The organism is Pedobacter sp. R-06 (genome assembly GCF_049913135.1).
Lineage (GTDB): Bacteria > Bacteroidota > Bacteroidia > Sphingobacteriales > Sphingobacteriaceae > Pedobacter.
In genome coordinates this window covers 403,699-461,369 of record NZ_CP183977.1, presented here as the reverse complement: position 1 = coordinate 461,369, position 57,671 = coordinate 403,699, and the positions used below count along the sequence as shown (strand labels likewise).

Genomic DNA, 57,671 nt, shown 5'->3' with positions numbered 1-57,671 from the left:
ACAGATTTTTTACTTTCATCCAATTTTTGCGGTTTTGACGGACTAGTAAGCGTTAAGGCAAAAACTAGATTTTTACCGTAATTCCGCTCAATAGCACTTGCGGTAACAGCCACATTAAAAGTTACATTTCTTGTACCAAACCTCACTTCAACAGATTGAGGCATTGAAAAATCTGGAAAATTGATCACTGCAGCATTGGCCACCGTTTGCGAAGTTGCCAGCTGTGGCTCTGGTTGAAGATTAACGGTGAAGGTAGAATTTGCAGGGTTTTCCAATGCTACCCGGACCGGAAAAATAATCCGGTCCTCTCCTTTTGTAACATCGCCAACATTCACTGCATTAACGAGCGATGGATAATCAAATTTAAGCACTCCTGGAGAGGAATTCACATCATCTACAAAGCCTTCCCTTTTACAAGAGTACAGAAAAGAGACTGTAAGTAAGAAAAAGGAACAAGCGAGGATGGCCATTTTAGTATAATTTTTGTATAGGATATTCATGTGGTTCAGGCTTAATTGTTTAAAAATACTCGACCATCCAAATTCCAATTTTCCTTGATGGGAATACTTAGCCAAGATAAGATCTGTGCTGTTATGTCTTTTGAGCCAGGTACTGTGGCAGATATATTGGGAAGAGAAATTGGGCAAACAAGATAAGTGCTTTTTTCCCACACAGTACTACCAGCAAGTTCAGTACCCTTTACAAGAGGTGTGCCTCCCTTAAGTACTTTAAAATCATAATTACCATTTTCCGTTAATATTTCATTCTTAAACCTCCCGCCAGCGCCATCTCTGCAAGGCCAGTAGCTGGCGAGGTAGCTGTATTCAGGGTGAGAACTACTCACATAGGTGTCGCAAGAAAATTGCTTGATGGTCTCATCAGACAATGCTTTTCTCCAGATTCTTATATCAGACACATTTCCATCAAACGGATCCTTGGTATCATCAGGAATATAACCTATCGTATAGGGTGCGTTATAAGCATCTATTGATGACCAGAGCGCCTCAGGGATTTCTGCTTTAGTGTTGAAAATGCCATCGGTATACAGAGAGACAAAACGCTTTGTACCCTCTGTTCTGATTACAATAGCAAGCGCATGCCAGTTTCCATCCTGAATTTTAACTTTAGATGCATCGGCATTTACCCCAATTTCATTGCCTGCGTTAGCCCCTGTCCCTTTGGATAATACAAAACGCCAGGTAAGTTGCTCTAAAGACAATGCCCAGCCCGCACCACCAGAAGCGTTAAACTTGGCAATCTTCCTACCAAAAAAACAAGGCCATTGATAAATATAAGTATTCTTATTAGTCGATGGAGCATAAGTCCCTATTGTATTCAAATTCTTTCGCATCTTTAATTCAATAGTAAAATCACCATTGCTACCGAAATTCAGTGGATTTACAGGGGACGATTTTAAAACGTCATCAAACCTGAGTTCGGCCCTGATTGCACCGCTTTGTTGAGCTGCTTCAGATGCTACTCCTGTAGATGAATAAAAGCGGACGAAGTTTCCGTCATACACATTGCCGGTAAATGGTTTGTCTATTAGTTTTGATTGATACCTATCGTTATAAAAAAGCGTAAATGTATTGGCTTTTGGATTTGAAAATACAGTATTATCATTCACCACACTTGCCGCTGCCCCGCCGCGATTGGAGGTAATAATAACCATCCAATTTTCTTTGCTATAATTTTTTCTATTTTTTAATGCCTCCATGGCCTGGCCAACATATGTATCAAACTGAAGGATAGCATTTTTGTACTGTTGATTTGAACTCTCGTACGCATTGGTGCTGCCGGCCGTATTTACATTTTTGTACATACCCACTACCACGCCGGCATTATCATCAGCTAATTCCTTCAAAACAGCATTTTGAATTTCTGTATCACTATTATAAGTTGCCCTCGAATTAACAGAGGCATCGCTTGTAAAGTTGTCTGTAAATACATTGCTGTAAGAAAAAGTTGCTATCCTGAGATCTGCATTCGCCTCCTTAATACGCTGAAATACTGCAGGATACAAATTCAGCTTATTATTACCGAGTGTTGCACTTGTTACCTCGTGTTTAGCTTTTGATACCCCGGTAAAAAGGTCTGCCCAAGTGGTGGCCTCATCATAACCTTCATCACTAACGGAGTAATACGAATAGGTAGACTTTTTTAAGAGGCTGGTTATATTTGGTGGCCCTACTTCTCTTAAAGCTACCCCACGCAACCCATCGGCAACCAAGACCAAAACTTTCCTTGCCTTAGGATTATTGAAAGTGGTATCGTTTATAACTAAAGGGGCTACCTTGTCAAATTCACTTTGGCAAGAACTCCCCAAAATGGCCACCGCCCAAAAGCAGAATAGCCTTACCATTACCGTTGTAAAATTCTTTTTCATAATTTACTTTTAATTAATCCTCAAGCACTAAACCTTTGATATTCTGAACAGCTTGCGAGTCGAATTTTCTAAATGAGCCGAGCAAAACGATGCTTCGTTTATTATCTTTATTCCGCTCCTCTAACACCCTGTTAATTGTTCCTGTTAACTCGCCCAAGGTATTGTAACCTGGAGCTAAGCCCCCCTGTGGCGATAAAATCATAAATCCTGCACGCCGTACGTTGTTATATTTTTTAAAATTGCCCGACACAATGATGAGGCCGTTCGATAACTGCTGTGCAAACGACGGATAACCACTATCAAAATTTCCAGAAACAAAGGCATCATCAATTGAACCATCGGCTTTGAGCACCAAAATATTCTGAATGGACCGGTTATTAAATGAACTAAAAACACCGGTAAGTACAAATCTTTGCGTAGTGCTGTTCCAGTTGATGCTGGTAATATAACCTGTAGCACCTTTACCTACCTGAAAAGAGTCGTCAACAGTTCCGTCCGGATTAAGTCTAACAATTCCTCCTGCTGCCTTATTATCAAATTTTGAAAAAGCGCCTACCAATACCAATTTACCATCGGCCTGCATCACGGCATCTAAAATGTTACCGTTACCGCCTTCAAGAGTAGTTCCTCCCGTAAAATGGTATGTGTTGTCAAGACTTCCATCCAGCTTAAAGCGTACTACCTGCCTGATCGGGATAGAATCGCGAACAAGGCTATCTCTATAGCCAGTTAATGTTGTAGTACCAGAGGTGTAGGTAAATGTTCTCCCAACATCATATCGATGAGAAATATAATATTTGAATCCGCCTACGGCAATTATCCCATTGTTGAAGTGAAAAAGCCGCTTAATTGGAGCGTCTGTTCCTCCATTAAAAGCAGGAACAAAAGGTTTTGGATAAGCTGCACCTCCATTTTTTGATGAATAACTATCAACTTGTTTCATATCAATTGCGCCAAAAGAATTAAGTCTTGTGATATTTTTAACGGGCCCTTTAAGATCGAATGCAGACATATTTCCGGCAACAAAAATATTGGCATCGTTCGTGCTTGAAGTAACAGCACTGAGGTAGCCACTAACCACGCCGGTACCCAGTTGCAAAGTCCGTTGAATTTCACCTTCGTAAGTAGTCTCCGCTATTTTTTTAATAGCCAAAACAATTCCTTTATCATTAAAATCTGTAAACTCTCCTACCATCAAATATTTTCCGTTTTTCAATTTATAGGCATCGTAAATGGTGTTGTTTGCACCTATTTTTGCCTTGAAATAAGGATCATCCGATATTTTGCCAAAAACCTTAAACTGCGGACCGAAAAAGATCTGATCGCCAATTTGTATGGAAGTTGAGCCTGAACTGCCCGCAGCAGGAACTTTAACTTTTACCACATCGCCTGCAATCGAAACGATTTCCGCTTCTTCTCCACTAAACTGGAAACGAAGTTGAGCTTTATATTGTTCGGCTCCAATTACACTTACGGTTATCACATCATTGGTACTGCCTTGCGCAGGTTCTATAGCACTGGCTGTGTTAAATTTTAATCCCAAAGGCATTTTTCCGCCTGTATAGGGGTTTTCAAATTCTTTAACTTCATCCTTACAGCCAGCTAGCAATAGCAATAAAAGGCTGCAGGCCATAAACCAAATTTTTATTTTAAAAACTGACATACTTCGAATTACTTAGTTAATAATACGTCCTGGATTAAATTTTGAGGGTCAGCTCCAAACGGAAAATCTGTGCTCAATACATGCACTACAGCATGCTTTGGCTGTACATCAGAAGAAGTGATGGGGATACTGACCCAATTATCTAAAGGTTGGGTTATATTAGGTATGTAAGACAGCAATAATTGCCTGTAACCTGTGTATTTCACCCCACCGGCATCAGCATATCTTACGCCAATATTAAATACATCTCCGCTGTAAGCTACATAATTTTGGCCCGGAAATATGGCTTTTGCGCCAACATCTATTTGTGGATAATCGTTAAGCCTGTTTGCGCCTTTAAAAATATAGTTTGAAAGATACCTGCGCCAAATCAATCCATCTATATCGGTAAGGGTTTTCACCGTATCTTTTCCGTAAGTAAATAAGGTTGAATTGACTTGTTTGATCAACAAAGCAACGGCATAATCCTGGGGGGCGAAAAATGTAAGGGTATCTTCATTAAACTGGCGTTCCATGCCGGCTATTTTAATGATGTTGACAATCGTATCAAAGCTCCTTGGATTTGACTTTAGGTATTCCAAAGCAGTTCCGGCGAAAACAGGATTAGATTTGCCCCCGTCAAAATAGTATTGATCTTTTTTGCAGGCAAAAAATAGCAAGCAAGAAAATAATACTAACAGCCACGGCATTGATATTTTTTTAAAATAGTTCATTGTGATGATATAAATTGTTAGAACCAGTAATCATTTAATGTCATAAAAGGGTTTCTATCGCGGGCAGCAGGATCAATCGGCCATGTCCATGCTCCTCGGTTAAACTGATCAGGAGATAATGGGTTTGAACTCCATTTCGGATCAAGAATCCGTTTTGTACGTACCAGGTCGAAAAAACGGTAACCTTCCCCAAGCAGTTCGCGCCCCCTTTCCTTAAATATCTCATCTTGCAAATCCTGGCCTACTAAACCAGATAAAGCTGGTGCATTAGCCCTCATCCTCACCATATTGACCACAGTTGTCGCCTCTCCATCTCTTCCTAAGTTGGCAAGGGCCTCGGCCTGGAGTAATACGGCATCTGCATACCTAAAAAGCACAAGCCCCCAGTCAGGGAAGCCCAGTACAGATACCGGACCTTCAAATTTAGATAAGGCAAACCGCCCGTTCTCTTGGTCCCTGTTTTGAATCATGTCTGCACGGTAATCACTTCCTGTACCGAATAAAAAATCGATATACGCTTTTTTATAATGCAGGTGCGTTGTGGTTCCGTTTTCTTCATGTTTGGTTAAAACAACGGGCTCGCCAGGAAATGCCGATTTATAAAAAAGATTGGAGCCCGATGCAAAAGCAGAACTTTCCTTTAATTCAATTAAACTTTCACTGGTTCCACCCAGGAATATCCGGCTGGTTTCTTCAATGGGAATAAGCGAATGCTGGTTACTCTGGATAAGTTCGTTTCCTAAAGCTGCTGTTTTCTCATAATAACTGTTTTTGTTTGCTTCATCAAATCCGGCATTCCACATATACATGTTCATAAGTAGAGAGATTGCTCCAGCTCGGTTTGCCCGTACACCGTTTAGCGCCGGATCATCATATTTCCATGGAAGATTATTTTTTAGCGGTTCAAGTTCGGCGATACATTTGTTCAACACACTGGTAAATTTCTCTCTGCCTAGTGGTGTGGAATGATTTGCATCGGTATAATAGGCAACATCTCCATAAATTCTAACCATAATGAAGTAGGTTAGGCACCTGATAAATACAGCTTCGGCCATATACTTCTGTTTATCGGTATCGCTTAAACCCGGAATGCCTTTGTTTACCTCCTCATACATGATGTTAACTTCCTGAATAACACGGTAAAAATCTGTCCAATTAGTATTGACCACAAAATTAAAAGCCAATACTGTGTTAAATGTTCTGGACGACCCACCGTTAGTTAACCATGGTGAATTAGCTGCTATTCCGTAAACGACAGCCTTCATGTCGTTTTTTGCCAGGTAATCATAAACCACCCTTCGGTTCTGGTCATTAGATTGAAAGCTCGTTACTCCCGCAACTGCTGTATTCGATCTAATCTCTCCAAGCCTAAATTCGCCTGCAGCAGGCCAAAAGCAAGAATTAGAGAGTTTATCCCAAAGCCTTGCATAAATATCAATGGTAAATGCCTCTACATCAGCCCCGGTTTTCCAGTAGCGGTTTCCGGAGAACCTTTCTATCGATTCAACCTCAAGAAACTTCTTGCAACCTGTACCGCTTAGCACAAGTGCAAGAATTAAATAAAATCGTATATTTTTAATGTTCATATTCGTGATTTATAGTTCCAAATTCAAGCCTACTGTATACCTTCTTGCCAAAGGATATCCACCAGAATTATCAAAACCGAGTGCAGTTACATTTTCGGGGTTAGGTCCGCTGTACCTGGAAAAGGTTGCAAGGTTATCTCCGGTTAAATAGATCCTCAAATTGTTAAGCCTAAGTTTATTTGCCAATTCCTTTGGAAGCGTATAGCCTACTGTAACAGCATTTATTTTAAAGTAAGAACCATCTTCCTGGAACAAGCTCTGATTGGTTCTGAATGGAGCAACCAGAACTGCCCTTGTATAGTTGTACGGATTCGGATATTTTGCAATGTCGCCCGGCTTAGTCCAAAAATCCAATCCGGTTAATGGTAAAACGGCTTGCGTACCAAACGGGTTTCCAGTCATGACCAATCTTTCGGCAATGGCTGTATTCATAATATCGCGGTCGATAGTGAATGAACCGTTTAATGAAAGAGAGAAATTTTTATAACTTACTGTTGTTGCAAATCCGCCTGTATATATAGGCTGCGAATTTCCGATTACTGAGCGGTCATCCTGATCATTAATAATATAATCGCCATTACGGTCACCGAAAATTGGGTCTCCTGCCTGGAAATAACCACCGCCTGAACCTCCCTGGCGCAATGGAAGCCCCGTTACAGGGTTTACAGGAACATCTGATTGATTCGCATAAACACCTTTATTTTCATAGATATAATTTGAAAGTGCGTTACGCCCTACACGCAGCACTGTACCACCAATTACAATTTGTTGAACCCCGCCAGGTAACCTGGTTAACATGTCCCTGTTCATTGCCCCATTAATCGTAAAAGACCAGTTCACCTTACTATTTAACGGAAGCGGACGAAGGGTAAGGGAAATTTCGTTACCCCAGTTGCGGATTGATACCTCATTGCTTAAAACATTGTCAAATCCTACCATATTTGGAAGGGCTAAATTTCTGGCCTGGCGATCAATGGCGCGATAGTATGACTCAAAAGCTAGCTGAACCTTATTATTAAACAAGCCTAAATCATAACCCAGGTTATATGTTGTTCCTTCAGCCGAGCCCAGGTTTTTATTTGGAATCAAAGCCTGATCGATGGTTATTCTTGATTGACCATTGTAGGTTCCATTTGGATTATAAGTTCCATAAACCGTAAATATGTTTCCCGTTGGTGTTATATTTTTACCCCAGGTTAATCGTAATGCACTATATGTTAACCATTTCCAACCACTAAAAAAAGTTTCTCTTTCCATATTCCACCTCAGACCGATAGAAGGGCTCCTGGTATATGGATCGTCAACTCCACTGAAAGATGTGGCATCCATCCGGTAACTGGCATCAAGAACATATTTTCTTTTATAGTTGTAAGAGAAACTTCCTGCAAAAGAGACTGCCCTTAAATTACTGTAGGCCCGTAGCCCCGCCCCTCTGGTAGAAGAAGCTCCACTGACAAAGCCAAAAGGCCCCAGATAATAATCTGAAGAAAGCCCAACCTGCTTAAGGTCGTTTGCCTGATATTTTTTAAAATAAACCTCGTTAAAGGCAAATATGGTAAAATCATGCCCGCCTTTTAATATTTTGGAAAACGATACTAAATTTCTGTTATAAAGTGTTTTGCGGGTATCATTGAAATATTGTATTGCAGCCTGTTGCGTGTTGGCAATAGCAGGGGTAAAAGTATAATCAACCGAATTTACAATATCATAACTGCCGGTTGTACGTAATGTTAATCCCGGTATAGGGTAATAGGTAAATTCAAGATTGGTCTTTAGGTTCTTAGTTGGGTTGCTGTTATCTACATTAAGATTGGCAAGATCATCGTTAGAGGCTAAAAATAATGAAGGCCCTGGTAAGAGAGACGAAGCAGCCGCGCTTCGGGCAATCCCTGTATTTAGCAGACCAACACCATTCCCCTTTTTCCGATCCATAATACTACCATTAACCAAAGCGAAAAGTGAAATTTTTGAACTTGGTTTATATTCAAAGTTATTGCTCAGCGTAAAGCGGGTTACTCCGGTATTTACCTGGATGCCTGTTTCCTTGTAATAGCCAAAATTGGTCTTGTAATTAAAGCTTTTATCACCACCTTCTACACCGATATTGTGCGTTTGATTATAGGTAGTGCCATAATAGATATCCTGCCAGTCTGTAGAGTTATTATAATAAGGATTTAAACTATCAACCAAAGCTGCACTCGAATTTAACAACGAATTGATATCCCTGAAACCTCCATACTGGAAAATCTGCTGCAATTTTAAATCGCGTTCCGCTTTACCTCCAATTGTAGCACGAAGCCTTGGAGGAGTACTGATAAAAAAATTGGTGGTGTAACGCAATCTGGGTATAGCTGACATTCCCCGGCGCGTGGTGATCAGAATAACGCCATAAGCCCCGCGAGACCCATATAATGAGGTGGCCTGTGCATCTTTGAGTACTTCTATGTTGGCGATATCTTCCTGTGGGATCAGCGACAGTGGACTTGCACCTCCAAAAGAATTAAAACTATCGGCAGTAGCCGGATCGACATCGGTTGGAACCCCATCAATTACATACAATGGTGAAGTTGGGCTAAGAAAAGCGTCCGCATCATTACCTGTAGAGGATGCGTTTACCTCCACGTTCGAAAGTCCTCTCAGTAATACACTGCCCCGAAAACCAGGTGCCCCGGTATTCACCTGTATATTTAACCCTGCCACCTTACCTTGTAGCAACTGTTCGGCATTTGCAACAGGAACCTGCTGTAAATCATCGCCAGAAATCTTTACCGAAGAACCAGAACTTAAATCGCGGGTTTTGGTAACGAATCCACGTATAACCAGGTCATTCAAAGTGCTTACATCCGGATTTAGTACAACGTTAAGGGTTTTGGTAGCAGTAACTTCTCTCGGCTCAAAGCCTATTATCGTAAATTTTAATCTTGCATTTACCGGTACGCTTACCGTAAAGCTACCATCCGCTTTTGTTGAGCTAATTGCTCTATCCGGAGGTCCTTTCAATGTGATACTTACACCTGGCAGGCCAACATTGGTCCCTTTTTCTTTAACGGTACCACTCACAATCATGGTACCTTGAGCACAAAGGTCCTTTACCGAGAATAAAAAGATGAACGTGAGTATGGAAAAAAATATTTTCATTTGAGTAAAATCTAAACCAGATATTAATTGATTTTTAAGTTGCATGTCTTTATTCATCTTCAAACTTTGGATTCTCGTTATGAAAGAAAAACACAATTTCCCAATCGCCAGCTTGATAGATATTAAAAGGCAAGGTCATGGTTGCAACCACCCTAAGGCCACTAAAACCAATTCTGTTGTAACTAAGGGTCAGTAATGACTGAAGCCCATCAGTGGTGGTATAAGGCGTGGGTAAGTTTGTTAATGGAATGGGATAGGCTACATCATACTTCACCGAAGTTGGGCTAATTACAGGGTTGAATCCATGAATCAGCTTCTGCCAGTCTGTACCATTGAATTTTAAAGGATTAATGGCGATCGAATCCTTATCGAAAAATTTGATAGTAAGCGTATTTCCATCACCTTTACGCTTAAAATACACCCAAACATCCTGTTTCAAGGTGGTGGTTCCTGCACCTGTTTCCCTAACTAAGGGGTTACCCGTAGTTACGCCAACCATGTTTACCAAAGTAGCAGGAACCAGCCGTTTAACAGCACCAGAAACTTCTTTTCGTGGAGCCGCAGTAATTTCATTAAGATGATAAGATGGTTCGTAAGGTCTTGTAGCTAAAGGAGCCAGGAACAATGGCCCCAGCACCCTTTCACCGCCACCATTGCTGACCTTCACGTTGAACCGATAAGCGGTATCTGTTTGCGGTTTTCTAAAATCTGCATCAGTAGCAGATGACCACATGATAAACTCTCCTGCTGAATTAACTTCAAAAAGGGGACGTTCTTCTACACTTCGTTTAGCGTTTATTTCTTCAACGCTTGTTTCCTTACCTGTGTAAGCTTGTTTCCAAACATAAACATTACGCTTCAGGTTTAATTTATTTGAAGGTGATCGATCAAGATTCGTAAAATCGATAATTTCAAACTTTATTGGGAAACTTGAATTATCCGATTTGAAATAGCTAAACAAGGTATTTCGGCCCAGAATTGGTCTTAATATGGGTGCAGAGGTATAATTCGCATCCTGACTAAGATAGGGCTTGTCTTCAGGTAAATTGAATATTTTTTTACATGAAGAAAGAAAAAAAACTACTATTGCTACAAATAATATAATTTTTTTCATTATCAATGAGGTTTTAATATTGGTTTGGTTCATTAGTTAACGCGTTTAAATACGAAAGCATCGAAACTTAAATCTGGTATTGAGGTCATTGTACAAAAAGTGAGGTAATGAATTCCCTTTGTTAAATAAAAGGTTCCAGCTTTTACTTCATCCATCTTTCCACCGGTTATCGGTAGCGCTACACGCCTGCCCAATAGCTTCCAGTCAAGCCGGAGGTCGCAGTATGCAGGAGGATTGCCCGTACTATTTTGGACATTGTAATGTATTTTGATTTCATAATTGCCATCTGCAGGTACCTCAATAGAATAGTTTGTCCATTCGCCAGTCCTCATTGCAGCAATCCTGTACCCCTGCCGGTAAAAAATACCTTTATTATATGCTGCAGGCTGCGTCCACATATCCACCCCTTCAGCAGTCCTATACTGCCCTCCATCATTCCAGTATCTCCCATCAATCTCGTTGCAAGGGCTTCTGGTATCGTGGTAGGCTACACCACAGCCTCCATTGTCGTAATCTTCTGCTTCTAAAGGCTCCGAATCAACATCGAATGTTTCGGGCAATCTGAATGCAAAATCGCGGAAAGGTGTTGAAGGTTGCTTGCTGTAATATCCAAAACCAAAAAAGTTCTTATCGTCGATGATATGTACCAGGCCATTCCCGGTTGGTATATCTATAGAATAGGCTATGGCTGATGACCAGTTCGCCTTAAACTCCGTCCTGTTTTTACTGCTGTAAACGATTGATGATGGCCCTGCACCTACTTGCCCCATGGCCGACGAAGCAGTTGCCTTGGCATTTAACTCATATCCATATTTGTATGCAAAAACATTTATTCCATTAAGAACTGATAACTTTTTGGAAGAAAAAACACCCTTGAGGATATAACGGCACATCAGGCTATCCAATTGATCTAACCTATAATCTTTCAGGTAGATAGGCTTTTTACCTGTACGCAATCTTTGCGCATTTAAATCGTCAGATGCCAATCTAAAACTGGTATTTGTAACGGCAAAAAGGGTTACTGAATCTGATTTCAGTACATCGGCCAATTTCAATCGGTCAATCACAAATAATAACGAATCAAAGATTCCGGGTTTACTCCTCAGATAATCGTAAGTATTGCCGGAGAAACCCTTTCCTGTTTCTGAAAGACCACCTTTTAACTCGTTTTTTTGGCAAGAATTTAATAATACTCCGGCTACCACGCACAGTGTTATTATAATAAAACTAAATCTCTTCATATTATTTCCAATAAGGATATTGTGTTAACATTGGATTTTGACTGATCAACGTACGGGAAACTGGCCAGTAGATACCGCCACTTTGGATGAGCTGGTTAAACTTTGGATCGTTATTTTTAATTTTCTTAAACCTTACATAATCATACCATCGCCAGCCTTCACCAACCAGTTCGCGTCGTCTTTCTTTAAAGATTGCATCAACGAGCGGGCCGTTATCCCGTTCGCTAACATAAGCTGGCACGCCATAATTAACCCTAACCTGATTCAAGATGGCTATAGCGCCTTCCTTATCATTCAACGCAGCCCTACACTCTGAAAGGAGTAGTGCCATTTCTGTAAATCTGCTGAAAACGATTGGGCTGGCAAATAAGCCGAAATCACCAACTATATTTATTCCCTTACCTGTGCCAAAATTGTCCCAGGTAACAAATATTTTCCGGAATACAGGGTATGGTTTATCAAAACCGGTAAAAAAGCCATCAAATGAAGTAACCTGTTTGGTCACACTGTCCACGCTAAAGCGAGAGTCTCTTCCTTCATTATACATGGAAAACAAACTATCTAACGGCACATAAATGGCTGGTATTTTCCGATTAGGTATAAGCGGTTCTGCAGCAGTGAGTTCTTCTATTACTCCAGAAGTTGCAAATTCACCCCGTGCTACTGCAAATAAAACCGTTTGCTCCACACCATATGAACGGGTCCAGGCACCTATAAATGTTCTCAATGCATTTGGGAAACCGACACCGGTGTTACGGAAAGTACCTGCCAAAGCGGCTCCAGACCCGCTTACAACACGGGTCTTATCCATAATTTTCTGCGCATAAATGGCCGCATTGGCATAATCCCCTCTCCATGCGTACATATGTGCCAGCATGGTCCATACGGCCTGTTTACTAACCATGTAACCTAATCCGTAATAAGTTCCAATGCCCTGGCCATAATATAACCCGGTTTGTTCAGGATCGTTACCGTCATAAGCATAAGGTAATTTAGGTTCAGCTTCAAGCAGGTCCTGCTCTATTACAGCAAATATCCTATCCTGTGGATCGCGAGGCTTGTTGGTAAAACTACCTTCATGTGAGGATAAAATAAGGGGTACATCGCCCCATATCCTGCACATGTAAAAATAAGAGAAAGCCCTTAAGGCTTTTACCTGTGCCCTGTCTAGATTGTAAGTTTGTTCTACAAATCTTTTATCCTTTTCATATACTTCATGGATTCTTTCCAGGTATAAATTAGCGGCATTGATGGTTGCATAAAACGGGCGCCAATCTGAAAGGTCGTTAATTAGCTTATAATCGGCATTCAGCATGTTATTATGAATGGCCTTAAGATCAAGCCTCGAAGTAGGTTCAAAATCGGCCAATCGAATATCTCCGTAAATCACATGCCGGTTATTATCAGACATTGCAGCCCTGTTAAGTGCATAAACTCCAAATAATGCGGCCCTTGCATCTTCTAATGTGTTCCACATATTTACATCACCGATAGCACGTGTAGAGTCTACATCTAAAATCTTCTTGCAACCTAATAAGGGAAGCAACAGGCTGATGAGCATTATATAACTTAATCTTCTCATTTCTAAAAACTATTTAAAATCAACTTTTAATCCGGCAGCAAACATTGTTGGCAGTGAAAGTCCGTAACCGGTATCAATACCGCTTGTATTAACCAGTTCGGGATCACGGCCAGAGTATGATGTTATGGTGAATAAATTACTCGCAGAAACAAAAACATAGAAAGACTTAAATCTTGTTGCCTTCTTATTTGAAGCCAGCAACTTATCGGTCAGGTCAAAACCAAGGCTAATGCTCCTAAGTTTAAGAAAAGAGGCATTTTCCAAAAACAGATCCTGCTCTGACCGGTATGGAATAACCGGGCTCCAGGGGTTGTAGGTGGGGTATAAAGCCGCATTGCCCTGTTCCTGCCAAAAGGTAAACTCTTTTACCGAATTGATGCTATTCTCTGCTTCCAGGTTAATAAAATTGAAGCGATTGGCCATATTCTGATTCAGCACTTTTCTACCTAAATTAAAATAGAAACTGGTTTGCAAGTCCCATTTTTTATATTTCAGGCTGTTGTTCCAACCTCCCGAAACTGCAGGTAATATATTACCTGTTAAAATCTTGTCTTTATCGTCTACATTATAATCACCATTGATGTCTGCCCATTTCGGGTCTCCTGCTTTTAATTCGGTGCCTTTATAAGTCATTTTATTTCCCGTAGCTGGGTTTACAGGAACCTCATCATCGGCGTTATATATGCCATTGTTTTTTAACACCCAAAACTGATCAACGGCCTGGCCAACCTTTAGCTTTCTGTCGCCTATAATAATTTCGGATAAACCTCCCGGTAAAGTTTTTAAGGTATTGCGGTTAAAATTCAGATTAATAGAAGAGTTCCAGTTAAATCCTTTCTTTGAGGCAGATTTTAAAATATCTGCAGATAAGAATAAATCGACACCTTTGTTATTAATATCCATACCTGACTGAAACAACCCTGAATAGCCATACTCTGCAGCACCCGGAATGTTAATCAGCTGGTTTTTTGTTGTTGTCGAATAAAAGCTCAGCTCTCCTACGATCCTGTTTTTAAAAAAACCAAAGCTAGCACCTGTACTTAACTGCTCGTTATAACTCCATGGTATGTCATACCCCAGGTATCCATATAAATAAGACCTCATCAACGTTGCGGTATTAAGGTAAGAAGGAATTCTGAGCTCATTTGTCCAACCGGCTTCTGATGCATATTGTGTTCCCAATGAAATGCGATCGGTCAATTGAGCAATACCTATGCGCCCCACACTGGCCCTAAGCGTTAAAGCCGAAATTACCGGAGACTTGGAGAGTTTATGCTTTTTGATGTCCCAGGCTCCTGAAAGAACCGGAGAAAAGAACCAGCGGTGAACCGGTTGCATGTTAGATGCACCATCAGTTCTGAGCAATAAACTTGCACTGTAAAAATCTTTAAACTTATAGCTTGTAGCAGTATAAAAAGATACAAGGTTTGTTGCGGTTTGGTCAAGAAACTTAAAGGTTAGCTGGTCTTTAAAAGCTCCATTAGAGTTAAAATTACCTGCTTTGAGCAAATTCACCTTTAAATAGTCGCTAACCCCCTTATAGGCATAAGAATAGGTGTACCGGTCTTTATCCCATTGTATTGAGCTACCTACCGAAAAATCAAAGGAGTGCTTCGACTTCAGGTCTATTTTGTAATTGAGTGAATTATCGTAAACCAGGCGTTGGCTAAGGCCAAAATAGTTGGATGCATAGTTCGAATTATCCAATAACGTACTCGGATAAAACAGATCTCTTCCCCCTTCATTGTAACTCACACCAAAACGGGTATTGTAGTTAATATCAAATGGCAGCTTAATCGCCACATTTAAAAAACCATTCGCAATATTGTTATAGTTTTTATCAAATCCTTTCTTAAACTCGTCGATAAAAGAATTGTAACTGTTAATGTTTGGTGCCGGAGCCTCTGTCAGGTCAGGTAAATACCCCACTTCGGCCAGGCGGTCCCTGTTATATCTGTTCCGGTTCCGGTCTAACCTGGTACCTTTTATATTAGCACTTACCACTATCCAGCTTCTTGGTATAATATTCAGGTCAATAGCCGTATAATATTTATTTAAAAAGGTTTCATCTGCGTTACCTGAGCTTTTTTGTGTTCCCACATTAAATTTAAAGGTGGCTCTCTTAGATCCTCCAGACATTAAAGCATCAGCATTGTACATTAATGCATTTTTATAATAAGCATCCGCCCAGGATGATTCTCCATAGTATTTGGTCGTAATGGAATCCCTCAAAAATCCAGGATAAGACTGTAACTGTGCAGGATTAGCATATCTGCTGTAAAAACGTTGTCTGAAACTATCTTCGTAGCCCCCGTTTAAAGTAGTAATGGATGGTTTTGCGGCAACACCAAAAGAAGAGTTAAAACTCATATTTGATGTTGTTGACCCAGCCCTTGTTCGGATATAAATTACACCATTTGCGCCACGGGGTCCGTAGATTGCCGTTTTAGACAGGTCTTTTAATACTTCTACCGACTCTATATCAGCAATATTTAATCCCGCAAGCAGATTGGTTGAAGGGCCAATTCTATTAAAACTATAATCAGGGCGCTGTATATCATAAGTATATGGATTTTCGCTTGAAAGAACAGGCGATCCATCAATAACCACTAATGGTTGGGTTTTTAAAACGTCTTCTTGAGTGATCAATGGAGTAGACGTACCATGAATAAACATATGCTGATAAGTACCTGGCTCGCCACTGGCCTCGGTAGCAAATAAACCAGCAACATTTCCTTTTAGATATTGCTGTAGGCTATTAGCAGGAAAATTGGATTTTACAGGTACTGAAATGCTCTGAAGCCCCTTTGATTTGGTCGGTTGCTTTTTCATCAAGACTTTCGAAGTATCTTCTAAAGGCATTTTATTCGAAAGTGAATCAAATTGAACTTTTTGAACTGCAATTGCAATATTTAAAAAGCTCAACAAAAAAACACACAAAACAACAATAATACGCATAGTTTGTTCGTTGATAATAAAAGTTTTTAGGACGGTTAGCTCTAAAAGATATTTTTGAACATTTTAGATTTAACTGATCTATATTGGTTAGTTATTTATTCGGAGGTGAGTTATGCCTCCGTTTGATGAATGCTTCTGAATTTATCTGCTCCCAATTTGGCCGGTCTTTATCCTTTTCCCTGCTATTTAATTTACTATTGCAAATTATATACAGCATTGTGAAAATTTAAATTTTCATTCTTTAATATTTCCGATCACAAGGGTGAAGATAAAAACTCTTCAACAACTCATCTATAGTTTTTTAAACTATTTACCAATAGACACTGCTTACCAGATTTAATACTCTATTTATTTATAAAAAAAATAAATATTTCCTAAAACTACTCCGGGCAATAAATGCAAAGGCATTGACCGAAGCTTTTAAAAATTATCAAAAAACTGCTACGTACATCACAGCTAAGAGCCTTGAAGGAAGTCTTTTATGCACGCTAAAGATTGCGATCCATGCAATTATGATGCTTTTTGTTTTACAAAATATAGGTAATTCTATATTTTAGTTCCCTTTCCGGAAAAAAGCTTTAAGCTTTTTATCGACCAAGTGCATGAGCTACAGGGTATCCATTCCATTATTTATTGTCTATATTCACAATTATTCAACACTGATGTATAAAAACTTATTTATATCCTTCCTTTTTATCCTTGCCACCTTAAATTGTTTTTCTCAAGGCCCTGTAGTTATAAACGCCACTGTGTCGCCTTTTAGCGATCGAGAGGTGAGCTTGGGCATTTCAGAGATTAAACACCGTGAAGAACTGGATATTTCATTTCTAAACGCTCAGGAACCTGATAGATTATTGCATAATTTTAGGCTCACTGCAGGCCTCCCCTCTACTGCTAAACCGCTTGGAGGATGGGAAGCACCCAGCATTGGCCTCCGCGGGCATTTTGTGGGCCACTACCTTTCAGCAGTTTCCCACCTGGTAGAAAAGTACCATCAGCCTGAACTTACATCGAAATTAAAATACATGATCGATGAGCTTTATAAATGCCAGAAAGCTTTCGGTAATGGCTATCTGAGTGCCTTTCCGGATAAGGACTTTAAAACCCTTGAAAACAGGTTTACAGGGGTTTGGGCACCATATTATACTTATCAAAAGATCATGCAGGGTATGCTTGATGTTTATATCCATACGCAAAACAAAAAGGCTTACGAAATACTTTTGGGGATGGCTTCATACGTAGATAAGCGGATGGCAGCATTGCCCAGGGAAACCCAGGAAAGAATGATGTATACGGTGGATGCAAATCCCCAGAACGAGATGGGTGCAATGAACGAAGTCTTGTATAAACTATATGCTATTTCCAGGGATCCAAAACATCTGGCCCTGGCAAAAATTTTCGATCCTCAATGGTTTTTCAATCCGCTTCTGCAGAACCGCGACATCCTCTCCGGACTTCATTCCAATACCCACCTGGTACTCGTTAATGGATTTTCTGAAGGGTATGATGCTACCGGTGATATCCGTTACCGTGAAGCGGCAACAAATTTTTGGGAAATATTGATGAAAGGCCACGCCTATGTTAATGGCACCAGCAGCGGCCCCAGGCCTAATGTTACCACTAAAACTTCCCTTACCGCCGAACATTGGGGTGAACCAGGGCATCTTTTCACCCTAACAAAAGAAATTGCAGAAAGCTGCGTTTCGCATAATACACAAAAACTCACTTCAACTCTCTTTGCCTGGACAGCTGATGCCAAGTATGCAGACACCTATATGAACATGTTTTATAACGCCGTACTACCCGCGCAAAGCAATCGTACCGGTGCATTTATCTACCATTTGCCACTAGGATCGCCGCGGAACAAAAAATACCTCAAGGAAAATGATTATGCCTGCTGCACCGGCTCCTGCACTGAGGCATTCGCCCAGCTTAATACCCGGATCTACTACCACAATGATTCGGCTCTTTATGTGAACCTTTATATACCTTCAAGAGTTGAGTGGAAAGCGAAAAATATCAGCCTGGAGCAAAAAGGAGAAATGCCAAATGATTCTCTTGTAAATCTCCTGGTAAAAATTAAAAAGAGTGCTGTTTTTTCACTTAAGCTCTTTATCCCATCCTGGGCCCAGGGAACAGAAGTATACCTCAATAAAAAGAAGTTATCTGTTAATGCAGAAGCTGGGTCATACCTTAACCTGAACAGAATATGGAAAGATAACGATCAGGTAGAACTTATATTTCACTATGGTTTTCAGATAAAACAAATGCCAAACAGTCCGCAGGTTATATCCGTTTCATATGGTCCGGTTTTATTGGCATTTGAGTCAACAAAAGAAGTAGTTTTGAAAGGTACCGCAAATGATCTGCTAAAAAAACTAACTGTGTTCGACCATAGCAACAATACCTTTATGCTTAAAAACCAAAACAATAATTTTATACTCAGGCCCTTATACGATATAGACACCCAAGATTATGGTGTGTATGCAATGCTACGGGATTTTTGATTAAATCGGTTTTCTGTGTTCTCCTGGAGTAAAGAACACAGAAAATGCTAATTGGTTGTAGATTTCCAATTAATGTTCTCCTTCGCCCACTGCGCTGCAGAAGTTGTTGGAATGCCATTTTGAAAATTAAAAGTTTTCTCCAATTCCCAGGAAACACCCCGACCAGCTCCAAATATTGAACGGTATTTTTTAATGAAATTTGTTGGATCATTCTCAAGATCTGCCTGTATCTCGGTCATATTAGAGAGCGTACGCTTAAACTCTTGTCCTGACAGTAACTCAACGGTATCAGCCAATTGTCCATACGTAACTGTATCCCCACCTATATATACGATTGAGTTCTCTATAGCTGGTTCTGCAAAAAATATCTCAGCAGTCAGCCTTCCAATATCTTCCGGTGTGGTCACAGTAACTGCAGTATCCCATCCACCAATGGCGTTAATTGATTTTTTTTCTAGATCCAAAACGCCGAAGAATGGTTCGAAAAGGTAGCTGGTAAACATACCGGTGGATATGATAACCCATTTTGTTCTTGTTTGTGATCTGAGTAATTCCCTGACATCAAGCTGTTCATCAAAAAGATCCTGCGCACTGCCTCGTCCTATAACTTCAAAATCAACACCAAACTGCCACGGAAAATATCTTTTGACTCCAGCCTCTAATACAGCGTTAGCCAATTTTAGCTGAAAACCACCTGCACCGCTTCCATAACCTGTACAGGAAACCACCGCATCATAATTCTTGAAAATTGAGACAAGTTCAGATGATGGAGCAGATAAATCCCCTGCAAGTAATTCTATTCCTAATTCCCGGAGTGCATCATTATTCTTTTTTTTATCTGCATCTTGGGAATGAATCGTTGCTTGCCTGAGCAGAACTGTAACTGTTATAGTGGTGTAGTTTCTAGCTTTTTCAGCTAAATGACGGATAACAGGCATCCCTAATTCGCCTGCTCCCAAAACTAAAATTGATTCTGTTTTCATACAATAAAGAATTTAATAATGGAAACACTGATTTAGCCTATCGCTATTGGTTCCCTTTCTGTGCAAAATTAGTCTACTCAGCCCCATTAAACAATAGGATACCTCATTGTGAGCTACTTACATGGATGTTAGTTTTTTGAATTATAGATAGATTATTTTAAATATAATAAGAATATTTAATAGCACAGCAGACTTACACTACATAATCCACATGGATATAAACCCTTTCTCGCAATAAAAATTTACCTTTAGCCAGCAACAGTGTGATTTTAAAAAACAATTATGGAGAAACTAATGACAGATGCCGAAATAACTGAAGCCTGGGATGACATTTGCAAAGTACTGAACAAAGATCAGGATGAACTTAAACGAGATATCCTGAATCATATTGGGAATAAGTGGTCACTTTTTGTAGTCCACGCCCTAGGAATTGATGGCAGGATGCGCTTTTCAAATTTGGAAAATCATATTAATGGAATCAGTCAGAGAATGTTAACAAAATGTCTGCGAGAACTGGAACGGGACGGACTGGTTGCAAGAAGTATCTTCCCTGAGGTGCCACCAAGGGTAGAATATGAATTAACGCCTTTAGGTAGAGGACTATTAGTCCAGGTAACCCCGCTTTGGCTTTGGATTGCCCGCCATATTGGAGAACTCAAAAGTGCGAGAGCAAAATATTCAAGATAATTGGACCGTGAAAAATATTCTTGGATTCTGAATTTGATATTCTAATAATGTATGCTTGTATCAACGGATATTAAAGATGGATTTACTTCCGAATCCTGCACGTTTGATAGTCCAAAATACTTTTAAAAACCAGAGGAAATTTCATATCTAATTAGCAAACAGGTCCCTATCTGTTGTTACCACTCAATGAAAAACAGTATAAGAGTTTCGCACTATTTTCAATTTTTGGCAAAATGATAACCTTATGCTAACTCTTTTACAAAATGTCTTTTCAGCAGCTTATTTTTCATCAGGTGGTCAATTAACACCTTTTCCTCCGATTAAGCTGTTAGATAATCAGTTAGGGGATTTTCAATTTCCCCGGGTTTATCTCTGCTTATTAAAATTTGCTTGTACACCAAACCTTAATGTATTTCTTAAAGGACTCTGACCCGACCCGATCAGATACGAAAAATCGAAGGCTAAACTGCTGTAACGAACGCCAAGGCCAAGGGTAAAGTAAGAATTATCAGCCTTTTGAGGGTTTTGATAAAGGTAACCGGTACGCAGGTACAATGCTTCTTTAAAACTCACTTCGGCACCTACAGATATCCCTACTTCCTGAAGTTCTTCCCTGAAACCTCCGGGTGCATCACTGAAAGAACCTATTATACCTGCAGGCACAGAACGATCAGGATCTTTGCCCTTTACTATATTTCCGTCAGCATCATAAATGGGTTGGGTTGGCGCCATTAATTTATTAAAATCAAGCGCAAAACTAACTTTTGTTGTTCCTTCTCCCATTTTCAGTGAAGAGCCTATTTTAAAATTTGCCGGGAGGAAATAAGATTTTAGCGAATTGCCGTAAATCATCTTGGTACCTATATTGGAGAGGCCAATTCCAAAACTCAATATTGCTGGGGCTCCTCCCAGTTGGATCTCTGATTTTTCAAGCGCTGAAACATCTACTGCCATGGCTTTACCTGTACGCACATTGTTTACCGCGCCTCCGCCAATTAAGTTACTGCTGATATAACGCAGATTACCTCCAAGGGCAAATCCGGGCCCCAGTTTTAATGCATACCCTATATCGAAGGCAAATTCGCTTGGATTATAAACACCGAGATCCTGAAAATTATCGTCGCTAAAATTTACATCACCGATTGAAAAATACCTCAATGATGCCGAAACCGTATTACGTTCATTCAATCTGTAGTAGCTTGTAAGCAATGAAATACTCATGCCGGAAGCAAGCTGCCGGAGCCATGGGCTGTATGAAAACGAGGCACCGATGTCTCCTTCTGGCAGAAATGCCAATCCCGAGGTATTGATTGTGCTGGCATTAGCATCGGCATCAAGCGCAACCCCCGCATTCCCCATAGCCGCCGACCTTGGCTGCGGAGTAATAAGTAGGAATGGTACCGCAGTATAGATATTGCTCAACCGGCTCGCATCTGTCTGGATACCCCCTATAGATTGGGCGGCAATGCTGTAATGTGATACAATTAGCATAATAGCAAGCCAATATTTAATTGGCTTTACTGATAAATTGATCTTCATGATGAGTTAATTTGATGATGAGCTGATCATGCCAGGAAAAACTAGCGAGAGTACATTAGAGTTCCAAAACCGAGCTGATCAAATCCCCCGCTGTTTGGCCCATAGTTTCCACCACCTCCCTCCGGCTTAAGTTTACTGGCAAATTGCTGTGAATATGTGGCTTTTAATCCTTTTATCTTCGCGTAATGATTAAAAATCAGTTCCCAGCAGGGACGTACGTTTCCTCTGCCCCCACTTGATACGACGTTATGTTCAATACCCGGATCGCAATTTTTATAGGTTAAAAATGGCACATCATTGGTTGCATTAACATTATACTTTGCAGTATATTCGGCAAGGGCTAATACCCGGTTATTATCGAAAGCAAAAAGGTCGATACCAATATGATAAGCCATTTGACAAAAAGCACCATACAACGAAATGTTGAGTGTAGCATGTCCCTGGTCCCTGCCTGATTCCTGCCCCTGGCCTAAATCCTCATCTCCTACTTTATGCCTGTAAACAACAGCTTTAAAAATATTTCCGTTTCCTATCCCATTTTTAAAATAATCAACAGCATAATTAATCTTACTCTTGTCATCCGTTAAGATACCGATAGAAAGAATGGTTGTCATGTTAGCGATATCCCAATTTGTCCAGTAGTGAGTAGCGCAGGTTCCGTTATGGCGTTGCAAAAAATCCAGGGCCAGCGGATACCAAACATTCAACATCCAGTTTTGAAAGGTTTTAAATTCAGCTGCCTTCCAACCTGAATAGCCCCTTACAAGCTCTGCGGCATTAGCGAACTGATATCCATAAATACCTGAGGCCAAAAACTTGTTCGAATTACCGGTTATATTTTTATTGGTAATTGCCCATGCATTTAAAATCTCAACAGCCTTATCTGCATACTTCGTATTTCCGGTTAAATTATACATCAAGCCAAGCTGATAGGCTGCGGCGGCATCGCGATAAGCGTTACTGTAATTGTCAGGGTCTGGTTCTTCGCGTGTTTTGCCTCCTCGAACGATCTTTATTTGTGGGTTAGCAACATAGTTGAGTGATACGAAACCACTTGCAGCCAATACATCGAATCCGGATTTCCAAGGTTGAAGATTATGAGCAAGTTTACTCTTAATAAATTCAAAATCGCTTTTCGTATGCAGCATTGCCGGATGAATTATGGTTATTTCATTGGCCTCTAGTGTTGGCTTAATAAAAGTTTGCTTCCCGGTATTGCTCAATAACTTATTTTCGCAAATTATCAATAGAAATAAGCAAATTAATAAACGGGGTATATTGAAGAATTTTTTCATATGATCAGTGATTTATTGTTCGGACTAGCCTAATGTATAGCAAAAATGATCAAATCGATGATTGATCTGACTCATAATCAACGGGTATTAAGATTTACAATTTCCTTTGAATGCAAAATGGCATTTTCATCTGGACGGTTTCCGCTTAAATAATATGCCATACCTAGCATTGCGGCATCTTCTCCTAAGGCAGATGGTACAACCGGAGCATCGATTCCAAGATTAACCAAATTCGCATTAACCTGATCGAGATACAACGGACAAGCTTTGGCAATATTTCCGCCGAGAACGATAGCACCCGGGCGCTCATGAAGACTGAAATTGTATAAAAATTCGCTCAAATTTGATGTGAACTCGCTTATGATATCCAACGCTACCGGATCACTGGATGATGCTGAGTCAAAAACAGGTTTGGCATCGGCAATCTCTTTTCCGGTGCGTTGGGTATATCGCGAAACAAACCACCGGGTAGATAAGTAATCTTCTACAATTCCTTCCTTAAAAGGAGAAATGCCTAAATTGGCATCAAGGGTAGTCCCGGCAGAATGAATTGCTGATCCAACTCCGGTTCCCAAAGTTATTCCCAATGCGATTGACGCCTGTTTAACAGCACCACAATGAGCCTCACCATGTAGAAAGGCCTCTGCATCATTTCTGAAAATAATATTTTCTTTTGGTATTGCTAATTTTGTACCAAGATATGCGCGTATATCGGCTTTGTAAAGCGACTCGAGCTTATTCATACCTGTAATTAAAGAAATTCCGCGTTCATAATCAAAAGGGCCAGGCATAGCTATACCAATTTTCACATTCGATTCATCAGCCCCTCCCAAATCGATACTTCTTTTAATACAGGTTATCCAAACATCCAAAATTTCTTCCGGCACTCCATTGTCTTTAACCTTTTCTCTTGAATACGATTTAGGTACCACGCATGTATTGGCCATATCTATCAGTGAAGTAGTAACATGCGAGCCACCAATATCAACACCAAGTAACGATTCTTTATGTTTTTTCAGCATATAAATGTTTTATTTATTGTTAGACAAATAAAAAAGTTAACGATACTCATTTCTCATACCGCAAAACCCAGCAAAGTCAAAGGGCGCCAGCAGCATAACTGTGGCGCCCTTTCATACGGATAGATTAGATAAATAGTTTAACTATCTCCGTTATCATAGTTTTGAATTTCCATACTCCTTATTACAGCACCATTTACGGTTTGCCTTAAGCCCAGCGTAATGTTGTTTTTCTCTCCTGCCTTGAGGTTTAGCCAACATTCGGGGATATAAAATTCTCTTTGTGGTCCAGCTTCCCAATGGCGGCCAATGTTATGACCATTTATATAGATAAATCCATTACCGGAAGCATTAATAAGTAGGCGCCAGGTTCTTTTGCCTGCATTTTCAGGCAGTTTAAATTCTGCCCGGTACCAGGTGAGCAATGCATTTTGTTTTCCTTTTGGCTGTATGTTATTTCCTTTGCGCGGAATTAGAAAAGTGGTATCCAATGGTACAACTTTCCAGCCCTTGCTATCGAAAGCAGCATCCGTAAATTGGTGTTCTATACCAGACAGGTTAGGGGAATAGTCCCATTCTAGAACCTTATTAATCGTTGTAACCCCATCAGAAAGACCTGCGGTACGGATACCACATAATTCTTCCATCGGAAAGTATCCATGTTCATGCCCTATATTTTCGTAAACAAGCCATACTTCATTATGGCCTTCTTTCAGCAAGCCGGTTAAATCGAACTGGTTATCGTATTCGGTTTCTTTTAAAAAAGTAAATGATTTATCACGTTGGCGGGTAACTTCCGCCACCCACTTTTCTGAAGGGAATAACCGGGGCGCGATTTTGCCGTTTACTTCCATATTTATAATGTCTCTCGAATAGGTGTTAAACAACATCCGGGTGTATTTGCTTACTTCTTCTTTGTTAAGTTCGAAATCAGAACGGTAACGTACGTAGCGCAGATCATTTATCTCCATTTCTGGCAGTGATTTCCCATCATAGAGCGGACGCCATGGCCCTTGTGTGTCCTCATTGTACTGTTTTACTGCTTCAAAGCGAAAACTAATTGGCGATACTGCTTTTCCTTCTGGCAAACTATAAGACCACCAGGTTCCCTTTTCAGCTCCAGCGCCTGGGGGAATGATCAGTACTTTTGTTTCCATTGGCCCCAGATCGTAATGGATTAACAAGTTTGCCATTGCACCTATTGCAGTATCTGCATTATTTTCACTTTTGATCAGGACTTTGTTTTCATCCTGGTCTATGTTGTACATGGGTTGCGCATTATTGCTTTTACCAGTTTTAGCGGCTGCAGCACCACTATATTTCTGGTTAGCAGAACTGTTATGTACAAATACAAAGCGGGTACCATCTGAAGATATACGTTGTGCACCTACTATTTCGGTTGGGGCCTTTTCAAAGCTGCATAATCCACCTTTTGAATTAATAAGCTCATGCCCATACTTTTTGATGAAATTGCCCAAATTCTGTGCGGCATAGTACTTTGGAGATAAAGCTCCATTTTCGCGGATGGCTGCATTATAATCGTAAGTTGTAGTTTGCCCTCTGGCACCCCAGCCTGCAAAATGCGTACCTCCGACAAATACATAAGGAAAAACACCTGTAGCGCCTCCTGCAATCGACATCATTCCGATGGCATAAAAATGTTTATCGTTGGAATAATGCTCTTCACTCAGTTTGCCTCCTACTGTTGAAAACCAGCCCCCCTGTAATTCTGTAACAAAACCTGGCGCATCGGGCTGCTGTTGTTTTAAATCACCCATGCGCTGCGCACAATTAATAGCATCTTTAAGCCCAACATAATAATTGTCGCAATCGAACACCTGCGATAATACGGGATCTTTGCTTCCGCGGGTCTCGGCTGTAAGGCAGGTAAAAACAGGGATTGTTATACCGGCATTGCGTACACAGTTATACATGCGTTGCAGCGCGTGAACCTTATTTGTTGTCTTGTGCGCATTGTACTCGTTCTCGATCTGGATCAGGATAATTCCTTTTTTACCTTTCTGTTTTGAGGTAATCTGCTCTTTCTGAACAACTTTACACACGGCTTTATACCAGTGGTCGTGCCAATCCAGATAACGGTCGTCGGCACTACGCAACCAAAAACCCGCTACATCATCAGGGCGGAACTTAGCCAGCCATCGAGGATAGCCTCCTCCTGCAAATTCTGCACAAATAAATGCTCCGGGACGGACAACCGTATAAAAACCAAACTCATCCTGCGCTATTTTAAGCCATTCGGTTAAGTCTTTTAAATCTACCTGCGAATAGTCATTGAGGCCTTTTGGCATATTGAGTTCAGATAAATTCCAGGGAACATAAGTTTCAACGGTATTAAAGCCTGCTGATTTTATTTTGGAAAAACGGTCTCTCCAAAGTGCCTTGGGCGTTCTGAAGTAATGAAAAGCTGCACTATAAACAAAAGTCTGTTTACCATCTAGGTATAAACAGGCACCATCGTACCTTATTTTATCGGGGAACGGAAAATCTTTATGCTGACGGAGGCTTTGGGACTTAGATGACAGCGCTATTGCCATCATGATAACTACTTGAAAAATTTGTTTCTTAAACATTATAAAATGAAAGTTTGTACATTGTTGTAAACCGCATAGATGGTTTTCTTCTGCTTAATGACAACAAAAACATCAATTGATACTCTAAAGAGTATAAGTGTCGCCAAATATTGTCAACAAGCAAATGCTTTTAAACTTAAAACACTCAAATAAATATCAATGACAAAAAAAACACTGTTATCCATTTTTTTTCTACTGGGAATATCAGCTTCAATAAAGGCCCAGAACAGAAACCCATTTGGCAAGCCGCTGGTTCCTGATATGATCGCTGATGCCAGTATCCAACAGATCAATGGAATATTTTATTGTTATGCCACTACCGATGGCTATGGCAAAGGCCTCAAATCTTCAGGTCCTCCTATACTCTGGAAATCAAAAGATTTCGTTAAATGGAGTTTTGAAGGCACTTATTTTCCATCGGCTGTTAAAGAATTATATTGGGCACCAAGCAAAGTTGTTGCAGCAAATGGTAAATTCTACATCTACCCTACGGTTAATGGTTATATGTACCCTGCAGTGGCCGATCGGCCAGAAGGGCCATTTAAAACTTGCCCGGGGCAAGGATGAATAGTTTAAAGACAATATCTATGTTTTTCTATACTCTTTCCATGAGATTTTTTTTTAAAAAAAGAGAGGTTAGCCTGGAGCACATTTTCGCATAGTAATTACTCAGCTTTATCCAAAGATGACGCAGCAACCAAAAATTAAATGGAGCCATTGCAGCTATCAAAGTTCTTTTAGAATAAAGATTGGATCTCCAGTACAGGTTGATCCAATCTATAGCCATTAGGCAATTATTTATTTTAGGCTTATGTAATTTTAAGGGCATTGGCATATGAAGCCTCTGGCTGATCTGCGGGAAAATAAACTTTTAATCCCTGTGAATTTCTTTCAAAACGCAGATTTTTTTTGGTGGCAAGCAGCTGCACATTGCTTATTTTTCCGGGATAATCTGATGATCCTTCGGCCAGACTGGAAATCAGAACCGAACCTTCTGCAGGCCAGGCCATAACAGTAGCGAACAGTTCTTTTTCTTTAATGACAAACCTGATATCTTTATCGCTAAAAGGTACGCCTTTGCCTTCATTAAATCCTTGTGCGCTTAATGCAGGTGATTTTTGTTGTGCAGGTCCTTCTCCAAAAACTTTCCATGGCCGGGTACCGTATATACTTTCTCCGTTCGCTTTCATCCATATACCAATATCTTCAACAACTTTACGCTCGAGTTCATCTATTGTACCATCACCACGCACCGGGATATTGAGCATCAGGTTACCATTTTTGCTCACCACATCAATTAAGGTATGGATGACCGTTTTTGCCGTTTTATAACCATTTCTGTTGTAAATTCCCCGTTCGTAATGCCAGCCACCTATACAGGTATCGGTTTGCCAAGGCAGGGGTTCAATTTTGTTGCTCTGACCACGTTCTATATCCCACACCATAGCCTTGCGCTGTGTTTCATTCAATATTTTTCCGGTAACTACCGCGGTAAGCTTGCCTTTATCCTTAATGCTTTTGTTGTAAAGGTGTGCGGCGATTTTTAATCCTACATCACTGATTGGCCACATAGGCAATTGCGAATCATCAAAATATATCATATCCGGATGATATTTGTTGATCAGATCGATAGTGCGGTTATAAAACTTGTTGATGTATGCACTGGTAGGCGGAGTAACACCATTACCCCAATCCCATTGCTTGTGGATCGTTCCATTATTCTGGCTATTTTGGCTCAGTTGATGGTCCTGTGCGTAAAGTTCCTGCGGATCAAGTCCATCCCACCATTTGCCTTTCCCATCGGCTTTTGTAAGCTTCCCATCATATGGAATACCTGCCATAGGACCATTTTTATCTGCGCGCTGGCTGGTTTCAAACCAGCTCCATGCATGTGCAGCATGTACACTAACCCCAAATGGCAGTTTATGTTTTTTAGCCGCAGCAGCCCAGCCGCCAATGATGTCTTTTTTAGGGCCCACTTTGGTAGAATTCCAGTTCTTCTGGTATTTACTCTTGTAAAGATCCAGATTATCGTGGTGGTTGGCCAACGCCATAAAATATTTGGCCCCGGCGCCTTTATATAGTGAAACAAGCGATTCGGGATCCCAATTCTCTGCTTTCCAGACATTGACTACATCTTTAAAGCCAAATTTCGAAGGATGCCCATATTTTTCAATATGATACTTATACTTCCAACTCCCTTCCATATACATTTCCCTGGCATACCAGTCGCCAGCTTCAGGCTGACATTGAGGACCCCAGTGTGCCCACATGCCAAATTTTGCATCCCTAAACCATTCAGGGGTTTGATAATTAGCGAGTGACTCCCATGTTGGAGAAAATGGTCCTGCAAGAATCTTCTCTACAAACTCTTTTGTCCCATCATGATTTGATTGAAATCCGGAAAGTTTATTAGAAAGTAAAACTCCGGGAATACCAATAGCAAGGCTTTGGATTAGTTGTCTACGGTTCATAAAATTGGTTAGCATTATTTATTGAAAACAAATTTATAGTCGTAATCTTCAACATCTTTGTAATTAATAGACTATTTTTTGCACAAACCCGACATTACTTAAAATAACCTGCATTAACTTTTCCATATTGAAAAGCTTCTGCATCAATTCTAAAAACAATATTTTGTGGCAGCAGATCTAGCTGCCTAACCAAAAAACCTTTAATATTTACGAGATACAGGGATTCATATTTGTTCATGCTCCTGATCAGTGATATGCCATTCTCGTAATCGAAAGGTCCGGGCATGGCAATCCCCAAAAGGATGTATACTCTTCTATCGACAACTTAGCAATTCATATCCACATCGTCCTTGACTTATTAATATGTTGGATCTTTATCATCAGAAGCAAATTCGCTTATAGCGGCCAACGGCTTTTTTTGCTAAAAAGAATGGCAATCAAAAATGGACATATAATTGATGAACTGCACCGTTTAAATCTGGGACCAACTCATGATTGCGATTCATAAGATGTTCAGGATATAACATCCTTAAGCATAATATCCAATAAAATTGATGCATGGCTTAACCGTTTTGTATAGCTCTAGATGTAATTGAAACAAAAACATTCCTGATGTGTTTAGATCATGGAGGCATTTATTCATCTTGCCTCACGCAAGAAAAGGTAATTCCAACAGGTTCTTCCCCCGCCAGGTGAACATATGAAACGCATTAACGCCAATCGATAACCGGTTCGGCTGATCTACTTTAAAAACCCTATTATGAATAGTGCCCAGTTTATTCTACTGATCGGACAACACCGGGAGATGCTTGACGCATTTGCCTTCAAATTCACCCACGACATAGATGATGCGAAGGACTTAACTCAAGATACTTTAGTCAAAGCATTCCGTTTTTACGCAAAATTCGATGAAGGAACTAATTTTCGCGGATGGCTGTATACAATTATGCGCAATACCTTTATCAACTCTTGCCTGCAGCGAAACAGAAAACAGAAGTGTAACTGCCATAATATTGGCTATATTGATGTCTGTTAAAAACCGTGTGTATCGCGATACAAAATAACAAATCAATATTTTAGAGTTGCCTAATGCAGAAAATCCCAGTCTTTAAACTCTGATTCATTTTAAATATTAGAGGGATCCATGGTATCAATTTACGTAATGATTTTGAAGGTTTTAATCATTTTGCTACCTTTAAATTTAAGAATTTGCATTTAAAAATATAGAGGTGAGTATTTGGTGCCTTAAAGCAAAAATACACAACAAAATGCTGATTAACAAACAGTTAAATCGAAAGATTCGACTCCCTTCGGTTCCTTCCGAAATAAAATTATCAGATTATATGACCAGTAGCAGTAGGTTGTATTATTAACATCACGAATTAAGCATTCCTTTAATTAATTAAAATTTCTACCTTTACGTCATAGCATTTGCAGTAAAAAATCAAGGTGAGCAATTCGGTGAGTGGATTCAGAATTGTTATTTTAAATCATAATAGAGGCCTTTTTTAGCCTCAGGTTCGGGAGCCTCGCTCTCCGCCAAATTAGTTTTAAAGTGCTTCGAAAGCCCGCAAATCGTATGATAGCGGGCTTTTTGCTTTTCCGGGATACGATTCCATTCACTCACCTAGATAGTTAAAGTGAGAGATTCGGTGAGTTCCAGAGGGAAATTCAGAATACTCACCGGATACGACTTAAAACACTAACTATCAAGATGCTTAAAGAGTAAACATCTTGATTTGATTTGTCTGCGAAGTTAGATTTATTAACCATTAAGGTGAGTACTATGAAAACTAATTTTAGCTTGCTCTTCTATTTGAAGAGCAAAAAAACTATCAAAATCGCCCTTTAGCCATTTATATGCGGGCTACTGTTGATGGAAAGAGATCCGAAATCACTACAGGAAGATCGTGTAAAGCGGAGAAATGGATCATTTCTGCAGGCAGAGCGAACGGAAAAAGGAAGATTTGAAGTCGTTGATTACCCAGCCAGTAAAGTTGTTGCAAGGCAACATTACGTCCAAAAAACTACAGATCAATACTCCAGCTACACCCTTTCTAAAAAAAGCCTTCTTTGGCGCTTTAGCGCTCTGCTGAAGCTGCCTAGGATACAAAACACATCGAATCCGGATGGCTTTAAATAAGCCTTAAAACCGGTTAAAACGAGCCAATTGATCACTTTTAAGCAAAAATAGTGGCCATTTTTATAATAATCCCCAACTTAGGTAACCTATTTAGAATTTACTAAATTTAGTCTCTCATATTATAACCGATAAACATGAAAATAAAACTTATGCTTTTGACGGTCCTATGCTGTGTTTCCTATATTGCTAGCGCCCAAAAGTTTCGTTATGAATTACTATTTGATGATAACTGGAAATTTCATAGAGGAGATATAGCAGGTGCTGAAGCACCTGCGTTCAATGATGGCTCTTGGAGAAATGTCGATCTCCCCCATGACTGGAGCATTGAGGCACTGCCTGACCAAAAGCTGGGAGAAGTTGTGGGTCCGTTTTCTAAAAGCAGCATTGGTACAACTGCCACAGGGTACACTGAAGGAGGCACTGCCTGGTACAGAAAAAGCTTCACCCTTAAAGCGGGTGAACCGTATACGCAATCAGTGATCAATTTTGACGGGGTATATATGAATTGCGAAGTATATGTAAACGGCAAACTGTTAGCAATGCATCCATACGGTTATACGCCATTCGATGTTGACATCAGTTCGGCACTTAACCGAGCCGGGCAACCTAATGTAATAGCAGTTAAAGTACGCAACGAAGGAAAAAACTCGCGTTGGTACAGCGGTTCTGGAATCTACAGACACGTCTCTCTGATCAGGAAACAACCAGTACACTTAGCACAAAACGGCGTATGGGCCAGCACAGAAAGTTCATCAGCTGAGAAGGCCAAAATCAAAATTTCGGCAATAGCTGAAAGTACTTTAACTAAACCAACCCCTATACAGCTACTGATTAAACTAATAGGGCCTGACGGGAAAATTGCTGAAACTGTGAGTGTTCCTGCGAGTAAGGTAAGTCCTGGTAAACAGATCGACCAGTTTATAACCGTCAACAAACCAAAAACATGGTCTGTAGAAAAGCCCAATCTTTACACGGCACAGGTAGACGTGATGAGTAATGGCAAAATAACAGACAGGACTGAAATAACCTTTGGCATACGTACGATTCATTTCGACGCTGCTACAGGATTTACGTTAAACGGAAAAAGGGTGTTGCTAAAAGGTGGATGCCTGCATAATGACAATGGATTTTTGGGTGCTGCTACTATTGACCGGGCAGAAGAACGCCGGGTTGAGCTGATGAAAGCTAATGGCTTTAATTCGATACGTACCAGCCATAATCCACCCTCGAAACAATTTCTGGATGCCTGTGACCGTAATGGTATATTGGTTATTGATGAAGCTTTTGACATGTGGGAACGGCCTAAGAATCCTGAGGATTATCACCTTTACTTTAAAAATTGGTGGCAGAAAGATCTGAAAGCGTTAATCTATCGTGACAGAAACCATCCTTCAGTAATATTCTGGAGCATAGGCAATGAGATCAATGAACGGGTGGATTCTTTAGGCCTGGCGATTGAAAAAGAGCTAGTGGCAGAAGTTAAACGTTTGGATAGCACACGTCCTGTAACCGAAGCCATGTGCAGCTTTTATGATCATGCCGGGTATAAATGGGAATCAACGATACCAGCGTTTGCGATGCTTGATGTTGGCGGTTATAACTACATGCGCTCAGAATATGAATCCGATCATCAGAAGCATCCGGAACGGATTATGATGGGAACGGAATCTTATGCTAAGGAAGCATTTGACTATTGGCAGCTTGTTAAAAAGAATCCCTACGTTATTGGAGACTTTGTTTGGACGGCAATGGATTACATTGGCGAAACGGGCTTGGGCAATGCCAGGTTGAATGACGATCCCGATAAGGGATTTTTAAGATCATTCCCTTGGTTCAATGGCTTCTGCGGAGATATTGATCTAACAGGATCAAAGAAACCACAGATGCACTATCGTGATGTGGTTTGGGAAAACAGCATGTTAGAAATGGTAGTCCATGCACCTATTCCCGAAGGAAAGAAAGAAATAGTGAGCCCGTGGGGCTGGCCTAATGAGTGGCAAAGCTGGAATTGGACGGGTAATGAAGGCAGGACGATGGATGTAAGGGTGTTTTCTAATTATCCGCTCATTCGCCTCGAACTCAATGGGAAAATGATCGGCGAACAAAGGTCAGGGGAAGATACCAAGCTAATTGCAAACTTCAAAGTACCGTATGAGGCTGGTACACTTAGAGCTATCGCTATTAAAGACGGAAAAGAAGTAGCGTCAAAGCAACTCGCTACCACGGGCAAACCTGCCAAGATCAAGGTGACAGCTGACAGAAGTATTATCAACGCTGATCGCAATGATCTTTCGTACGTAAAAATTTTCATAACCGATGAAAAAGGTAATACCATTCCCGATGCTGATATTCCCGTTAATATTTCGGTTTCTGGGGATGGGGAAATAGCTGGTTCAGGCAGCGCCTCTCCGAACGATATGGAAAGTGTCAATAGTCCGATTTGCAAAACATACAGAGGCGAGGCGATAGCTATATTAAGACCATTGCAAAATGGCAAAAAAGGCAGTATAAAAATTAAAGTAGACGCTAAAGGTTTAATGCGCGATGAGTTAATTGTTACCCTGAAATAATTGAAACCTTTTGCGATATGTTTAACCTACTATATATGACAAAATTGCTACAAGGTTGAATAATTCCAGTGCTCAGAGTACCGATAATGTACACTGTAAAAAGAAATAACTTTTATAGAATTAAAGAATGGAACAGATTGCTTAAATCGGATTTTGATCAACTGTGAATTTTACAGCTGAGTTTAGTAAAATAATGTAGTTGCACTATACAACCCAATCCTCTGAAAAACATGGGGCGGCTTCCACCGCGTCCCGTGTTTAACCAAACTAACTATCAATTAACGAAAAAACAAAACTCCCCCAAATTGAACGATGATCGGTCCTTTAACCGCAGGCATTCCTACCCCTTCATAAATTCTCTTTTACATGAATGAACAGTAAAACAGAAGACTTTAACTATAGAAGCCTTCTGTAATTATCTCGTACCACTTTCAATTGTATACGGCAACTTAGGAAAATCCCTTTTGGGCCTGTTTAAATTGAAGTTCATATTCCACAGGCCATCAAATTGCCTTTTCAGCTGCTTCCTGTAGGTTTACTCCTGATGCTCCGCTCCAATAGTGTATAAACTCACCGAAGTTGAGATTTCGGGTATAACGACCATCTCTGCGTTTAGGGAAATGTTGGGCCAGCAATAGAAAATAATTGTTCAGTACCTTCCCTTCTCCGTATTTGCTATAGATGGAAAAACCAGTTTTTAAACCATTGTGTTCCGGATATTGGAAAATCATCATACTGCACTTTTGCCGAAATACCCATATTATCAAATAATTTCATTATTCCCTAAAGAATAGATCGGAAAATAAAGTTTATCTTCTCGTTTTCCTTTTAAAAAGAAACCTTCACGATACTTAAAATTATTTGTACATGTCCCGTCTTGTCCGAATAAACTAATTTGAGTTCTTGATGAACCGTAATGCTCCACAAGTATATGACTTACAAGGAGATTTTTCAATACCGTCTTTATCATTCTACCTGATCTTTCGAGCTGTTCGTTATTCCAGTCAATTGCCTCACCTATCCTATCCAAACTAATTTCCAACCCCGTCATTGTAAATGTAAAACTTAAAGGAATCCTATTCCTCCCATTTTGCTTAACATTAATTTTAAGCCAATCTTCCATTGACATTTCATCGACAGAAAAATCGTTATTAAGTAACAATCGAGAGGTTCCGATCTCATCTAATATTTCGTTTAAAATGTTTAGATTGTTTAATATTTCTTTTAAATAATTCATTTCATTAGCGCTTAGAAACTTCCATACCTATATTCTTTTTACAATAATCTAAACGCTTTATCAAAATGTTAAAATATTGTAGCCTAACAAAAATATCAAACCAATACAAAGTTGCAAAGCTGACAAAATATAGTGCTCTTTGTTATAAAACATATATTTTCTGCTCATTTTGTTCTGTTATCTAATTTACAGCAATTTAGATAATCTATGATTACTATGCTTCAAAATTATGAAAGTTTAAGATTGCGACTTTCTAAATTTTAGAACTATGGCTTTTTTACATCGGTACGAGTTAAAAACCCGCACCAGCACGTTTTATCTAAATTGCAATCCGCTCGGACTAGCATAGGGGCAATATGATGATTTAACAAATTGGCAGTTATCTTTATCAATTCATCGTGTTAATGACCTCTGTAATAGCTTTATCACCATAACCGTTTATTTTCATACTATTTACAGCTTTCCAGTAATAGGTCCGGCCTTCTGCTATCTTGCCGCCAATCAGCAGTAGCCGGCCGGAACAACTGCCCGACAATCGAATTTGAAACCACTTTGGCTGCAATATGTAGCGAGTATTATTACACAATTGTATTTTTTATCATTAAAAAATATTAGATTAGTCACGTAGTTTAATGTCTTATTTTACGCTCATTACAAATCTATTTTAAAAGCCATCATTTTACTAAACTAAATTAACAACCATGAAAAAACTATTAAAGTACCTACTACTTTTAAACATTTCATTATTGTCTGTGGCTTGCCGCTCAGATAAGGATGGACTTTTAGAAGAACCACCAATTACGGTAACCACCGAATTCTACAAAAACGCAAACGAACTGGCTGCGACCTATGATCCTTCAAACACTGTAAGCCAGACGATGAGGGATCAGGTTTACAATTTATACAAGAAACAAAAGTGGGCCGAACTGGAAACGCTATTTACAAACAACAATTTAAACGGGAAGTGGCCACCTGCAAACGGAGGTTTCAATACAGTAGATGATACACCAATTACGATGGGACAAAAATACGATAGATACAGTGGTGCGATTGGAACCTACAGCGGAACAGGAGCTCCGACTTTGGGAGGAAGTTTTACCAGTCCAATCATCAATGGATCAGTGTATACCTTCGGGCAAAGAGCCTTGAACCAACCGGAAAATACTTATGATTTTTATTATGAAATCGAAGTTTTAAATAATTCATTAACTTTCAAAGGCCAAACAGCAGATATTATTCCCTGGTTTAATCAGGTGGGCTATGGTAAGCAGACCATGTGGAAAATTCCGATAGATCCAGCGACTGGCTACCAAAAGACATGGAATAAATTGGCCCAGGAAGGATATATTAAAGTAACAATTAAGAAAAATCCGAGCGGAAAATACCCGGGAGCTGTGGGCGTAGTTATTGCACAATAAAATCATTTAGATGTATTCCATTTCAAAAAAAATAATCATTGAAAAACAGGTCTCTGTTGTCAAAAACACCTTCAGTAATGAAGAGATCGGTAACTCAGCAGAAGTAAAATTCAAATGTTGTAACTGTGGCCACGAAAATATCGTTAAAATAACACTTTATGAATCAGGCTTTCCGATTTTTCAATTGTACAATAATGAAAAGGTTTTAGCTAAAAATGAATTATTAAAAAATAAAATTGTCTCCGAAACCTCCATAAACTTACTTCACTTTGGAGAATTGACCGTAAATGATTTACCAACATTGTACTTTGGAACAGATTGTCCGTCTTGTCATTCAAAATATATTTGTGTTTTCAGCTATGGTGAAAAACAACCTGGACTGACTTTGCTTACCATTTCCGGCGTATGGAAATATAACGAAATTTAAGCTTTGATATCCCAAAAATTGCCATTTGTTTTCAGCAAAGCGGTCAAATTTCTCTACGTAAGTGATCAAGCAACTTATTTTAAGCAGTTTATTAGCGGCATTTTTTGTTTAAACTGTAGCCAAAGCCCTTATTTCCGAAAATCAGATTTGTAATATTGTTCTTAAAAAATTAAGAAATCAATAAAAAAGAAGAAGAAAAACAATTATTAGGGTCAATATCGGCGCATCGGCATTTTTTTTGTAGCGAAACAAGTATGAAAAGGAATGATATAATCAGTGCGCTCTTAGGTATGTTGATTATGGCCATCACTTATTGGCTGTTGTTTTACAGGCTCTCCTCTCCTAAAGAGCGTAAAGAAATTAGAATATCCTCCTCAGCACCACGATTAAAAAACTTAGAATAATTACTCCTTACTGATCTTTATTTGGTGAAGCCTTAAATTTTATTTTAGGCCTGAATGGCTTTTTATTATAAAAACTATAAATTCTATAGTTTTTATAGTCTTTATGATAATTTTATATATATTTGTCAAAATGATGTTAATTATATTAACGATAAATTAAATTACAATGCACCATTTACAATTTGTTTCCATGCGAATGTGCCTTTCCTGTTGTTGCTAATACAGCAGCGCTCATCACCCCTAATTTTTATAAAATAATTACTGGCCTAAGGCTAACTGCAGAAGTGTAGCCTTTTTTAAACACTTACAAAATGAGATAGTGTCTATCATAAAAAACAAAACCGACAGGGAAGCCCTGCCGGATATTATTCGATAACCAGCGTAACGCCAATCACTTCTGGTTATCAAGTTTTACTAACAATTCAAATCATTAAATAAAACTGTATAAATATATGGAAAAATCTATCCATAGAAAAAAAATAGCCGCCAGGCTGATGGTATTTCTTGCAATTGCCATGTTTACCAAAAATGCAAGCGCACAGCATGAAAGTACCCCAATCATTAACTCAACCTTAATTGGATCAGTAAAAGATTCGATAACTAAACAGCCTATCGGGAATGTAGTTTTAGCCATAAAAGGAACTACACATGCCGTAACCAGCGCACCCGATGGAAGCTTTTCGTTCCGCACCGGACAAAAATTCCCCTATACCCTTATAATAAGTTTTATCGGTTATCAAACCAAAGAGATTGTGGTTGATGGAAGCCCGATTACCATTCTATTGGCAGAAAAAGCAAGCAGCCTGAACGATGTTGTTGTAATGGGGTATGGCAGCCAGAAAAAAAGCGACGTTACCGGATCGGTAGGTTCGGTTTCCAAAAACCTGCTGGCACAACCCGCTGCAAGTTTTGATAATATGTTACAAGGTGGCGTTTCTGGTATCGGTGTAACACAAAACTCGGGGCAACCGGGCGGTACAGCAATGGTGAGGATCAGGGGTGGTAATTCCATCTCATTTGGTAATGCACCGCTCTACGTTATAGATGGTTTTATTGTATACAACAATAACGACAATGCTAACGTTGGTTCCATTGGCACCAGTTCAAACGCACTCTCTACCATTAATCCAAGTGACATCGAATCGGTAGAAGTGCTAAAGGATGCATCAGCAACAGCCATTTACGGATCGAGAGGAGCCAATGGGGTAATTATCATCACCACAAAAAAAGGAAAGAAAGGTGTAAACAATGTAAATTATAATGCCTATTACGGCACGCAAACCGTAGCAAGGAAGCTCAGTTTACTAAATGGAGCGCAATGGGCTTCGTTAATAAACGATGTAAATACAAGTGATGGTGTATCGAAAACTTATAACGATGCACAGATAGCTGCATTTGGATCAGGATCAGATTGGCAAGGTTCGGCTTTAAGTAACGCACCAATCTTTAATCAAGAGCTTTCTGTTTCAGGGGGGGATGAAAAATCGAGGTACCTAATTTCGGGCAATTACTTTAATCAGGATGGTGTAATATCAAATTCAGGATATAAAAGATATTCAGCAAGGATTAATTATGAGAAAGACATTTCAGAAAAATTTAAGGTTACAGCCAATTTTTTCGGGAGCAGATCTATAGAGCACAAATTACCGGGCAGTGCATACAATAGTATCAACTTTAGCAATGCTTATGCAAGCTTAATCCTCACCAGCCCTATTGCCACAATTAAAAATGCCGACGGTAGCTATAACATCAATAATCCCCTAAATGCAACGCCAACCAATCCCCTACAGGATATAGTGGCCACTATAAACCAAAACACCCTTAACCGGATATTAGGTAATACTGCAGCCGAGTATAAAATTTTAAAAGATCTAACACTTAAAGTTACAGCAGGGGTCGATATCCTGAACACCAATCAGCAATATTATGCCCCATCTTTTACAGCCTCACCAGCAGGAGGATCTACAGGCCATGCTACCAAAGGCTATGCTGCCCTGGGTTCTGGCAATGCACTAAGCTGGCTGAACGAAAACACCCTTACATATAACCATACTTTCGGGGATAAACACTTCTTGAATGTACTTGTGGGTTACAGTACGCAGTACGAAAATGGCAAATCTTTTACCACGTCTGCACAACAGTTTCCCAATGATTTAACCACGTTTGATAATTTATCTTATGCTGGTATTGCCAACCTGCCCAACTCAGCTGCCCGCAGTTCGAGCCTTAACTCGGTTCTTGCACGTATTAACTATTCTTACCTGCATCGCTACAATATTACCTTATCCGAAAGGGCCGACGGTTCTTCCAAACTTGGTAAAGAAAATAAATGGGGATTCTTTTCTTCTGTAGGTGTTTCGTGGAATCTTAACGATGAAGAATTTTTTAAACCACTCCAAAATATAGTTAACAGCCTGAAAATCCGCTTGAGTGCGGGCCAAACAGGTAATTCGGAAATACCGCCGTACAGCTCGCTCTCGTCATTGTCGCCAACCAACTATTACCTTGGCGGAAAACTGGTTACCGGCATATCGCCCATACAAATTGCCAATCCCGACCTGAAATGGGAAACCACTACACAGTATAATGCAGGTTTAGACCTGGGCTTTGTAAACAACAGGATAACCATTGCCTTTGATGCTTATTACAAAAAAACAACCGATTTACTGCTTAATGTGCCATTACCATTATACACCGGCTATGCAAGCGCGCTAAAAAATATCGGAAGTGTATCTAACCGCGGTATTGAGTTTTCTGTGAATAGCGAAAACATAAAAACACCCGACTTTAACTGGAAAAGCACATTGATTTTTAGTGCCAATCGAAATAAGGTGCTAAGCCTGGGAGAAAACGTAAAAAGCTTTTTCCCCGTTGCGCCAACAGGACAGGTGTCGCCCGTAATTGTACAGGTTGGCTTGCCGGTTGGTACTTTTTGGGGTTATAATACGAACGGACTTTTAAAAACGGCCGATCTTACTAATGGCACACCGCTGCTTGGAGGCGTACCGCAGCAGGCTGGCGATACAAAATATGTAGACAGCAACCAGGATGGCATGATTACCACTGCCGATAAACATAGTCTGGGCAGTGCACAGCCAGAGTTTACAGGCAGTTTAAACAATACTTTTAATTACAAGGGAATAGATCTGTCGGTATTTTTTCAGGGTTCTTATGGTAACAAGGTGTTTAACTTGCTTCAGCAAAGTTTGGAGCGCCCTACCCTTACCCAAAACGCATCGGCAACATTGTTAGACCGTTGGACACCACAACACCAGGATGCGACTGTTGCACGCGCCACCAATTCGCCGGTACCACAGGTAACCGACCGCCTAATTGAAGATGCCTCATACCTAAAGCTTAAAAACGTTTCATTGGGCTACACCTTTAAAACAGAGTGGGCGAATAAAATCAAGCTTAAAAATTTAAGGTTTTATGTGTCTGTTCAAAATCTGTTCACCGTTACAAAATACACTGGCCTGGATCCTGAGGTAAATTTTTACGACAATGACAATACCAAACAGGGAATCGATTTTGGAACATACCCGGCCACCAGAACCTTTTTAGCTGGCCTATCTATCACTTTATAAAATTAATATACAGATGAAAAAAACAATCACCCATCCTATAATCTGGTTATTAACAATCATAATATTTATGGCTACCGCCTGCAAAAAACTCGAAGAAAACCCGAGTTCGGTTATTGTAAGTTCGCAGTTTTTTAAAACACAATCTGATGCCATTTCTTCAGTTAATGCTGTTTATAGCTCTTTAAACAGCGATCCGAACGGCGATTTCCCTTTATATGGCCGCCAGTTAAACCTATTGGTAGAAAATGCCAGTGATAACCAGATTTTTAGTCCGAGCAATACCAACCCTGATGTGCGGGCTTTAGGTGTATCAACCTATATCCCTTCTAATAGCAGGATACAAAAAGTATGGCAACAATTGTACTTCGGCATCAATAAGGCCAATATTGCGATTGATAATGTGCCCAATGTTTCAGCAGATACCGTTTTAAAAAACAGACTGGTACGCGAGGCGAAATTTATAAGGGGCCTGCTTTATTTTAACCTGGTGAGGTTATACGGCGATGTACCTTTGGTACTGCACGAACCTAAAAGTGTAAACATTGAAGATTTATTGGTTAAGAGAAGTGCTACTGCAACAGTTTACCAGCAGATTATTGCCGATTTAACAGATGCCACCAGTTTACCAAAAAACTACAGCACAGCCGATTTAGGCAGGGCAACATCGGGCGCAGCCCACTCACTGCTGGCAAAGGTATATGTTACGCAGAAATTATGGCCTAAAGCCCTTAGCGAACTCAATACCATCATAAACGGTGGTTACGGTTATGCGCTGTTTCCTAACTATAAAGATGTCTTTCAAAAAGCAACCAAGAACGGCATCGAGCATATTTTCTCTGTACAGTTTGAAAGTAACCTGGGTGCAAAAAATGTTGTACAAAATCTTAGTCAGAGTTTTACCTCATTTAATACCGGCACTTTTCCCATTGATGTACCGGCCAACAAAAGTGTTTACGAACTTTTTTCTCCTGCAGATACCAGGCGCGAAACCACTTTTTACGATTCCGTTTACAACGCGGCAACAGGTAAATATGTGGTTTTTAAAAATGCCTATACGCCATACTTCAACAAATTTGTTGATTATACCTTAAGCCCCTTAAATACCCAGGCACAAAGCGGGGTAAACTATCCTGTAATCAGATATGCAGATATATTGCTGCTTTACGCAGAAGTGGTAAACAACATCAGCGGGCCAAACGCCGAGGCTTACAATGCCATTAACAAAGTAAGGGCCAGGGCAAAAATTGCCGATTTAACGCCCGGCTTATCTGCAGATGCATTTAGAGATTCTGTTTTCTTAGAGCGTAGAAAAGAATTTATCCAGGAAGGCCATCGCTGGTTCGATCTGGTAAGACAGGGCGGTAATATTTATGTAGATGCCCTTAAAAAAATTCCCGAAAAATCGGCTGTTTCCTCAAAAAACATCCTGTTTCCTATCCCTCAAACAGAAAGAGAACTCAATACGCTACTCACACAAAATCCCGGATATAATTAATTATTAATTTAAAAAAGAAAGAAAAAAATGACAGTATCAGACTTTAGCATCTTAGGGAAAAAGATATTGGTGGGCATTATTGTAACGCTGATCCCCTTTATCATCATTTTTGGTGGCCTTTACCTTACCCAACGTTTACTTGGCGATAAGCCAGCACCACAAACCATCAACAAAAACTAAAATCCTATGAACCATGAAAATCGAAGAAAAAACCCGACAAAAAATTATTAGAAATGCTTTTTTAAGCTTATTCATTTATGTACTGCCTATCGTATTAATGTTTGTTACATTTTATATAACCGGCGATAGGCCCTGGTTAAAACAACAGCATAAAGCTGAAAAAACTAAATCTGTAAACCCTAAAAATTCATCAAGCAATGGAACCAGTGATTAATTTTATCAAAAACATAATAGAAAACCTGAATGGCTTCGGTTTTCCCTTTTTAGTATTCTTTATTGGCATACTCGAATTTTCTTTTGGCTTATATAAAGGTAAGTGGCCAAAAAACGAACGTTTTGTTGATATAGCATGCTTTACCCTGCCAAGATTGGTAATCAGGCCGGTTGTGGCCTACTATGGTTTAAAATTTTTACCAGCCGTACTGCCTGGTTTAAAGAATACCTTTGAGTGGGTTCCTTTCTTTTGGGGATGTATCATTATTGCCATTGCCGATGATCTTACCCAGTATTGGTACCACAGGCTGCACCATGAAATTCCGTGGTTATGGCGTTTTCACCGTACCCACCATTCTGCATCGTACATGGGCATGGCCATGGCCAGCAGGCAGAACGCCATTTATACCCTGTTTTTTTCACAAACCTACTTAACCACCGCCCTGGTATATTTAGGACTTGGCATACCTGCCATTGTGGTAAGGGGCATTAAAGGTACCATTACCACCCTTGCCCACTCGAGCATTCCGTGGGATAAACCTTTTTACAAATACAAAATACTGCACCCACTGGCCTGGGTACTAGAAAGAACAATTTCTACACCAGCTACCCACCATGCACACCATGCAGCCACAACAGATGATGGCGTGGGTTACTACAAGGGCAACTTTGGCAATATGTTTTTCTTATGGGACATTATTTTTGGAACAGCTTTGATTACCCGCAAATACCCTAAGGCTTATGGCATTTCGCATTACGAAGGAGACCAATGGTATGCACAATTGTTATGGCCTATTTTTAAGTCGAAAGTTGCCGGTAGTGAGTTGGCTAAAAACGGTCCTATGGTTAGATTAGATGAACTTATACCCGCTAATCACACAGAAAAGAGAGATGAAGATACTTTTGAAGAAGAAGAATTTTATTACCAGCCTAAACCTACATTGGCAAAGAACTAATTTTAAAGGTTAGTTTTTTAGTCACAGATGCACACAGATATGAAAAATCTGTGTGCATTCTTTTTATCTCCTGAAAATCGGAACATCTGTGGCTAAATTATATTTACCTGTGCCAGGTACTTAAATATAACATTGCACATATTGCTGTAAGGATTATTTACATACCATATATTTCCGATTCTCCGCAGCTCGAAACAACTATATTATCTAAAGCACAATTTAATGACCTATTTGCTGAAGAAACAGGTTAAGATCGTCGTCTTTTCCCAAGCCCAGTTTTTGTTTAATGCGGTAGCGGCTCATGCGCACACTCTTGGGTTCGATACCCAGACGGATGGAAACCTCTTTATTGGTCAAACCCATCAACATATATGAGCAGTATTTTAAGTCTAGCCGGGTAAGTGTATGGTTTGCTTTATCTTGCAGGCGTTCAAAAAAAGCAGGATTAGCGTCAAAAAAATCTATTTTATATTCTTCAAACTCTTTATCCATCTTTTTCTGTTGATTCACAATGCGTTTAATCTGTTCATCGAGCGAAAGATGGCTCTCACTGCTTACCTTGCCTGATATGAGTTCCAGCAGTTCATTTTTTTCTTCAATCTGCAAATTACCGGCTAATACCTCTTTTTCCAACCGCTCCTGCCGTTCTTTAAGTAAAGCCTGCTCGGCCTTTAACTGCAAAGCTTCGGCTTCTTTTAATTGTGCTTTTAGTTCTGCAGCACCCTTTTGCTGGTCAATCAACTCCTGTTTCCTGACCGAGGCTTTGAGTTTATAGTTGTAGGAGATTAACAGGAAAAGTAAGGCTACTATCCCGGTAAGCCCCGAAATGATGTAAAAAACATTTAATTTTTTCGTGTAGGCACTTTGTTGATGGAGATATGCGATTTCCTGTTCTTTTTTTTCAGACTGATATTGTGCCTCGATCCTGACGGTGTTATTTATTTTCTCTTCGTCGAAAGCTTTTTTATAATTCGCAATGTATGCTTTTAAATAATTTAGCGCTGCTGCCTTATCTCCTTTTTTCTCAGCAATATTGGAGAGTCCCTGAAATATTCTTGACTTTGTGAGCGGCATTTTAACCACTCCATCTTCTGTTTTGCCCAAACCAGTTAATAATATTTTTTCAGCCTGATCATAATTACCATCCCGCAGGTAATATTCACTTTTTAACCCGTAACAATTTAATAAAATCTCCTGTAAATTCGTTTTTGTGGCAATTTCAATCGCCTCATCCACATATTTTTCTGCGCTATCGCGATAGGTTGCCGGAAAGTACTGAAAATAGGTATTGGCAGTATTTAGCGCTACTGCGGCAGTATTGCTATATACAAGCAAACGTCCTTCTTGTTTTTTAGAGAGCCAAAGAGATTTTTTGTAAACCTTTAAAGCCGAATCCAGCAGATTACGTTTTGTGGTATCCAGCTTAAAGCGGTCAAAAAAAGTTTGTCCTATGGTAAAATAAGCATTATTCAACAGATCTACCTGCTGGCCTTTTACTGCAGTTAGATAGCATAGATCGGCATATTTTTGTTGTTTAGATGGATTGTTCCCATATCCATAAAAGCTGGCCAGGTAATGATATATGGTACTCTCATATTCGTAAGCATTTTCTCCTTTAAAAAAATCGAGTGCTTTAAAGAGTTTGGTGATAGATTTATCATTCTCATCATTAATAAGGTCTAGCCAGCCATTTCTAAACCATACAAAACCTAAGGTAACCCTATCTTTCGTTTTCTTTGCATAGTACATGGCACTATCAAGACTTTGATAGGCGTTTTTCATGTCTTTTTTCCAAACATATAAATGTACCAGGGTGGCATAGGTCATCGCTTTACTTTTTCCATCCTTTAGTCCCGCGCTAACCCGAAGGGCCTGATCGGCCAGTTGGAAAGATAGTGGAAGGTCTTTTTCAAAATTGGCCTTCGCCAGCTTGCACAATATATTTACACGCAGCTCTTTGGTTGTACCTTTTTGTACAAGCAAATGGTTTAACGAATCGAGATAGATTTTTTGGGCCTCTGCACTTTTAAAAAAAAGGAAAAGACAAATAAAGAGACTTAATAAAGTTTTCAGTGGTAGCTGCATATTCAAAAATAGGAAAGAAACACTTTTACAAAAGCAGAATTACAACAAATAAATGGGATATAGCGGTTTAAACGGCTTTTGTAGTCTCCTTGTAGACACTTTTTTTAAAACAGGTAGTCGCTGTGTAGCCCGCCTTTTCTTGGCTGACGGTTTAAACGCCCATAACTTTGAGTTATTCAATTCACCAAAAAATTTAATTACATGAAACAGAAAACAATGGCTATTGTGGCCTACATTACACTGATCGGTTGGATCATTTCTTACCTGGAATTTAAAAAATCAGCAGAAAAAAGTAAACTGGTTAATTATCACCTTGGTCAATCGCTCGGGCTGATCATTACGTCTATTCTTTTAAGCATTTTGAGTAGTGTTATTTTAGCGATTATTCCATCTTTAGGTGCTATTTTTTATCTCATTTTATTAATTCCATTTGTATTGTTATTGCTTGGTATCATAGCAGCCAACAACGAGCTGGAAAAACCTGTTCCACTCATCGGAAAAATATTCGAAGGAAAATTCAATTTCGCTTCTTAACATTAACTTAATAACATCTCTTATGAAAACCAAATGGTATAACAAAAGCCTAATCGTGTTATTACTGTTATGCAGTTTTAATGCAGTTGCGCAAAATGAGACGAAGGCAGAAATTGAATTAAAATTAACGGATAAGGCCACCAATACCAGCCATAGCTACAAGCTTTATGGTGCTAATTATTCATTAAACAATCCTTTTTATAGCCAGGATGAAGGCAAATTGATTAATAACGGCAATTGCAGCATTAATATAGAACTCGGTCAGAACCCTGACGAATTTTTACTTAAATGGGTGGCAGGGCAGCTTAAAAATACATCAGGCGTGATTACGATGATAACCATTAGCGACATAAAAAACCCACGTAAAATGACATTTACAGATGCGCAGCCTGCGGCTTCGTCTGAAAGCTTTTATGTTACCAGCGGCAGCACCGCTCCACAGATGAGCTTCTATGTAAAAACGCTGACTATTGATGGCACTACGATATTTTCTCAATAAGCAGCGGCCAATAGCAGAAAACGTATTATGATAATCTCTTAACAATTGTTACAGGAATAATTGGCAAAATCTTTGAAAAGCAAATACATCACCCAAAATGTGAAAAATTATGATGAACCCCGAAATTTATAAACAACAATTTACCACAGAAGATACACCTGGATGGCAGGCGATAGATGATCGATTGGAGAAGATATATGGCAGTATGGAAGCACGCCATTACCCACCGTTGTGTGGAATTCATTATGTAGCCGGTGGAACAGACCCGATAGATGGTGCCAGTATTTATGACAGCAGCCACCAAACCTTTCATCGGCACATGATCAGTTATGGCATGAGCGAACTGTATTATAACGAAGAGAAAGCTGGCGGCGAATTTAGCAAATGGGGCTTTGAGTTTACATTTAGATTGGTGCCTTTTAAAGATGATGAAAATGATCCTATTTGGGCCATAAACGTAATGAACAACCTGGCCCGCTACGTATTTTCAAGCGGTAAATGGTTTGAAGAAAATCATTTTATCCCAGCAAATGGGCCAATAAGATTAAATTCAGAAACAGAAATAACAGGCTTTGTTTTTGCCTTAGATCCCGAACTTGGAAAAATAGACACCCCTCATGGCGAAGTAAGCTTTTTACAGTTGGTTGGCATTACCAATGCAGAAGTAGAAGATTTGAAAAAGAGCCCTACAATAGGTGCTGTACAGGAACTGATCGAAAAACTGAAAAAGAACAATCCACTATTAATTACAGATCTGACCAGAAAATAATTTAGAAATCCTGTGTAAACCGTTATGATACCAAGAAATATCCTTTTAGTTATGCTGATTTTGATTGTTTCCTCTTGCCAATCTAAAAAAGCAGTTCATTTAAAAACAGTCCTGGAGCAAAAGGAACGGGTTGTTTTCAATATCCTGCTGGGCAAAAACGGCCCTAATGAACAGAAACTGAAGTGCCTGATTGATGGCGATTTTAAATGCGCACAGCAGGCAATAACTGAAGAGGAACGGGCATTTGATAAAATCATCAGTGAAATAAATGCACTGGAAACAGGAGATATTAAATATGGCAATGAACTAAAATCAGCAACAAGCAACTATTATAAGGCTGTTAAAGAATTCGAAATTTTTGACCGCTTAGTTATTGCCCAGCAACAGATCAGTCAAAATAAAAAAAATACTGAAAAAATACGGGATGCTGCAATACACAAGCAGGGGCAATTATCAAGGGAGAGGCTGGAAATGCGCAAAACAATCAGTAAAAAAGAACAGTTATTGGCCGAAGTGCAAAAACAGTTCAAGTTGCTTAACCATTTGCACTAACCTATTTTTCGCCCTAATAAACACTTAGAAAACCACAAGCTTTAAGCCATTTTCTGCAAAAATAAATTCAAATCCTCTTCTTTGTCAAGCCCCAGTTTTTGTTTAACACGGTAACGGCTCATGCGCACACTTTTGGCTTCGATATGCATCAGCTGGGCAATTTTTTTGGTATCCATCTTCAAGTGCAGATAAGCGCAGAGTTTCAGATCGAGTGCAGTGAGTTTTTGTTGTGCCCTTTGATTTAACAGAGAGAAAAATTCCGGGTGTACCTGTTGGATCTGAAATTTTGCTTCCTCAAAATCGTTGTCCAAAAGCAGTTCTTCATTCCAGATTTTATTAATATTCAGTTTGTGGTTGTCATTAAATTTTTCTTTGATCTGCAAAAGCATCTCTTTTTTATGTTCCAGTTGCAATTGGCTGGCCATTACTTCTTTCTGCAACTGCTGTTGTTGACTTTCCAATAATTGCTGTTCAGCTTTCAACCTTGCCTGCTCTTCTTTTTCAAATTTCATCTGCAGTTCAGCATCCTGTTTTTCCAGGTGCAGCTGTTTTTCGCGCTGTAACGAATATCTTAACCTGAAATGGTAAGACCTGAACATGAATATTAGCCCCAACAGCGAGGCAATTGCAATACCAATGTACAGGTACTTTTGCTGCTGCGCATATTTTTCGCTCTGCTTTAACAGCTTCACCTCATTGTTTTTTTTTTCGGCTTCGTACTGTACTTCTAGTTTTTGAGCATTTAAAGCCTGCTTCTGATCAAAAAGTTTACTATTGTATGCTGTTGCTTTTTTCTGAAACTCAAGTGCCTTTCCGTAATTGCCACTTTGCTCATAAAAGCTAGACAATGCCGTTACAATATTGATCAGTGTATAATAATAAGGCGCTTGCTGGTCTTTCATCATACTATAAGCCTCCTGCAAATACCCTTCAGTCATGGCCATATTTTTATCTCTTTTGGCATACTCGCTCAAAATACCCAAACTGCTCGCCCTAACCTCTTCCCCATTTAGCACTCCTCTCATCACTTCGTTGGCCATGCTTGCATACCGAATGGCATTTGCTTTCGCAGCCTGATCCGTATCAGGGAAGTACTTCAAATAATAATCTGCACTATTGATGCAAGCCATAGCATATGTTTTTCTGGCAACGTACTGAGGGTACTGTTTATAAAGATCTTGTACTTTATTTAAGTAGTAAATAATGCTGTCGCGCTGTAATTCTCTTTTAGTTGCTACAAAGTTGTAATCAGCAGCTACCGACAGCGCAATATAACAGTTACTCAATAGGTTATAGTCGGTAGTTTTAAGGGCGCTTTCAGTGGCCTTTTGAGCATATCTATTTACATTTTTCACATCGTCCCACCTCGTATTCAGTGCATATAACTGGTAATATATTTTAGCGGTAAGATAAGGATCGTATTTTTTCTCTAACATTTTAAGGCCCATCTGGCAATACTTAGTTACCAATTCGTTATTGTCAATAGCATTGTAAAATAAAGCTTGCGCGTAATAAGCATAAGCCAGGGCAATTGGCTGTTGTGCCTGTTGTCCAACAGATAAAGTGGTATCGCTCGTTTTTTTCAACAAAGCAAACTGCTTCGTATTTGCATAAACATTAACCAGCATGGCATATGCTTTTGTGGCTTCGGTAAAGTTTTTGAGTTTTATCGCCAAACTTATACTTTGTTGCGCCTTTGCAATTGCGGCTGCATAGTTTGCATTAATCCTATATCTTTCTGCCAACTGTGTAAGCAAGGCTGGTTTATCCTGCTCACTTAAATTATCCAGTGCTGTACTATCCAATAAGCTTTGCGCCTGAGTGGTATAACAACCTATAACGATCCAAATCAAGATTAAAATGTTTTTAAAAACCAGATGCTTCATATCGTAAAATTAGCATAAAGATTGGAGCTTAGGTAAAATTGTAGACAAAAGCTATAAACAACAAAAAAACATAAAACACTAATAAACAACAACTTAAAAATATCTGTAGATGTATTGTAGACGTTTTTAAAAAATACGGTAGATGTTCTGTAGGCGGCAGATTCTTTTAAAGAACAATGATTAACCCCAAATTTGACCTAAATAATTTTTCAATCTAAAATCAGACATCATGAACAACAAAACCCTTTCAATCATTTCCTACATCACCATTATAGGATGGCTTGTAGCTTATTTCAGTGGAAAAGACAAAGCTGATGCTTTACTTAAATACCACTTAAGGCAATCGCTTGGATTGGCTATTGTGAATATTATTTTTAGCGTGGTTCTTACCATCATTGCTAGCATGATACCCAGTTTATCATTTTTAGGCTTAATCGGATATGTATTTATCGTCTTATGGATTATGGGTATTATCAATGCAGCAAATGGGGCATTAAAACCTGTTCCACTTATTGGTAAATGGTTCGAAGACAAATCTTCATTTGTTGGTAAATATTAATAAGAAGTTTATGCGCCTCAACATCAAAAATGTCATGCTAATGGTGATGGTTTCGACCATCACCGCATGCAACCTTACGGTAAATACCCCTGAAGAATATTTTGATCAGGCAGCCTTAAATACCAATGATATCTCTCTCTTTGGTACGTACTATTTTGAAGGCTATCAAAAATATCAAAAAAGTGTATCTGGTCCCGGTAAAGTTACTAGCTGCGAAGAATACCTGAAAAATTCGATTGCCAGGGCCGAAAAGAATTTGGAGAAAGTAAAGAAACTGCGGTCAACTCCAGAAACAAAACCAATGCTGGATGCTTCAATAATACTGCACAACTATGTTTTAACGAGTTACAGGGATGAGCATCTCAAAATAGCCAAAATGATAGATAAACATGAGCCCGAGGAAAACATTAACAAGGCCTTAACTGAACTTGATACCAAGCCCTATGATGCATTTATCGAGAAATACAATAAGCTGTGGAAACTTGCAGACATATACGCCAAGGACAATAACATTCCAGTAGAAAAGATGCCTTTTTAGCAATCGTCCATTCTGTGACTTAATCATTTTAAATACCATGGTAAACATAATAGAGTTTAAAGAAAATTTAGGACTAGCAGAGGTTCCGAGCGAACTGGAAAAATTGATTTATTTCCAAAATAATATCTCTTCCTTCGAAAATTATACTCAGGGTTTTGGTGTTTTAATCGATGATAAATCGGGCTTAAAAAGCTGGAGTGAAGATGAAAACTTTTTAAACCGGTTACTGCCCTTTGCACAGGCAAACGGTACGGGTTCGTTTTATGCGATCTGGAACGATGGAACTAATAAAGGCTTAAACCAAATGCCCATTTTGGTTTTTGGAGACGAAGGAGGGGTTCATATTGTGGCAGAAAATATTCAACAGTTTTTGCATCTACTCACCTATGATACCGAAATCTGGGTAGATTTTGAGGAAACCTATTTCTATAAAAATGAGAAAAGCTATGAAGAAAGTGAAGATCTGGCTGAATATTTAAAGTGGATGAAAGGCGATTACAACCTGGATCGGATTGAGACGCCCAATGAGTTGATTAAAACCGCCCAGCAAAAACACAAAGAAAATTTCGATCAATGGTTCAGCCAATATTTTAACCTGGAATAAAAACAAAGGACGATGATACAGGAAATTAAAAATCGAATTGCGCTGTTTAACAGCAGGGTTGGAAAGTATAAAGAAATTTCTTTTGAAGCTGAGGCTATAGCGGATGAAATTACCCAGCTACAGCATTATTTCCAAGTCCCTATTCCATCAGACCTGGCATCTTTATACACCCACCTGGGAGGATTAACCCCTTATAACAGAGAAATGTTTGCCATAAGCATTGATACACCTAAATATTTATTAGAAAGTATATCCCACAAAAACAAATGGTACCGTTGCAACTCACTCGGATTAATCGATTATATAAAATTTTGTTGGGCCAATGATCGTTCTGAACTGGAAGAAGACAATTACCTGAACAGCCAACAGTTACACAGTTTAAACAACAATTACAAATGCTTTGGATTGTGTAGAACAGATTGGGATAATGAAGAAGCAGATTACCTTTACTTTGACCGTAACGGGAACTTTGGCACCGTCCGCTATCACCAGGATTCGATATCAGCGTTATTAGACGATTATTTAATACCACTCACCCATAAAAGCCTTGCCAACGAAACCCTCGATGTTATGTTGCTACGCATTATTAATCAGGTTGAAGAAGGTATTCTGGCCGAGGGTGAGATGGGCTGCTAAACAAAAAACAAACCATGTGGGGCGATAGATACAACTATTACAACATAAAAGGTGATCAGCAACATACTCAAAAGTTAGCGACCAAAAGTGTAATGGATACACTGTTGCAAACCGGAAATTTTATACAGAAAAACCATCAGACGCTGAGCAACGCTGGTCATTTTCCGTGGGTTGATATTACTTTAGTAGAAGCAAGAGATGGAAATTTTGCTTCTTCTACAAAGAAAACAGATTTTATTAATTTGATTGCTGTTGTTTGTGCCAAAGGAAAAAACATAGATCAGCAGCTATACATTAAAACCTTTTTAAAAGTAGCCGAAAAATTAAACTGGAAGCTATATCTCGAAGCCGATGACAAGGGAAATGAAAATATAGAAATTAACCATATTCTTTAACATCAATTATAATAGAATAACAAAATGCAAACATTTAAACATTTTGAACAACAAGGGAATACTTATAAGCTAAAAGTACAAAAAGGACTTTTTTACACCATTACTTTTGGTTGTGTTGCCGCCGTAATAGCCATATTGATATACAGCACCAGCAGGGCAACATTTTTATATGTTACTTTCTTCGCCCTTATAGGCCTATTGGGCATCTTGCGTACAACAGGCGTTATTGCTTTTGATCAGCACAACCGTGAGATACAGCGTAAACGTTTTTTCTTCAGCGCTCCGGTCAGTTATAGTTTTGATGATTTTGACCATTTCCTCATATCAAAACAAAAAAGCTATTTCATTACCGTAAGTATTCAGGCCATTATGGTAATGAGAAAGGGCAATAAAACCAGGCATATTTTATTGGCACAAACTTTATTTACCGCAAAACCCCTGCAAAGACTTAGCGATGAAATAAGTACAATAATGGGATTACCACAACATTAAAATCGTGACACTAATTATGACAGTATATAACCTAAAAACAGAAAGTGGCCGTCTAAGTTTTCAGCCTGAACGCGATTACAAAGGCAAGATTTTGTTTTTTGCGCTCCTTGCTGCAGGAATATTCGTAGTAACGCCTATGCTCCATCTTTACCATGATACGCAATGGGGCGTAATGGTTATAGGTTTGGTATCAGCATTTACGGCGCTTTATGATTTTATCTTCCATTTTAATGTTACCTATATTTTCGATCAATACACAAGACAGGTATATAAAAAGATCCCTGGATTATTTACCCGTAAAATTATGCCTTTTGAAGATGTGTTTATCCTTCATGTACAAGAAGATGGCCTGCTGCATTATGCCTTATCGCATAAACAGAATAAATATGGTAAAAGTTTCGCCATTAGTCAACCTTTTGGTACTAACCGCAAAAGCCAGATAAGACAAGAGAAATTTGAAACAGAAGTTTTAATGGAAATTGAAAAAATAATTCACCATAGCGTATGATAAACTAAGAAACCTAACATTCTAACCCAAATTGTTTTTGTCGGCAAGCTCTACCAAAAGTTTAGAAAATAAATTTTATGCCTTGTCGGGGCAACTGGAGCATTACGAAAGCCTTGAATGGGCAGAGCAAAAACAATGAGTGGCTACTATTCCTTTTAATGATGAAACCTATACCGCATTTTGTACCACAATGGATCAAAGTTTTGAACAATACAAAATATTAAAATTAAATAAGCAGTAATGAACTACAACATCAGTAAAGGACTTTCGATATTCTCGATCATTTACATGTTTTTTTTCGCTATCCCATTCCCCATGTTGCTATATTACTCCATCAGAAGCGAGAACATGCCCAACCTGATGGACAGCAATCCATGGTATTCGCTTACTTTGCTTGCCATATCTATCTTGTTATGGACTGTATTGTTAATTGGTTATTACCGGAAATGGGTAATCCGTCCCTTTTTGATCAAACGGAACATAGAAAAACTTAAAACCACTGGAGAACCGCGTGAGGCCAAGATATTAAAATCGGCCAAAATCTCGAAATCAGGAGCAGCTTACGACAGCTATGAACTTACTTTGCAGTTTAAAAACCTGGTGGGCAGCACTATTACTCAAAAAACTGAGGTAAACGATTCAAAACCCTACGAGCGCCGCTACGAAGTTGGTAAAACTGTTGGTATCCTATTAGATAAAGAAGTAAACAAAGCCCCTTATTTTATTTTTTCCACTACAGAAGTAAGCATGAAGAAAATGATTATTGTTCTTACTAACCTGGCCTGGCTAAGCTTTACCGCCATTGTTATTGCTTATTATGTTTATTCTTATTATTCGGAAAGTGAAGGCATGGGCTGGCGTTTTATGAGTATTGGCCATCCTTTATTAACCTGTGCGTTTACGTTGCTACTTTACCGTGCTTTCGGAACTTTTATCCTCAGAAAGTTTATCGGCAAACCTGATAAATTGTTCCTGATTAAATTTAAAGGTACGCAGACTAATGCCCGACTATTAAAGGCTTACCAAACCGGAACCCACATCAACGAGCAGCCCATGATCAATTTTGAACTCGAATTTGCAGATCAGTTTTACCAAAAATACAGGGTAAATATCAAAAGGATTGTAAATCTGCTCGATCTGGATATCACCAGGCAGGAATATGTTTCTATTTTTTACCTCAAAGAGGATCCGCAGCAAGCTGCTTTCGAGAAAGATTTAAATCAAGTTGAAGGAGAATTCTGATGACAAACATAAAGCAATTTTATAGCCTGATTTTACTGCTCAGCTTGCTCGGTTTGAGCTGCAAACAGATTACAAAAAGTGTGGATGAAACCTTTCATCCAAACGATTCATTAGTTAAAAAATACAATAAAGAAAACCGTGTCGGATCAGAAGGCGAATATACCGGAACCACTAAGACAACTACCACCACTTCGACACAGCATTATCAGGAGAAATTTGTAGTGATAAATGGCGATACGGTTAAAACACCAGAACTTCAGGACAAGGCAAAAGAACTTTTTCATGATCTTGAACAGTTGAAACAAAAGCAAACACCTGCAGGTAGCAAGGAAATCCAAAAGAGGGTAAATGAATTTTTAAAGGATATGAACCTAGCTCAGCCAGGGTCAAAAAACAGCAATACGGAAAAACCAGCAACAAAAGTTAGAAAAGGGATGTTAAGTGCTTCACAGTTAGCACAGTCAGAAGAGAAACTAAGGCAGCTACCACAATACCGTGATAGAGAAATTGTGCTATATGAATCTGTGCACTTTTATGAAGATGGTTCCATTAAACTCGCCTTACAGCATCCCGAAAACCCTAAATATGTAGATGCATATCAATACAAAGATGGCTATTGGTCTGAACCAAAGCCTGTACAGGCCAGGAATATCGAGCGCAGGACATTTCCTTTGAGTAAAATAAATTTTGCAGATGCGCAAAAAGTAATACAGATTTATAACGATAAAGCCGCCCAGGTTGAAGGTGCAAAACCCACTACCACGGCCTACATTTCTATTTGGGATAATGGCATGCGCTGGTTCCCATCAACCATTAGCGGCAGCCGCAAGCGCTACGATATTCAGTTTAACAATGATGGAACGCTAAAGCGCTTCAGGCAAGAATGATATCTAAGGTCGTCACCCTGAATTTATTTCAGGGTCTTCATTAATAAATGATGCTGACCACGTAGTAGCTACAAGACAATTGAAATACTACTTCTACTTGTAAAACAAGTTCAGTAAGACGTTGAGTCTGATTTCTAAATCAATTCGTATCATCTAACCAAACTCATTGCCTTTCTTAAATCTACATCATTATTGCGCGCCACATCTTCGGGTTTGTAGTTTACAACATAATCGGGCATAATACCTCTCCCTTTAACTGGGTTTTTAGCCACCGAAACCACGCGCATCCAGGGAAAATCGACTACAATTTTGGTATTGGGCAAGGTTAGTTTCTGAAGCGTTACCCCATTGCAGCCCTCTTCGGTGCCTGCTGTTTCCCTTCCTATAAATTTAACATTCTTCCGTTGTGCTTTTAAAGCAGCCGTAAGCAGTGCACCCGACGAAAAGGTAGCGCCATCAATCAGAACAATCAGATTCCCGTTAAAATGATCCTTTTCTGCCAATTGAAAAAGTCCATAAATCCGGCCAAATGTAGGGGTTGCATTAATATGATACCAGTTGCCTTCTTTATCACCGGTTTTAAAGCCCAGCACAAATCCTTGCGTTACGGTTGTATCAAAATATTTTGAAAAACGGTTGTGTGCCAGGTCAGCAACTCTTGATTTCACATCCTTAACCATGTTAAAAGAGGAATCAGCGAGGTAAGATAACAATTGTGTAGCTACCCTGATATCTCCACCTGTATTGTGCCTTAAATCTAACACCAGGTTTTTGATTCCTTTTTCCCTGATCGATGCAAAGGCATTTTTATACACAACAGTATCTGCGTATGCAAAAGGAGGTGCCGAAAACCATGCCGTGGCTGTTTTTTTAAAAAACCGCAGCCGACTATCAGGAATGCCCTTGTCAACGGCCCAGTTTGCAAAATTATCGACTGGTTTTAGCTTCGGATCTTCTGCCATTATCCCATCTGCCGCTTTCACATTTATATTTTTTATTGCCCCATTAGCGGTACGAAGTTTAAGCTGATATGGGCCTTTCCAATGGTAACATTTATTACAGGCATCTTCAAAACCATCGTATTCGCTAAGAAACAGTTCTTTAAATGTTTCAGCATAACCATCTCCACAATACAAACCATAACCATGATCAATTACTGCCGAAACGGGAATTCCGTTAATATTGATAATTTCATCTCCTGTGTTCACCTCGGCCGTTTGATGCAACGTTATCCATACATGGTGGTTCCTTACCAATACCTTAAAAGGAAGGTGGGAAGCCTTTTCACTGGCCGATGGCTTAAATAGTGCTGAATGTTTTAATTGGGTATGCCCACACCTCAACTCACATAGCAACGGGTAGATCAGATCGATAAACTG

Annotated in this window: 48 protein-coding genes (2 of these 48 only partly in view); 26 read left to right on the top strand and 22 right to left on the bottom strand. The window is 39.4% G+C overall.

The annotated features are described in order from the left end of the window. The 10 genes in view from ACN9MR_RS01855 to ACN9MR_RS01810 are tightly spaced (at most 49 nt apart) and all read right to left on the bottom strand, a layout consistent with a single transcriptional unit that may run on beyond the window. Positions 1–500 carry the 5' end (the start) of a DUF5013 domain-containing protein gene (locus ACN9MR_RS01855; RefSeq protein ID WP_426327983.1) on the bottom strand. It extends 1,078 nt beyond the left edge of the window, so the window shows 500 of its 1,578 coding nt (coding positions 1–500); the start codon lies at positions 498–500; its stop codon lies off the left edge, out of view. Between the two features lie 11 nt (positions 501–511). Next, a complete protein-coding gene (locus ACN9MR_RS01850; RefSeq protein WP_426327982.1) occupies positions 512–2,386 on the bottom strand; it encodes a LamG-like jellyroll fold domain-containing protein in 1,875 nt (624 codons plus the stop codon). Positions 2,387–2,399: 13 nt separating this feature from the next. Then, on the bottom strand, positions 2,400–4,019 hold the full coding sequence (locus ACN9MR_RS01845; protein ID WP_426327981.1) for a DUF5008 domain-containing protein: 1,620 nt from the start codon (positions 4,017–4,019) through the stop codon (positions 2,400–2,402). Positions 4,020–4,057: 38 nt separating this feature from the next. Beyond that, positions 4,058–4,738 (bottom strand): hypothetical protein, encoded by a 681-nt coding sequence (locus ACN9MR_RS01840; protein ID WP_426327980.1) that lies wholly within the window; start codon positions 4,736–4,738, stop codon positions 4,058–4,060. 41 nt (positions 4,739–4,779) lie between these two features. After that, positions 4,780–6,348 carry a RagB/SusD family nutrient uptake outer membrane protein gene (locus tag ACN9MR_RS01835; protein ID WP_426327979.1) on the bottom strand — a complete coding sequence of 523 codons (1,569 nt, stop codon included), beginning with the start codon at positions 6,346–6,348 and terminating at the stop codon, positions 4,780–4,782. A 9-nt stretch (positions 6,349–6,357) separates the two neighbouring features. Next, entirely contained in the window at positions 6,358–9,486 is a 3,129-nt protein-coding gene (locus ACN9MR_RS01830; protein ID WP_426327978.1) for a SusC/RagA family TonB-linked outer membrane protein, read from the bottom strand. Positions 9,487–9,535: 49 nt separating this feature from the next. Next, positions 9,536–10,600, bottom strand: coding sequence for a DUF5007 domain-containing protein (locus ACN9MR_RS01825; RefSeq protein WP_426327977.1), 1,065 nt, complete (start codon positions 10,598–10,600; stop codon positions 9,536–9,538). 32 nt (positions 10,601–10,632) lie between these two features. Continuing rightward, on the bottom strand, positions 10,633–11,841 hold the full coding sequence (locus ACN9MR_RS01820) for a fasciclin domain-containing protein (protein WP_426327976.1): 1,209 nt from the start codon (positions 11,839–11,841) through the stop codon (positions 10,633–10,635). Position 11,842: 1 nt separating this feature from the next. Next, entirely contained in the window at positions 11,843–13,423 is a 1,581-nt protein-coding gene (locus ACN9MR_RS01815) for a RagB/SusD family nutrient uptake outer membrane protein (protein ID WP_426327975.1), read from the bottom strand. A gap of 9 nt (positions 13,424–13,432) precedes the next feature. Beyond that, a complete protein-coding gene (locus ACN9MR_RS01810; protein ID WP_426327974.1) occupies positions 13,433–16,381 on the bottom strand; it encodes a SusC/RagA family TonB-linked outer membrane protein in 2,949 nt (982 codons plus the stop codon). A 662-nt stretch (positions 16,382–17,043) separates the two neighbouring features. Here ACN9MR_RS01810 and ACN9MR_RS01805 point away from each other — a divergent pair. Beyond that, the gene (locus ACN9MR_RS01805) at positions 17,044–18,888 is read left to right on the top strand and encodes a beta-L-arabinofuranosidase domain-containing protein (RefSeq protein ID WP_426327973.1); all 1,845 of its coding nucleotides are present in this window, start codon (positions 17,044–17,046) and stop codon (positions 18,886–18,888) included. Positions 18,889–18,935: 47 nt separating this feature from the next. On the opposite strand, the gene ACN9MR_RS01800 is transcribed toward ACN9MR_RS01805, so the two are convergent. Next, complete coding sequence (locus tag ACN9MR_RS01800) at positions 18,936–19,871, bottom strand: aromatic alcohol reductase (protein WP_426327972.1); 936 nt, start codon at positions 19,869–19,871, stop codon at positions 18,936–18,938. Between the two features lie 282 nt (positions 19,872–20,153). Between ACN9MR_RS01800 and ACN9MR_RS01795 the strand changes: the two genes are divergently transcribed. Next, a complete protein-coding gene (locus ACN9MR_RS01795; RefSeq protein ID WP_426327971.1) occupies positions 20,154–20,558 on the top strand; it encodes a winged helix-turn-helix transcriptional regulator in 405 nt (134 codons plus the stop codon). Positions 20,559–20,924: 366 nt separating this feature from the next. Here ACN9MR_RS01795 and porV read toward each other — a convergent pair whose 3' ends face one another. The 4 genes from porV to ACN9MR_RS01775 all read right to left on the bottom strand — a co-directional run bounded on the left by porV (position 20,925) and on the right by ACN9MR_RS01775 (position 27,002). After that, a complete protein-coding gene (gene porV / locus ACN9MR_RS01790; protein WP_426327970.1) occupies positions 20,925–22,097 on the bottom strand; it encodes a type IX secretion system outer membrane channel protein PorV in 1,173 nt (390 codons plus the stop codon). 41 nt (positions 22,098–22,138) lie between these two features. Further along, the gene (locus tag ACN9MR_RS01785; RefSeq protein WP_426327969.1) at positions 22,139–23,392 is read right to left on the bottom strand and encodes an alginate lyase family protein; all 1,254 of its coding nucleotides are present in this window, start codon (positions 23,390–23,392) and stop codon (positions 22,139–22,141) included. Positions 23,393–23,469: 77 nt separating this feature from the next. Then, positions 23,470–24,414 carry an ROK family protein gene (locus tag ACN9MR_RS01780; protein WP_426327968.1) on the bottom strand — a complete coding sequence of 315 codons (945 nt, stop codon included), beginning with the start codon at positions 24,412–24,414 and terminating at the stop codon, positions 23,470–23,472. 137 nt (positions 24,415–24,551) lie between these two features. Next, positions 24,552–27,002 (bottom strand): beta-galactosidase, encoded by a 2,451-nt coding sequence (locus tag ACN9MR_RS01775; protein WP_426327967.1) that lies wholly within the window; start codon positions 27,000–27,002, stop codon positions 24,552–24,554. A gap of 159 nt (positions 27,003–27,161) precedes the next feature. On the opposite strand from ACN9MR_RS01775, the gene ACN9MR_RS01770 reads away from it, so the two are divergent. Further along, the gene (locus ACN9MR_RS01770) at positions 27,162–27,569 is read left to right on the top strand and encodes a family 43 glycosylhydrolase (protein WP_426327966.1); all 408 of its coding nucleotides are present in this window, start codon (positions 27,162–27,164) and stop codon (positions 27,567–27,569) included. A gap of 242 nt (positions 27,570–27,811) precedes the next feature. Here the strand turns inward: ACN9MR_RS01770 and ACN9MR_RS01765 are convergent, their stop codons facing one another. Both ACN9MR_RS01765 and ACN9MR_RS01760 read right to left on the bottom strand, forming a co-directional pair. Continuing rightward, positions 27,812–29,476, bottom strand: coding sequence for an alpha-L-fucosidase (locus tag ACN9MR_RS01765; RefSeq protein ID WP_426327965.1), 1,665 nt, complete (start codon positions 29,474–29,476; stop codon positions 27,812–27,814). 94 nt (positions 29,477–29,570) lie between these two features. After that, positions 29,571–29,762 (bottom strand): hypothetical protein, encoded by a 192-nt coding sequence (locus ACN9MR_RS01760; protein WP_426327964.1) that lies wholly within the window; start codon positions 29,760–29,762, stop codon positions 29,571–29,573. Positions 29,763–30,236: 474 nt separating this feature from the next. Between ACN9MR_RS01760 and ACN9MR_RS01755 the strand changes: the two genes are divergently transcribed. From ACN9MR_RS01755 to ACN9MR_RS01745, 3 genes are all read left to right on the top strand, one after another. After that, positions 30,237–30,512: an RNA polymerase sigma factor gene (locus ACN9MR_RS01755; RefSeq protein WP_426327963.1), complete on the top strand. Its 276-nt coding sequence runs from the start codon at positions 30,237–30,239 to the stop codon at positions 30,510–30,512. Positions 30,513–31,336: 824 nt separating this feature from the next. After that, positions 31,337–31,447, top strand: a complete 111-nt coding sequence (locus tag ACN9MR_RS01750) for a hypothetical protein (RefSeq protein WP_426327962.1) — start codon at positions 31,337–31,339, stop codon at positions 31,445–31,447. 321 nt (positions 31,448–31,768) lie between these two features. After that, complete coding sequence (locus ACN9MR_RS01745; protein WP_426327961.1) at positions 31,769–34,189, top strand: glycoside hydrolase family 2 protein; 2,421 nt, start codon at positions 31,769–31,771, stop codon at positions 34,187–34,189. A 503-nt stretch (positions 34,190–34,692) separates the two neighbouring features. Here ACN9MR_RS01745 and ACN9MR_RS01740 read toward each other — a convergent pair. Both ACN9MR_RS01740 and ACN9MR_RS01735 read right to left on the bottom strand, forming a co-directional pair. Further along, a complete protein-coding gene (locus ACN9MR_RS01740; protein ID WP_426327960.1) occupies positions 34,693–34,923 on the bottom strand; it encodes a hypothetical protein in 231 nt (76 codons plus the stop codon). A 29-nt stretch (positions 34,924–34,952) separates the two neighbouring features. Continuing rightward, entirely contained in the window at positions 34,953–35,426 is a 474-nt protein-coding gene (locus ACN9MR_RS01735) for a hypothetical protein (RefSeq protein ID WP_426327959.1), read from the bottom strand. A 701-nt stretch (positions 35,427–36,127) separates the two neighbouring features. Between ACN9MR_RS01735 and ACN9MR_RS01730 the strand changes: the two genes are divergently transcribed. The 7 genes from ACN9MR_RS01730 (at position 36,128) to ACN9MR_RS01700 (ending at position 44,106) form a co-directional block, all read left to right on the top strand. Then, on the top strand, positions 36,128–36,844 hold the full coding sequence (locus ACN9MR_RS01730) for a hypothetical protein (RefSeq protein WP_426327958.1): 717 nt from the start codon (positions 36,128–36,130) through the stop codon (positions 36,842–36,844). Between the two features lie 10 nt (positions 36,845–36,854). Then, positions 36,855–37,271, top strand: coding sequence for a hypothetical protein (locus ACN9MR_RS01725; protein ID WP_426327957.1), 417 nt, complete (start codon positions 36,855–36,857; stop codon positions 37,269–37,271). A gap of 856 nt (positions 37,272–38,127) precedes the next feature. After that, a complete protein-coding gene (locus ACN9MR_RS01720) occupies positions 38,128–41,262 on the top strand; it encodes a SusC/RagA family TonB-linked outer membrane protein (protein ID WP_426327956.1) in 3,135 nt (1,044 codons plus the stop codon). A gap of 13 nt (positions 41,263–41,275) precedes the next feature. Further along, complete coding sequence (locus ACN9MR_RS01715) at positions 41,276–42,757, top strand: RagB/SusD family nutrient uptake outer membrane protein (RefSeq protein WP_426327955.1); 1,482 nt, start codon at positions 41,276–41,278, stop codon at positions 42,755–42,757. A 27-nt stretch (positions 42,758–42,784) separates the two neighbouring features. Next, complete coding sequence (locus ACN9MR_RS01710) at positions 42,785–42,937, top strand: hypothetical protein (protein ID WP_167346220.1); 153 nt, start codon at positions 42,785–42,787, stop codon at positions 42,935–42,937. Positions 42,938–42,950: 13 nt separating this feature from the next. Next, the gene (locus ACN9MR_RS01705; RefSeq protein ID WP_426327954.1) at positions 42,951–43,151 is read left to right on the top strand and encodes a hypothetical protein; all 201 of its coding nucleotides are present in this window, start codon (positions 42,951–42,953) and stop codon (positions 43,149–43,151) included. After that, on the top strand, positions 43,135–44,106 hold the full coding sequence (locus ACN9MR_RS01700) for a sterol desaturase family protein (protein ID WP_426327953.1): 972 nt from the start codon (positions 43,135–43,137) through the stop codon (positions 44,104–44,106). The genes ACN9MR_RS01705 and ACN9MR_RS01700 overlap by 17 nt, the downstream gene beginning before the upstream one ends. Before the next feature lie 219 nt (positions 44,107–44,325). Here the strand turns inward: ACN9MR_RS01700 and ACN9MR_RS01695 are convergent, their stop codons facing one another. Continuing rightward, positions 44,326–46,191 (bottom strand): LuxR C-terminal-related transcriptional regulator, encoded by a 1,866-nt coding sequence (locus ACN9MR_RS01695; protein ID WP_426327952.1) that lies wholly within the window; start codon positions 46,189–46,191, stop codon positions 44,326–44,328. A 201-nt stretch (positions 46,192–46,392) separates the two neighbouring features. Here ACN9MR_RS01695 and ACN9MR_RS01690 point away from each other — a divergent pair, with 201 nt between their 5' ends. The 4 genes from ACN9MR_RS01690 (at position 46,393) to ACN9MR_RS01675 (ending at position 48,545) form a co-directional block, all read left to right on the top strand. Further along, the gene (locus ACN9MR_RS01690; protein WP_426327951.1) at positions 46,393–46,725 is read left to right on the top strand and encodes a DUF4870 domain-containing protein; all 333 of its coding nucleotides are present in this window, start codon (positions 46,393–46,395) and stop codon (positions 46,723–46,725) included. A 22-nt stretch (positions 46,726–46,747) separates the two neighbouring features. Then, a complete protein-coding gene (locus ACN9MR_RS01685) occupies positions 46,748–47,224 on the top strand; it encodes a hypothetical protein (RefSeq protein WP_426327950.1) in 477 nt (158 codons plus the stop codon). A 109-nt stretch (positions 47,225–47,333) separates the two neighbouring features. Further along, complete coding sequence (locus ACN9MR_RS01680; RefSeq protein WP_426327949.1) at positions 47,334–47,993, top strand: suppressor of fused domain protein; 660 nt, start codon at positions 47,334–47,336, stop codon at positions 47,991–47,993. A gap of 24 nt (positions 47,994–48,017) precedes the next feature. After that, a complete protein-coding gene (locus tag ACN9MR_RS01675) occupies positions 48,018–48,545 on the top strand; it encodes a hypothetical protein (RefSeq protein WP_426327948.1) in 528 nt (175 codons plus the stop codon). Positions 48,546–48,586: 41 nt separating this feature from the next. On the opposite strand, the gene ACN9MR_RS01670 is transcribed toward ACN9MR_RS01675, so the two are convergent. Beyond that, positions 48,587–50,431, bottom strand: coding sequence for a helix-turn-helix transcriptional regulator (locus ACN9MR_RS01670; protein ID WP_426327947.1), 1,845 nt, complete (start codon positions 50,429–50,431; stop codon positions 48,587–48,589). A gap of 229 nt (positions 50,432–50,660) precedes the next feature. Here ACN9MR_RS01670 and ACN9MR_RS01665 point away from each other — a divergent pair, with 229 nt between their 5' ends. From ACN9MR_RS01665 to ACN9MR_RS01625, 9 genes are all read left to right on the top strand, one after another. Then, positions 50,661–50,990, top strand: a complete 330-nt coding sequence (locus ACN9MR_RS01665; protein WP_426327946.1) for a DUF4870 domain-containing protein — start codon at positions 50,661–50,663, stop codon at positions 50,988–50,990. A 10-nt stretch (positions 50,991–51,000) separates the two neighbouring features. Further along, entirely contained in the window at positions 51,001–51,528 is a 528-nt protein-coding gene (locus ACN9MR_RS01660) for a hypothetical protein (protein ID WP_426327945.1), read from the top strand. Positions 51,529–51,565: 37 nt separating this feature from the next. Continuing rightward, on the top strand, positions 51,566–52,132 hold the full coding sequence (locus ACN9MR_RS01655; RefSeq protein WP_426327944.1) for a hypothetical protein: 567 nt from the start codon (positions 51,566–51,568) through the stop codon (positions 52,130–52,132). A gap of 12 nt (positions 52,133–52,144) precedes the next feature. Then, a complete protein-coding gene (locus ACN9MR_RS01650) occupies positions 52,145–52,768 on the top strand; it encodes a hypothetical protein (protein WP_426327943.1) in 624 nt (207 codons plus the stop codon). Positions 52,769–52,782: 14 nt separating this feature from the next. Further along, on the top strand, positions 52,783–53,163 hold the full coding sequence (locus tag ACN9MR_RS01645) for a hypothetical protein (protein WP_426327942.1): 381 nt from the start codon (positions 52,783–52,785) through the stop codon (positions 53,161–53,163). A gap of 24 nt (positions 53,164–53,187) precedes the next feature. Then, positions 53,188–53,655 carry a hypothetical protein gene (locus tag ACN9MR_RS01640; protein ID WP_426327941.1) on the top strand — a complete coding sequence of 156 codons (468 nt, stop codon included), beginning with the start codon at positions 53,188–53,190 and terminating at the stop codon, positions 53,653–53,655. A gap of 16 nt (positions 53,656–53,671) precedes the next feature. Further along, positions 53,672–54,163 carry a hypothetical protein gene (locus ACN9MR_RS01635; protein ID WP_426327940.1) on the top strand — a complete coding sequence of 164 codons (492 nt, stop codon included), beginning with the start codon at positions 53,672–53,674 and terminating at the stop codon, positions 54,161–54,163. A gap of 240 nt (positions 54,164–54,403) precedes the next feature. After that, on the top strand, positions 54,404–55,405 hold the full coding sequence (locus tag ACN9MR_RS01630) for a hypothetical protein (protein WP_426327939.1): 1,002 nt from the start codon (positions 54,404–54,406) through the stop codon (positions 55,403–55,405). Further along, positions 55,405–56,292 carry a hypothetical protein gene (locus ACN9MR_RS01625; RefSeq protein ID WP_426327938.1) on the top strand — a complete coding sequence of 296 codons (888 nt, stop codon included), beginning with the start codon at positions 55,405–55,407 and terminating at the stop codon, positions 56,290–56,292. Before ACN9MR_RS01630 ends, ACN9MR_RS01625 begins: the two co-directional genes overlap by 1 nt. A 149-nt stretch (positions 56,293–56,441) precedes the next feature. On the opposite strand, the gene ACN9MR_RS01620 is transcribed toward ACN9MR_RS01625, so the two are convergent. After that, positions 56,442–57,671, bottom strand: the 3' portion of a protein-coding gene (locus ACN9MR_RS01620; protein ID WP_426327937.1) for a S41 family peptidase. Its footprint extends 273 nt past the window's final position; the window shows 1,230 of its 1,503 coding nt (coding positions 274–1,503); its start codon lies off the right edge, out of view — the gene reads right to left on this strand; the stop codon is at positions 56,442–56,444.

Bases quoted from the DNA above. Each gene is read 5' to 3' on its own strand.
- ACN9MR_RS01850 (WP_426327982.1), bottom strand. From the start codon at position 2,386: ATGAAAAAGAATTTTACAACGGTAATGGTAAGGCTATTCTGCTTTTGG.
- ACN9MR_RS01845 (WP_426327981.1), bottom strand. From the start codon at position 4,019: ATGGCCTGCAGCCTTTTATTGCTATTGCTAGCTGGCTGTAAGGATGAA.
- ACN9MR_RS01840 (WP_426327980.1), bottom strand. From the start codon at position 4,738: ATGCCGTGGCTGTTAGTATTATTTTCTTGCTTGCTATTTTTTGCCTGC.
- ACN9MR_RS01835 (WP_426327979.1), bottom strand. From the start codon at position 6,348: ATGAACATTAAAAATATACGATTTTATTTAATTCTTGCACTTGTGCTA.
- ACN9MR_RS01830 (WP_426327978.1), bottom strand. From the start codon at position 9,486: ATGAAAATATTTTTTTCCATACTCACGTTCATCTTTTTATTCTCGGTA.
- ACN9MR_RS01825 (WP_426327977.1), bottom strand. From the start codon at position 10,600: ATGAAAAAAATTATATTATTTGTAGCAATAGTAGTTTTTTTTCTTTCT.
- ACN9MR_RS01820 (WP_426327976.1), bottom strand. From the start codon at position 11,841: ATGAAGAGATTTAGTTTTATTATAATAACACTGTGCGTGGTAGCCGGA.
- ACN9MR_RS01815 (WP_426327975.1), bottom strand. From the start codon at position 13,423: ATGAGAAGATTAAGTTATATAATGCTCATCAGCCTGTTGCTTCCCTTA.
- ACN9MR_RS01810 (WP_426327974.1), bottom strand. From the start codon at position 16,381: ATGCGTATTATTGTTGTTTTGTGTGTTTTTTTGTTGAGCTTTTTAAAT.
- ACN9MR_RS01805 (WP_426327973.1), top strand. From the start codon at position 17,044: ATGTATAAAAACTTATTTATATCCTTCCTTTTTATCCTTGCCACCTTA.
- ACN9MR_RS01800 (WP_426327972.1), bottom strand. From the start codon at position 19,871: ATGAAAACAGAATCAATTTTAGTTTTGGGAGCAGGCGAATTAGGGATG.
- ACN9MR_RS01795 (WP_426327971.1), top strand. From the start codon at position 20,154: ATGGAGAAACTAATGACAGATGCCGAAATAACTGAAGCCTGGGATGAC.
- porV (WP_426327970.1), bottom strand. From the start codon at position 22,097: ATGAAGATCAATTTATCAGTAAAGCCAATTAAATATTGGCTTGCTATT.
- ACN9MR_RS01785 (WP_426327969.1), bottom strand. From the start codon at position 23,392: ATGAAAAAATTCTTCAATATACCCCGTTTATTAATTTGCTTATTTCTA.
- ACN9MR_RS01780 (WP_426327968.1), bottom strand. From the start codon at position 24,414: ATGCTGAAAAAACATAAAGAATCGTTACTTGGTGTTGATATTGGTGGC.
- ACN9MR_RS01775 (WP_426327967.1), bottom strand. From the start codon at position 27,002: ATGTTTAAGAAACAAATTTTTCAAGTAGTTATCATGATGGCAATAGCG.
- ACN9MR_RS01770 (WP_426327966.1), top strand. From the start codon at position 27,162: ATGACAAAAAAAACACTGTTATCCATTTTTTTTCTACTGGGAATATCA.
- ACN9MR_RS01765 (WP_426327965.1), bottom strand. From the start codon at position 29,476: ATGAACCGTAGACAACTAATCCAAAGCCTTGCTATTGGTATTCCCGGA.
- ACN9MR_RS01760 (WP_426327964.1), bottom strand. From the start codon at position 29,762: ATGCCCGGACCTTTCGATTACGAGAATGGCATATCACTGATCAGGAGC.
- ACN9MR_RS01755 (WP_426327963.1), top strand. From the start codon at position 30,237: ATGAATAGTGCCCAGTTTATTCTACTGATCGGACAACACCGGGAGATG.
- ACN9MR_RS01750 (WP_426327962.1), top strand. From the start codon at position 31,337: ATGCGGGCTACTGTTGATGGAAAGAGATCCGAAATCACTACAGGAAGA.
- ACN9MR_RS01745 (WP_426327961.1), top strand. From the start codon at position 31,769: ATGCTTTTGACGGTCCTATGCTGTGTTTCCTATATTGCTAGCGCCCAA.
- ACN9MR_RS01740 (WP_426327960.1), bottom strand. From the start codon at position 34,923: ATGATGATTTTCCAATATCCGGAACACAATGGTTTAAAAACTGGTTTT.
- ACN9MR_RS01735 (WP_426327959.1), bottom strand. From the start codon at position 35,426: ATGAATTATTTAAAAGAAATATTAAACAATCTAAACATTTTAAACGAA.
- ACN9MR_RS01730 (WP_426327958.1), top strand. From the start codon at position 36,128: ATGAAAAAACTATTAAAGTACCTACTACTTTTAAACATTTCATTATTG.
- ACN9MR_RS01725 (WP_426327957.1), top strand. From the start codon at position 36,855: ATGTATTCCATTTCAAAAAAAATAATCATTGAAAAACAGGTCTCTGTT.
- ACN9MR_RS01720 (WP_426327956.1), top strand. From the start codon at position 38,128: ATGGAAAAATCTATCCATAGAAAAAAAATAGCCGCCAGGCTGATGGTA.
- ACN9MR_RS01715 (WP_426327955.1), top strand. From the start codon at position 41,276: ATGAAAAAAACAATCACCCATCCTATAATCTGGTTATTAACAATCATA.
- ACN9MR_RS01710 (WP_167346220.1), top strand. From the start codon at position 42,785: ATGACAGTATCAGACTTTAGCATCTTAGGGAAAAAGATATTGGTGGGC.
- ACN9MR_RS01705 (WP_426327954.1), top strand. From the start codon at position 42,951: ATGAAAATCGAAGAAAAAACCCGACAAAAAATTATTAGAAATGCTTTT.
- ACN9MR_RS01700 (WP_426327953.1), top strand. From the start codon at position 43,135: ATGGAACCAGTGATTAATTTTATCAAAAACATAATAGAAAACCTGAAT.
- ACN9MR_RS01695 (WP_426327952.1), bottom strand. From the start codon at position 46,191: ATGCAGCTACCACTGAAAACTTTATTAAGTCTCTTTATTTGTCTTTTC.
- ACN9MR_RS01690 (WP_426327951.1), top strand. From the start codon at position 46,393: ATGAAACAGAAAACAATGGCTATTGTGGCCTACATTACACTGATCGGT.
- ACN9MR_RS01685 (WP_426327950.1), top strand. From the start codon at position 46,748: ATGAAAACCAAATGGTATAACAAAAGCCTAATCGTGTTATTACTGTTA.
- ACN9MR_RS01680 (WP_426327949.1), top strand. From the start codon at position 47,334: ATGATGAACCCCGAAATTTATAAACAACAATTTACCACAGAAGATACA.
- ACN9MR_RS01675 (WP_426327948.1), top strand. From the start codon at position 48,018: ATGATACCAAGAAATATCCTTTTAGTTATGCTGATTTTGATTGTTTCC.
- ACN9MR_RS01670 (WP_426327947.1), bottom strand. From the start codon at position 50,431: ATGAAGCATCTGGTTTTTAAAAACATTTTAATCTTGATTTGGATCGTT.
- ACN9MR_RS01665 (WP_426327946.1), top strand. From the start codon at position 50,661: ATGAACAACAAAACCCTTTCAATCATTTCCTACATCACCATTATAGGA.
- ACN9MR_RS01660 (WP_426327945.1), top strand. From the start codon at position 51,001: ATGCGCCTCAACATCAAAAATGTCATGCTAATGGTGATGGTTTCGACC.
- ACN9MR_RS01655 (WP_426327944.1), top strand. From the start codon at position 51,566: ATGGTAAACATAATAGAGTTTAAAGAAAATTTAGGACTAGCAGAGGTT.
- ACN9MR_RS01650 (WP_426327943.1), top strand. From the start codon at position 52,145: ATGATACAGGAAATTAAAAATCGAATTGCGCTGTTTAACAGCAGGGTT.
- ACN9MR_RS01645 (WP_426327942.1), top strand. From the start codon at position 52,783: ATGTGGGGCGATAGATACAACTATTACAACATAAAAGGTGATCAGCAA.
- ACN9MR_RS01640 (WP_426327941.1), top strand. From the start codon at position 53,188: ATGCAAACATTTAAACATTTTGAACAACAAGGGAATACTTATAAGCTA.
- ACN9MR_RS01635 (WP_426327940.1), top strand. From the start codon at position 53,672: ATGACAGTATATAACCTAAAAACAGAAAGTGGCCGTCTAAGTTTTCAG.
- ACN9MR_RS01630 (WP_426327939.1), top strand. From the start codon at position 54,404: ATGAACTACAACATCAGTAAAGGACTTTCGATATTCTCGATCATTTAC.
- ACN9MR_RS01625 (WP_426327938.1), top strand. From the start codon at position 55,405: ATGACAAACATAAAGCAATTTTATAGCCTGATTTTACTGCTCAGCTTG.